Origin of the sequence: Streptomyces sp. ASQP_92 (genome assembly GCF_025399895.1) — a bacterium.
Classification (GTDB): domain Bacteria; phylum Actinomycetota; class Actinomycetes; order Streptomycetales; family Streptomycetaceae; genus Streptomyces.
The window spans coordinates 1-49,307 of sequence record NZ_JAODUA010000032.1; the positions used below are offsets into that span (position 1 = coordinate 1).

General features: G+C 68.9%; 47 protein-coding genes and 4 pseudogenes. 26 read left to right on the top strand and 25 right to left on the bottom strand.

The features are described 5' to 3' along the window. Together N4G70_RS34795 and N4G70_RS37270 are read left to right on the top strand one after the other, a co-directional pair. Positions 1-349: hypothetical protein (locus N4G70_RS34795; RefSeq protein WP_261716787.1), on the top strand; the 349-nt coding region annotated here is incomplete at its 5' end. 364 nt (positions 350-713) lie between these two features. Then, a pseudogene (locus tag N4G70_RS37270) lies at positions 714-848 on the top strand (flavoprotein); the annotation flags it as partial. A 351-nt stretch (positions 849-1,199) separates the two neighbouring features. On the opposite strand, the gene N4G70_RS34805 reads toward N4G70_RS37270, so the two are convergent. Continuing rightward, positions 1,200-1,490: a DUF2087 domain-containing protein gene (locus N4G70_RS34805; protein ID WP_261716788.1), complete on the bottom strand. Its 291-nt coding sequence runs from the start codon at positions 1,488-1,490 to the stop codon at positions 1,200-1,202. A 1,135-nt stretch (positions 1,491-2,625) separates the two neighbouring features. Between N4G70_RS34805 and N4G70_RS34810 the strand changes: the two genes are divergently transcribed. Both N4G70_RS34810 and N4G70_RS34815 read left to right on the top strand, forming a co-directional pair. Then, positions 2,626-3,024, top strand: coding sequence for a polyketide cyclase (locus tag N4G70_RS34810; RefSeq protein WP_261716789.1), 399 nt, complete (start codon positions 2,626-2,628; stop codon positions 3,022-3,024). After that, positions 3,021-3,449: a MarR family winged helix-turn-helix transcriptional regulator gene (locus N4G70_RS34815; RefSeq protein WP_261716790.1), complete on the top strand. Its 429-nt coding sequence runs from the start codon at positions 3,021-3,023 to the stop codon at positions 3,447-3,449. The genes N4G70_RS34810 and N4G70_RS34815 overlap by 4 nt, the downstream gene beginning before the upstream one ends. A gap of 526 nt (positions 3,450-3,975) precedes the next feature. Here the strand turns inward: N4G70_RS34815 and N4G70_RS34820 are convergent. After that, a complete protein-coding gene (locus N4G70_RS34820; protein WP_261716791.1) occupies positions 3,976-4,362 on the bottom strand; it encodes an amidohydrolase family protein in 387 nt (128 codons plus the stop codon). 402 nt (positions 4,363-4,764) lie between these two features. On the opposite strand from N4G70_RS34820, the gene N4G70_RS34825 reads away from it, so the two are divergent. Continuing rightward, a complete protein-coding gene (locus tag N4G70_RS34825) occupies positions 4,765-6,288 on the top strand; it encodes a M1 family metallopeptidase (RefSeq protein ID WP_261716792.1) in 1,524 nt (507 codons plus the stop codon). Positions 6,289-6,416: 128 nt separating this feature from the next. Here the strand turns inward: N4G70_RS34825 and N4G70_RS34830 are convergent. Continuing rightward, positions 6,417-6,587 (bottom strand): annotated as a pseudogene (locus N4G70_RS34830) (hydrolase); the annotation flags it as partial. Positions 6,588-7,046: 459 nt separating this feature from the next. On the opposite strand from N4G70_RS34830, the gene N4G70_RS34835 reads away from it, so the two are divergent. The 3 genes and pseudogenes from N4G70_RS34835 to N4G70_RS34845 all read left to right on the top strand — a co-directional run. Continuing rightward, positions 7,047-7,676, top strand: a complete 630-nt coding sequence (locus N4G70_RS34835; RefSeq protein WP_261716793.1) for a polysaccharide deacetylase — start codon at positions 7,047-7,049, stop codon at positions 7,674-7,676. A 453-nt stretch (positions 7,677-8,129) separates the two neighbouring features. Next, the gene (locus tag N4G70_RS34840) at positions 8,130-8,591 is read left to right on the top strand and encodes a hypothetical protein (protein WP_261716794.1); all 462 of its coding nucleotides are present in this window, start codon (positions 8,130-8,132) and stop codon (positions 8,589-8,591) included. Between the two features lie 49 nt (positions 8,592-8,640). Next, a pseudogene (locus N4G70_RS34845) lies at positions 8,641-8,851 on the top strand (transposase); the annotation flags it as partial. Between the two features lie 23 nt (positions 8,852-8,874). On the opposite strand, the gene N4G70_RS34850 reads toward N4G70_RS34845, so the two are convergent. Further along, positions 8,875-9,615: a class I SAM-dependent methyltransferase gene (locus N4G70_RS34850; protein WP_261716795.1), complete on the bottom strand. Its 741-nt coding sequence runs from the start codon at positions 9,613-9,615 to the stop codon at positions 8,875-8,877. 1,189 nt (positions 9,616-10,804) lie between these two features. Between N4G70_RS34850 and N4G70_RS34855 the strand changes: the two genes are divergently transcribed. The 3 genes from N4G70_RS34855 to N4G70_RS34865 are packed head-to-tail and all read left to right on the top strand — an operon-like array spanning position 10,805 to position 14,990. Beyond that, entirely contained in the window at positions 10,805-12,322 is a 1,518-nt protein-coding gene (locus N4G70_RS34855; protein WP_261716796.1) for an NAD(P)/FAD-dependent oxidoreductase, read from the top strand. A 31-nt stretch (positions 12,323-12,353) separates the two neighbouring features. After that, positions 12,354-13,322, top strand: coding sequence for a diiron oxygenase (locus N4G70_RS34860; protein ID WP_261716797.1), 969 nt, complete (start codon positions 12,354-12,356; stop codon positions 13,320-13,322). 57 nt (positions 13,323-13,379) lie between these two features. Beyond that, the gene (locus tag N4G70_RS34865) at positions 13,380-14,990 is read left to right on the top strand and encodes an FAD-dependent oxidoreductase (protein ID WP_261716798.1); all 1,611 of its coding nucleotides are present in this window, start codon (positions 13,380-13,382) and stop codon (positions 14,988-14,990) included. A 40-nt stretch (positions 14,991-15,030) separates the two neighbouring features. Here the strand turns inward: N4G70_RS34865 and N4G70_RS34870 are convergent, their stop codons facing one another. Then, entirely contained in the window at positions 15,031-15,720 is a 690-nt protein-coding gene (locus tag N4G70_RS34870; RefSeq protein ID WP_261716799.1) for a TetR/AcrR family transcriptional regulator, read from the bottom strand. A gap of 79 nt (positions 15,721-15,799) precedes the next feature. On the opposite strand from N4G70_RS34870, the gene N4G70_RS34875 reads away from it, so the two are divergent. Then, entirely contained in the window at positions 15,800-16,411 is a 612-nt protein-coding gene (locus tag N4G70_RS34875; protein ID WP_261716800.1) for a bifunctional 2-polyprenyl-6-hydroxyphenol methylase/3-demethylubiquinol 3-O-methyltransferase UbiG, read from the top strand. A gap of 406 nt (positions 16,412-16,817) precedes the next feature. Here N4G70_RS34875 and N4G70_RS34880 read toward each other — a convergent pair whose 3' ends face one another. Continuing rightward, positions 16,818-17,726, bottom strand: a complete 909-nt coding sequence (locus N4G70_RS34880; protein ID WP_261716801.1) for an NAD(P)-dependent oxidoreductase — start codon at positions 17,724-17,726, stop codon at positions 16,818-16,820. A gap of 83 nt (positions 17,727-17,809) precedes the next feature. Between N4G70_RS34880 and N4G70_RS34885 the strand changes: the two genes are divergently transcribed. The 5 genes from N4G70_RS34885 (at position 17,810) to N4G70_RS34905 (ending at position 20,253) form a co-directional block, all read left to right on the top strand. Continuing rightward, positions 17,810-18,175 (top strand): helix-turn-helix domain-containing protein, encoded by a 366-nt coding sequence (locus N4G70_RS34885; protein ID WP_261716802.1) that lies wholly within the window; start codon positions 17,810-17,812, stop codon positions 18,173-18,175. A gap of 241 nt (positions 18,176-18,416) precedes the next feature. Beyond that, positions 18,417-18,548, top strand: coding sequence for a keywimysin-related RiPP (locus N4G70_RS34890; RefSeq protein WP_261716803.1), 132 nt, complete (start codon positions 18,417-18,419; stop codon positions 18,546-18,548). A 375-nt stretch (positions 18,549-18,923) separates the two neighbouring features. Beyond that, positions 18,924-19,109: a hypothetical protein gene (locus N4G70_RS37275; protein ID WP_261716804.1), complete on the top strand. Its 186-nt coding sequence runs from the start codon at positions 18,924-18,926 to the stop codon at positions 19,107-19,109. A gap of 305 nt (positions 19,110-19,414) precedes the next feature. After that, the gene (locus N4G70_RS34900; RefSeq protein ID WP_261716805.1) at positions 19,415-20,002 is read left to right on the top strand and encodes a DUF4240 domain-containing protein; all 588 of its coding nucleotides are present in this window, start codon (positions 19,415-19,417) and stop codon (positions 20,000-20,002) included. Positions 20,003-20,067: 65 nt separating this feature from the next. Next, a complete protein-coding gene (locus tag N4G70_RS34905) occupies positions 20,068-20,253 on the top strand; it encodes a hypothetical protein (protein ID WP_261716806.1) in 186 nt (61 codons plus the stop codon). 102 nt (positions 20,254-20,355) lie between these two features. Here N4G70_RS34905 and N4G70_RS34910 read toward each other — a convergent pair whose 3' ends face one another. The 5 genes from N4G70_RS34910 to N4G70_RS34930 form a co-directional block, all read right to left on the bottom strand. Next, positions 20,356-20,535 (bottom strand): putative Ig domain-containing protein, encoded by a 180-nt coding sequence (locus N4G70_RS34910; protein WP_261716807.1) that lies wholly within the window; start codon positions 20,533-20,535, stop codon positions 20,356-20,358. Positions 20,536-20,632: 97 nt separating this feature from the next. Continuing rightward, positions 20,633-20,914, bottom strand: coding sequence for a hypothetical protein (locus tag N4G70_RS34915; protein WP_261716808.1), 282 nt, complete (start codon positions 20,912-20,914; stop codon positions 20,633-20,635). 41 nt (positions 20,915-20,955) lie between these two features. Then, positions 20,956-21,357 carry a transposase gene (locus N4G70_RS34920; RefSeq protein ID WP_261716809.1) on the bottom strand — a complete coding sequence of 134 codons (402 nt, stop codon included), beginning with the start codon at positions 21,355-21,357 and terminating at the stop codon, positions 20,956-20,958. Positions 21,358-21,416: 59 nt separating this feature from the next. Next, positions 21,417-22,169, bottom strand: coding sequence for a YafY family protein (locus N4G70_RS34925; protein WP_261716810.1), 753 nt, complete (start codon positions 22,167-22,169; stop codon positions 21,417-21,419). 10 nt (positions 22,170-22,179) lie between these two features. Beyond that, a complete protein-coding gene (locus N4G70_RS34930; RefSeq protein WP_261716811.1) occupies positions 22,180-23,118 on the bottom strand; it encodes an alpha/beta hydrolase in 939 nt (312 codons plus the stop codon). Between the two features lie 173 nt (positions 23,119-23,291). On the opposite strand from N4G70_RS34930, the pseudogene N4G70_RS34935 reads away from it, so the two are divergent. Continuing rightward, positions 23,292-23,657 (top strand): annotated as a pseudogene (locus tag N4G70_RS34935) (MerR family transcriptional regulator); the annotation flags it as partial. A gap of 283 nt (positions 23,658-23,940) precedes the next feature. On the opposite strand, the gene N4G70_RS37280 reads toward N4G70_RS34935, so the two are convergent. Beyond that, the gene (locus N4G70_RS37280; RefSeq protein ID WP_261716812.1) at positions 23,941-24,264 is read right to left on the bottom strand and encodes a hypothetical protein; all 324 of its coding nucleotides are present in this window, start codon (positions 24,262-24,264) and stop codon (positions 23,941-23,943) included. Positions 24,265-24,620: 356 nt separating this feature from the next. Between N4G70_RS37280 and N4G70_RS34950 the strand changes: the two genes are divergently transcribed. Further along, positions 24,621-27,419, top strand: coding sequence for a protein kinase domain-containing protein (locus N4G70_RS34950; protein ID WP_261716813.1), 2,799 nt, complete (start codon positions 24,621-24,623; stop codon positions 27,417-27,419). Positions 27,420-27,719: 300 nt separating this feature from the next. On the opposite strand, the gene N4G70_RS34955 is transcribed toward N4G70_RS34950, so the two are convergent. The 3 genes from N4G70_RS34955 to N4G70_RS34965 all read right to left on the bottom strand — a co-directional run bounded on the left by N4G70_RS34955 (position 27,720) and on the right by N4G70_RS34965 (position 31,734). Beyond that, on the bottom strand, positions 27,720-29,030 hold the full coding sequence (locus N4G70_RS34955; protein WP_261716814.1) for an FAD-dependent monooxygenase: 1,311 nt from the start codon (positions 29,028-29,030) through the stop codon (positions 27,720-27,722). Between the two features lie 678 nt (positions 29,031-29,708). After that, a complete protein-coding gene (locus N4G70_RS34960) occupies positions 29,709-30,695 on the bottom strand; it encodes an MsnO8 family LLM class oxidoreductase (RefSeq protein ID WP_261716815.1) in 987 nt (328 codons plus the stop codon). Positions 30,696-31,359: 664 nt separating this feature from the next. Next, complete coding sequence (locus tag N4G70_RS34965; protein WP_261716816.1) at positions 31,360-31,734, bottom strand: hypothetical protein; 375 nt, start codon at positions 31,732-31,734, stop codon at positions 31,360-31,362. A gap of 361 nt (positions 31,735-32,095) precedes the next feature. Between N4G70_RS34965 and N4G70_RS34970 the strand changes: the two genes are divergently transcribed. Together N4G70_RS34970 and N4G70_RS34975 are read left to right on the top strand one after the other, a co-directional pair. Further along, a complete protein-coding gene (locus N4G70_RS34970; protein ID WP_399037946.1) occupies positions 32,096-33,232 on the top strand; it encodes a serine hydrolase domain-containing protein in 1,137 nt (378 codons plus the stop codon). Positions 33,233-34,648: 1,416 nt separating this feature from the next. Next, entirely contained in the window at positions 34,649-35,245 is a 597-nt protein-coding gene (locus tag N4G70_RS34975; RefSeq protein WP_261716818.1) for an NAD(P)H-dependent oxidoreductase, read from the top strand. Positions 35,246-35,468: 223 nt separating this feature from the next. Here N4G70_RS34975 and N4G70_RS34980 read toward each other — a convergent pair whose 3' ends face one another. The 4 genes from N4G70_RS34980 to N4G70_RS34995 form a co-directional block, all read right to left on the bottom strand. Further along, positions 35,469-35,591, bottom strand: a complete 123-nt coding sequence (locus N4G70_RS34980; protein ID WP_261716819.1) for a hypothetical protein — start codon at positions 35,589-35,591, stop codon at positions 35,469-35,471. 125 nt (positions 35,592-35,716) lie between these two features. Continuing rightward, on the bottom strand, positions 35,717-36,361 hold the full coding sequence (locus N4G70_RS34985) for a LysE family translocator (RefSeq protein ID WP_261716820.1): 645 nt from the start codon (positions 36,359-36,361) through the stop codon (positions 35,717-35,719). Positions 36,362-36,742: 381 nt separating this feature from the next. Further along, positions 36,743-37,345: a dihydrofolate reductase family protein gene (locus N4G70_RS34990; RefSeq protein ID WP_261716821.1), complete on the bottom strand. Its 603-nt coding sequence runs from the start codon at positions 37,343-37,345 to the stop codon at positions 36,743-36,745. Then, positions 37,342-38,187: a metalloregulator ArsR/SmtB family transcription factor gene (locus N4G70_RS34995; protein ID WP_261716822.1), complete on the bottom strand. Its 846-nt coding sequence runs from the start codon at positions 38,185-38,187 to the stop codon at positions 37,342-37,344. The genes N4G70_RS34990 and N4G70_RS34995 overlap by 4 nt, the downstream gene beginning before the upstream one ends. A gap of 408 nt (positions 38,188-38,595) precedes the next feature. Here N4G70_RS34995 and N4G70_RS35000 point away from each other — a divergent pair, with 408 nt between their 5' ends. Further along, positions 38,596-39,534 carry an NADP-dependent oxidoreductase gene (locus N4G70_RS35000; protein ID WP_261716823.1) on the top strand — a complete coding sequence of 313 codons (939 nt, stop codon included), beginning with the start codon at positions 38,596-38,598 and terminating at the stop codon, positions 39,532-39,534. 209 nt (positions 39,535-39,743) lie between these two features. Here N4G70_RS35000 and N4G70_RS35005 read toward each other — a convergent pair whose 3' ends face one another. Then, complete coding sequence (locus tag N4G70_RS35005) at positions 39,744-40,079, bottom strand: DUF6234 family protein (RefSeq protein ID WP_261716824.1); 336 nt, start codon at positions 40,077-40,079, stop codon at positions 39,744-39,746. Between the two features lie 318 nt (positions 40,080-40,397). Then, positions 40,398-41,846: a hypothetical protein gene (locus N4G70_RS35010; RefSeq protein ID WP_261716825.1), complete on the bottom strand. Its 1,449-nt coding sequence runs from the start codon at positions 41,844-41,846 to the stop codon at positions 40,398-40,400. A gap of 265 nt (positions 41,847-42,111) precedes the next feature. Here N4G70_RS35010 and N4G70_RS35015 point away from each other — a divergent pair, with 265 nt between their 5' ends. Together N4G70_RS35015 and N4G70_RS35020 are read left to right on the top strand one after the other, a co-directional pair. After that, positions 42,112-42,672 (top strand): phosphatase PAP2 family protein, encoded by a 561-nt coding sequence (locus N4G70_RS35015; RefSeq protein WP_261716826.1) that lies wholly within the window; start codon positions 42,112-42,114, stop codon positions 42,670-42,672. 277 nt (positions 42,673-42,949) lie between these two features. Beyond that, the gene (locus N4G70_RS35020) at positions 42,950-43,213 is read left to right on the top strand and encodes a hypothetical protein (RefSeq protein WP_261716827.1); all 264 of its coding nucleotides are present in this window, start codon (positions 42,950-42,952) and stop codon (positions 43,211-43,213) included. A gap of 851 nt (positions 43,214-44,064) precedes the next feature. On the opposite strand, the gene N4G70_RS35030 is transcribed toward N4G70_RS35020, so the two are convergent. Then, positions 44,065-45,054 (bottom strand): YafY family protein, encoded by a 990-nt coding sequence (locus N4G70_RS35030; protein ID WP_261716828.1) that lies wholly within the window; start codon positions 45,052-45,054, stop codon positions 44,065-44,067. A 93-nt stretch (positions 45,055-45,147) separates the two neighbouring features. On the opposite strand from N4G70_RS35030, the gene N4G70_RS35035 reads away from it, so the two are divergent. After that, entirely contained in the window at positions 45,148-45,546 is a 399-nt protein-coding gene (locus N4G70_RS35035; RefSeq protein WP_261716829.1) for a VOC family protein, read from the top strand. A gap of 748 nt (positions 45,547-46,294) precedes the next feature. Here N4G70_RS35035 and N4G70_RS35040 read toward each other — a convergent pair. Together N4G70_RS35040 and N4G70_RS35045 are read right to left on the bottom strand one after the other, a co-directional pair. After that, on the bottom strand, positions 46,295-47,101 hold the full coding sequence (locus N4G70_RS35040; RefSeq protein ID WP_261716830.1) for a transposase: 807 nt from the start codon (positions 47,099-47,101) through the stop codon (positions 46,295-46,297). Positions 47,102-47,262: 161 nt separating this feature from the next. After that, entirely contained in the window at positions 47,263-47,793 is a 531-nt protein-coding gene (locus N4G70_RS35045; protein WP_261716831.1) for a GNAT family N-acetyltransferase, read from the bottom strand. A gap of 243 nt (positions 47,794-48,036) precedes the next feature. Between N4G70_RS35045 and N4G70_RS35050 the strand changes: the two genes are divergently transcribed. Further along, complete coding sequence (locus N4G70_RS35050; protein ID WP_261716832.1) at positions 48,037-48,714, top strand: hypothetical protein; 678 nt, start codon at positions 48,037-48,039, stop codon at positions 48,712-48,714. Positions 48,715-48,770: 56 nt separating this feature from the next. On the opposite strand, the gene N4G70_RS35055 is transcribed toward N4G70_RS35050, so the two are convergent. Further along, the coding region (locus N4G70_RS35055; RefSeq protein WP_399037944.1) for a hypothetical protein at positions 48,771-49,307 on the bottom strand (537 nt) is incomplete at its 5' end.

Consider the following 49,307-nt stretch of genomic DNA (forward strand, 5'->3'; position numbering starts at 1 on the left):
GTGGCCGAGCGTTACGGAGCGCTGGGCGCAGCGGCTCCCGCATTCGTACCGCTACGCTGGTCACATGTTCGAAGGTCAGTCGCTTTACGACTACTTCTCCGGCTGCTCTGAACGCGCTGACAAGGTGAGCTTCACGCTTGTTGACGGCAGGGAGTTCCTCGGCTGGGTCCATGAGATGACCGAGGATCACATTTTGGTGGCATGGGCACCCAGTCCGTTCTGCGCCCAGGCTGACGATGGGGAGGCGTGGGCCCCCGAGGACGAGTGGGTGCCGTTCACCGCCCTGGTTCTTGACTCGATCGCCAGCTACGACCCGTCCGTACCAGGCTGGGTGAATTATCTCAACTGAACCGCCCCGGCGACCGCACGGGTGGGAAGGTCTCGACGCCGGGCAGGCACGTGGCTTGCTCTTGGCGGCACTTCGCACCGAAGCGGCCGAAGCGGTCGTCACACTGCTGAAGGCGGAGGAAGTGGCCTCCGAGCAAGTCCTCTGCCGCCCCAGGAGCAAGCAACTCGTGGAGAAAATGCGCCTGTTGGGTGCTGGCTTGGCCGAGGGGTACTTGTGCATTCTTGTTGCCCATTGTGGACTTCCCCGGTGACCACACGCACCCTGTACCTCATCGCCGCGCCGGCGGCCCGCCCGGCGCCTCCACGTACCCGCCCACGCCGCCCAGAAGGCAGGCTGGGACGTGTGCGGGATCCTCACGCCGTCCGTGTACCGGTGGCTTAGCGAGGACGCTGACGGCGAGGTCGAGCTTCTGGAGAAGCGGATCGGGCGCCCGGTCCGTTGGCAGTACAAGCTGCCCTCACAGCCGGACGTCCTGCCTGCCCCGGACGCGATCGTTGTGGCCCCGCTCACCAACAACACGCTCGCGAAGTGGGCCACCCGGATCAGCGACACCCTCGCCCCCGGACTGATCACCGAGGGCATCGGCCTGGGACTGCCGATCATCGCGCTGCCGCATTTCAACGATGCCCAAGCCGTACACCCTGCCGTGGCCGGCCACATCGCGTTGCCGCGCGAAGCGAGCGTCTCCTGCTCGGGGGACGCGGTTTCGTTCCCCACAAGCCCAAGCACGGCGACCTCGACGCCTACCCTTGGCAGGACGCTATCGATGCGCTCCCCGCCTGACGCCCGATCACCAGGCTGCCGGAGCAGTCGTCGTCGCGGTGGCCGTGGTGCGCACCGACTTCGTGACCTACTGGGGGAGCCGGTAGCAGGCCCCGTCCCGGGTACGGGTGAGGTGGCCGCCGGTCACCATGAAGCGGCGCAGCGCCGGGAAGTCGTCGTACACGGTGCGCAGCGCGTCGTTGATCTCGCGCTCGGTGTAGTCATGGCCGGGCGCGAAGAGCGTCCCCGCGAGGTGGGCGAGCACCTGCTCGCGGCGCGCGGTCTTGCGCGGGAGCGCCGTCAGCCGCCCGCGCGAGAAAAGGGCGGCGACTGCGGGGGAGCCGGTGGCGGCGTCCGGGGTGGCGGCGTTGTTCTCCATGCGGGCACCCTCGCGCAAGTGAGCGGCTCGGGGCAACGCAATATCGGCGGAGGTGCAGGGCGAGCGCGGCCGGGTTACCGCCTTCACGTCGGGCACAGGGCACCTCACTGAACTGCGAGCAGGGCCCCGCCAAGCCGATCCGCGCAGACATCCTGAGACGGCGAAAGATCACCTCCTGGATCACGCGGCGACGCCCGCGAGGCTGTCACCGACAGCCAAGAGCAACGCTCCGTCCCCCGAAGTCCCTCTCGCCTGCCCGGACGTGAGCCGGACCTGTGACCTACTCCCGCACCTTCGCGGACCTGGTCCGCAACCAGCGCGGACATCTCCTCAACGACTGGATCTGCCAAGCCGAACAGGACGCTCCTCAACCCATCAGCGGGCGGATGGGCTTCGTTGCGACTCCTGCGCCTGGGTCCGCCGCCGCTGACGTCGGCTGGTCGGGATGCAGACCGAGCCGCTGAAGTGCGTCGGCACGGAAGCGCACAGCGAACGTGCCGTGCCAGTGCCCGTCCGAACGCACACCGCACATCAGGTCGACCTGGACCTCGTCCTCAGCGAACGGGTCCCAGTCGATACCGCGGTCCCGCAGTCAATCCGCTGTCAGCCGACCCGGCCGGGGACAACCGGGAACGTTCTCATACCGGAAGAGCGTCACCCATTCGAAAGCCTGATCTTCCATGCAGACATCATGCCGCAGCCCGGAACCTGGCTGCCGACTTTTCTCCCACGGAACTCCGGGTAGAGCTTGAAGACGGCTGTGACCCGCTTCCGTGATCACTCCGCCGGAAAGGCGGCTCACGCGCAGACCGGGGAGTTGCCTGAGCATCGATGACTCGGGATGGACGGAGTCCACCATTCTTCGTCGGGTTGGGGTCGTACGAGGCCTTGGTGTCCGCGAGCCGGCCAGCCCGGACGTGACGTGCAAGTTGTCGAAGTCCTCGGCCCCTTGGCCCCTTGGCCCCTCGGCCCAACGGGGTGTAGAAGGCGAAGCAACGAGTGTCGGCACCCTGAGGGCTCGGAGGCTTCTTGTTACGTCTCGACAGACAGTCTGTGTACAGATAGTCTATGCGAAGACTAAATGCGCGAACCGAGCGAGCCCAGGAGATTACTGATGTGGACGTATGAGCACAGCATGGAGACCGACGCCGCGCCCGAGGCGATCTGGCAGCTGTGGGCCGATGTGCAGAACTGGGGGGACTGGAACGCCGACATTGCGAGCATCCGGATCAGTGGCCCCTTCGAGGCCGGTGCCGAGATCGTCATGACGCCCGCCGGGGACGACCCCGTGCACTTGCTCGTTGCCGAGGTGGCTGCGAACGAACTCTTCGTGGATGAGGCACGTTTCGACGGGCTACTCCTGCGCACCACCCACCGAATCGGCAAGGGTGAGAGCCTGCGCACCCAGGTGATGTACCGGATGGAGATCACCGGGGCAGGGGCCGACGAGGTCGGGCCGCAGATCGGTCCGGCCATCACGGCGGACTGGCCGGAGACCATGGCCGCCCTCGTTGAGCTGGCACAGGCCCGATGACCCTCAAGCCCGGCGACAGCCCCGGTTTCCTGCTCTGGCACGCCACGCTGCGCTGGCAGCGCGACATCGCCGCGGCCCTCGGCCCCCTGAACCTCACCCATGTCCAGTTCGTTCTTCTCGCCTGCACCTGGTGGATGAACACCCACGACGAACACCCCAACCAGCTCACCCTCGCCCGCCAGGCCGGCACCGACGTCAAGATGACCTCGCAGGTTCTGCGAGCCCTGGAGACCAAGGGGTTGATCACGCGCGAGGTCGACCCCGGCGACACTCGTGCCAAACGACTGCATGTCACCAGCGCCGGAGCCGAACTGGCGCCGCGCGCGATCGCGGCCGTCGAGGACGTCGACGCACGCTTCTTTCAGCCGGTGGCACACGGCGACGTCGTGGCCCTGCTCAGCCGCCTCGCCCGACCCGAGGAGTGAGCCCTCGCCTCGGACGAGCTGAGGATGAAGCCACCTGTCGTGAATGCCCACTTCTTGTGGCCTGAGGCGGCGTCGGGGGCATATCTGAGAGGCCCAGGCCGCCCGGTGCAGCCCTTTACGCCAACCAGACCAGCCAGGGTGGTGGTGACCTTCCCGTTGGCCCGATGGTCACATGCGAGGCTCAATCCAGCCGGCAGGAGAGGTCATCGCCGGTGAAGACGCGCCGTGCGTTGCCGGAGAGGAACAGCTCGGTCGTTTCCTCGTCGTGGCCCGGTTCATCGAGGTGTTCCAGCGCGTCGGCGGGGGGTGATCATCGGGTAGTTGGCGCCGGCGAGCACCTTCCTGCGACCTTGCCCGCGCAGCTATTCGACCAGCTCGCGCGGGTAGCGGCGGGCCGTGCATGCGCTGGTGTCGAGTACACGTTGGTGTGCTTGTCGGACGCCGAGATCATCTCGGTGGTCCATGGGTAGCGGGTGTGTCCGCACACTGTGGTCAGTTCGGGGAAGTCGAGCGCGACCTGGTCGCTTTAGTGAATGGGGCGGCCGGTCTCGGACGGGCGCACCGGGCCCGTGTGGCCGACCTGGGTACCGAACGGGGTGTCGAGCTCGACGCAGGCGGCGTACAGCGGGTGATACAGCCGGTCGGTGGGCGGCAGTCGCCGGAGCCGGGGCACGATCCGCAGCGCCACGAAGCCGAGCTGCTCCACGGCGCGGCGCAGTTCCCGCACGGCCTGTCCCGGCCGCCGGGTGCGGCCCGCCCCAGCCACCCCGCGCAGCCGTCCGCCGGGCTCAGCGACGAACTCGGCCAACTCGTCGTTGCTGATCAGCACGCCTTGCGGCCCGTACCAGGCCGCCACAAGGCCGATCTCGACATCGGCCGCGCCCATGGCGGCCACCGTCGTCTCGACCGGCAACGGCTCCTCCCGCAGCCCCGGGTCGTCTACCGGCGCAACGACTCGCACATGTCGTGGTTGGGATGACGGAGCGTTGGGTGTTGCACCCACGCATCGGCGGCTGTTATCAAGTACGCCTCCCCGCTGGCGGTATCGGGTACCAGCGCCCTCCACCGATGCGGCCCAGCAATCGCTCAACGCATCCATAGCCGGTACGTGTCACCCCGCAGCCACCATCGCGCAGCACCGGGGCCGCCCGTGTGACCGCCGGGCAAGAGTCAGGCCCTGCGTCATGTGGCCGGCCGGCCGTCGATCGGCCGGCTCATCTGCACGCGGGTTGCGAGTCCGATGATTCGGCGGTGACCGAATGACCGGCCGCCGGAGGGGTCGCGTCCGCGCGCGGTTCTCCCTAGCCTCCCACGCATGACTCCAACTCGCCGTATCCTCCTGCTCGTTGGACCCATGATCGTGCTCTGCGCCCTCCTGACCGGCACTCCGGTCGCGCAGGCGGCCGATCAGTCCGCGAGCACGCCCGACCGGATCAGTTACGACGTGACCCTGCGCGCCGACGACGCGGGCACCCGATGGGTGGGGAGAGAGCGGATCTCGTTCACCCACACCGGCACGGGCCCGGCGCTGCGCGAGGTGTACGTGCGGCTGTGGGGCAACGGCGCCGACGGCTGCGGTGGTCCCGGAGGCCCGTCGCCCGTCAGTGTTTCCCGGGTCACCGGCGGTGTCGCCGACGCTCCATCGGTGAACTGCACGGCGCTGCGCATTCGCCTGGCCCACCCCCTCGCTCCGGGCGCCCGGACCTCCGTGGGCTTTGACGTGTCGCTGGCGGTGCCGGACCGGATGGCGCGCTTCGGCCGGGGCGGCGACTTCCGCTATCTCGGCAACGCGCTTCCCGTCCTGGCCGTGCGTGACGGACGCGGCTGGCACCTGGATCCCGATGTGGGCTTCGGGGAGAGCTACTTCACGCTCGCCGCCGACTTCCGCGTCGTTCTCGACCATCCCGCCCGGCTCGCCGTGCCCGCGACCGGCACGACAACGACCGGGCCGGGCGGACCGGGCCGGTCGGTCACCGTCTCGACGGCCCACCGCGCACGGGACTTCGCGTGGGCCGCGGGCCCGTTCCGTACCGCCGTGGCGACCAGCCCGGGCGGCGTGCGGGTGCGGGCCTACTGGACCGAGAACACGGACCCGTCCGGTGTCGCGTCGGCCCGACAGGAGAGTGCGGAGGCGGTGGACTCGTTCGGGAAGCGCTTCGGCGCGTATCCATACGGGGAACTCGACATCGTCCTCAGCCCGGACTTCACGTTCGGGAGCATGGAGTACCCGGGGTTCGTTCTGGTGTCGACGGGGCCGGACGGCAGCGCCGTGGTCCACGAGATCGCCCATCAGTGGTGGTACGGGATCGTCGGCGACGACGAGTACGCCGACCCGTGGCTGGACGAGTCGTTCGCGACCTATGCCCAAGAGCTCTTCTATGGCGACAGCGCGGAGGGCTGCTGGCCCGACGTGTTCTGGCCGCGCCCCGACGCGACGATCACCGCCGACATGGGCTACTGGGCCCGGCCCCCGGGCCAGAACGGCTGGACCGCCGTCGTATACCGGGCGGGTTCGTGCGCGCTGCACGACCTCGAGCGTGTACTCGGCACCCCGGCGATGGAGCATATGCTGCGACGCTACGCCCGCGACCACTGGTACGGCATCTCAACCGACGACGCCTTCATGAGCGCCGCGCAGGCGGCGACCGGAAAGGACCTGACGGCGTTCTGGCAGGAGCACCGGATCCGGGCGCACGACCGGGGCACGCGTCAGCCGCCGGTCCCTGGCGGGCGCGTCCTCCTCCGTCGGGACACGTCCAGGTCTGCGCAGGAGCAGGGGCAGAAGGCCCTGTCCTTGGTGGGACGCCGGGGTGGGGCGATCGGACCGTCGGCCCGGTAGCGCACTCACCTGCTGGTTGGTGTGCACGGAGAGAAAAGAAGACCGCATGGGGTGGTCATGGCGTCGAAGTAAGGCCAACCGCCGTTAATCGAAGGGTCCCTGACTGACCATCATGAGCCTTCATGCAAGGCGCGCGCCGCCTTCGCCGGCCCCACTGTGTTGTTGATGATCGCGGTACGGTCCCCGCTTCCCGTGCCGAAGGCCTTCTGCGGTTGATGGTCCACGAACAGCATGACCGCATTGTCGGACGTGAGCGGATCCGCGCTCGGGGCGGCGCGGAACTGGACGTCATCGAACACGCCGCCCCCATCGACCTCGGCCCGAGGGCGGACGCCACCGCGGCCAACTCTCGTTCACCGGCGCACCGCCCCTCTCCTCGACCATCCCGGGTCCCGCACCTCGCGAGGCTTTCGCGACGACCTCGTTCTCCGTCCCTCGCTGTGACCCGGCCTAGTTGCCCCTTTGCGAGGGGTGCAAATGCGGTGGCGTCACCATCGACGCAAACCGGCCGCCCGGTCGTCGCGTCTCGGCCTCGGCCGCCAACTCCTTCGTAGGTGAAACTGACAAGCACCCAACACCCCGGATTTACAACGGAGTTGAACGATGTGAAGTCAACGCACAGATGCCGTCGTCCCCGCAAGTTCCCGGAGCGCGCCATGCCGGGGCTGCTCTCGGCCGTAACCGTGCCAAGCGGTTGTTCCCTTCTGCGGACGCAAGTACAGATATGCGGGACCAGTCGGTACAAGGAGGGGAAAGTCGTGAAGAAGACCATAGGCAGGACAATGGGCGTGATCTTGGGGCTCGCGCTGGCGAGCACCCTGGGAGCCACGGGGGTGGCCGAGGCCGCGGCGCAACCGTCGGGCCCGGCGGTGGCCGCAGCCCCGGCTGTCAGCAGGGCGGGTGCGGGCGGTTCGGTCGTCGAGGCGCCTGCCGCGGTCGTCGCGGAGCTGAAGGCGGCGACGAGCCGAGCACGTGGCTCGCTCGCGCCCAACGCTCGGGTGGTCTGTTACGCCGCCCACGTCCAGGACATCGGTTGGCAGCCGGCGGTCTGTGGCGGCAACGTGGCGGGGACGACCGGCCAGAGTCGCCAGATGGAGGCTCTGGCGATCTCGACCAGTGGTGTCGGCGGTGTCTGCGCCAACGCCCACCTGGCTGACATCGGCTGGCAGGGCTGGGCCTGCGGCCGGGACGGCGACGTCGTGACGGTCGGCACCACCGGGCAGTCGCGGCGCATGGAAGCGCTCGGCGTGCAGGTCGGCACGGGCAGCGTGGGGGCGCAGGCGCACGTGGAGGGTTACGGCTGGCTGGCCTCGGTCGGCGGCAACCCGGTGTACGCGGGCACCACGGGACAGTCACGCCGTATGGAGGCCGTACGCGTCTGGGTGTGACCGGAGGGCGGTTCGACGCCGGTGCCTGATGTCCGGCGTCCGACAGGTGGTGGTGCCCGGCTGTGCGCGGGAGCCACCACCTGTCGCACATCGTCGTGGTACCGGAACTGGAGGCATGTATCCCCACGCGCAGGGGGCGGCTTCGGCCCCGGGGGGAGCCGAAGTTCTCGCAACCTGCTGCAGGTGGAAGCCCCTTCGGGGCACCACGACTACCGCGCAACGAGAATCGCCTAATACCTGCTTGACTACACACCGGGATCGCCACCAGGCGGGTCCTGGAACCTTCGGAGAACAAGAACATGCGCACAACCGCACGCTGCCCAATGCCCAGCTATGGCTGAGGGTTTCATCCGGTGGTACCGGGAGTCGGGGGCCACGTCAGTCTTCGCTGAATAGGTGGCGCTGTTCGGCGCGCACGGGATGGCGCTGGTGCACCCTACAAGGGGCCAGGCCGTGCTTCTCGACATCGAAGGGGAACAGGTCCTCGTAGGGCAGGAGGAGCTCGGTCGCCTGCTCGATCTGCGGATCGCGTCCCTCACGATGCAGTGGTGGTTGTCCGCGGACACCGACGTCTGTGACGAGTACGTATATGAACCGTTCGGCTGTGAGATCCAGATGCTCTGGCTGGACGGTCTATACCCCGAAGAGGTGCGACTCGTGGAATCAGCCGTCATCGCCGCCGCGACGCAACGGTCCGTACCGACCCGCGCCGTGGTCGTCGACCGGCGTGGCATCTCCGACCCGGACGACTGGGACTCATTCATGCTGTACGACGAAGTAGCGGTCCCGCGCTTCCCCGAGAGCGTGATAGCGCAGGAGTCGATCACGGAGAAACTCATGCGGGCCGTGCCGGGCCTCGCGAAGGAGAGCGTAGGGGGTCACCTGACCCGGCTTGCCTCAGCTCGTCAGACGTAGCCCGCCGAACCGGCGCCCTACATTGGACGGGGGATCCAATACGGGACGGAGCCGTGGTGACCGGGGCAAGAAGAACAGTGAGCATCACCTGAACACCGACACCACCGGTATCCCGCTTGCCGCCACCTTGACCGGCGGCAACCGCAATGACGCACCCGGCTGATCCCGCTGCCTCAGGCCGTGCCGCCGGTAAGAGCATGCGGGGCCGGCCCCGGCGCCGCCCGGACGTTGTGCTGGGCGACCGCGGCTACGACCACGACAAGGACAGGCCCGGTGGCCGACCTCAGGCCGGCTTGCGCCATACGGAGACGTGCTTGGCGGAGTCCTGGGTGAACGGGGACCCGTCCCAGTCCGCTACGCGACGTTCCAGCTCGAGCCCGGCGATCCGTGCCATCAGGTCGAGCTCCGCCGGCCAGGCGTACCGGTGCCGGGAGTTTGCGCGGCGGTAGTGGCCGTCGTCGCCGTCGCGGGTGAAGTGGTGCGAGACCAGCATTTGCTCCACCAGGTCGAAGGTGTCGAAGCCGAGATGCTGCTGGGAGACGTCGAACGGCACCGCGACCTGGCCGGGCGGCAGGAGCCGCAGCGGCGGCACACCCAGCTCGATGACGAACCGGCCGCCGGTCTCCAGATGCCGTGCGGCGTTGCGGAAGCACTCGATCTGCTCGTCCTGGGTGAGCAGGTTCGTAATGGTGTTGTAGACGAGGTAGACCAGGGAGAACCCGCCGGGAACGACGGTGGTGGCCATGTCCCCGATGACTACCGGGAGGGTGTCCTCGTCGATCTTGCGCCGTAGCACCGCTGCCATGTGCTCGGACAGTTCGATGCCCACCACCGGCACGCCGCGTTCCCGGAGCGGGACTCCCACCCGTCCGGTTCCGATGGCGAACTCCAGCGCCCGGCCGTCTCCGGCGAGCTCGGCGAGGAAGCCGAGGGTCGGTCCGAGAACGGCAGCGGAGGACGCTTCGGCTTCCTCGGCGTCGTAGCGGTCGGCGGTCGCGCGGGTCCACAGTTCACTGCTCGTCACGGGTGGCCACTGTGCCGGGTGCCGAGGGGCGCTGTCGACGCATTAAATTCTCCGCGCCTCATTGTGTACCGCTGTACCGCTGTACCGCTGTACCGCTGTACCGCTGTACCGCCCACAACGCGTCTATGCCTCGCCAGGGCTTCGGCCGAACCGCCCCGCATCTCGGATCACCACCCCGGAGCGATCCAGCGACCTTCTGCCTTGGAGATCATTCCGTCTGGAGTTCTCAGGAACCCGGCAGTGCGTACATCCCAGCCAGCCACCAAGCGCCGATGAACCCACCCGGCAGGACGAGGAGCGCCGAGACGAACAGCCACCTGATCGCTGGCGTAGTACGTCCGGCCAGCTTGCGGCACAGGGACAACGCCAGCGCGAAATAGAGCGCGAGGGGAAGGAGGAGCAGCCCAAGGCCGGCGCCCACCGCGTCACGCCCTCTCTGTAACGCAGGAATCGAGGCCGGACCGAGGGGCTCGATACGCGATGGATTCCCAGATGCCTTGCCCTCGCATGAGCCCCCCGATTTGAACACGTTCAGGTCATTGGGTCGATCATAGCTCTCGAGGGGCGGGGCGATGAACCTGGGCCCGTCGGCAACATGCTCCCGATCGCGGATTCCGTCGCCGCATTCGATGACCGACGCGCCCGCTGGATGGCCGTCCAGCCTCCATCTCGGGCAAACCGGTCGAAGCGCGTACTCCTACGGCTGACGAAGTGGCCAGTCCGGGTCGCTCTGCGGCGGTTTGCGCCACGACGGCGTCCGGTGGTGCGGCCGAGCCGCGCTGCCCCTCGTCGGTACCGATGACGGTGGACGGGACCGCGGCCCTCCCGGCGCAGCAGCGGCGGTGCCGGGGGCGGCGGCACCTCGCCCTGCTCGGCGAGCGCCGGATGGCCGTCCTCGGCTGCGGGACGCAGGTGGCATCGACGACACGGTGCTGCACCGCGCGCAAGGGCGCCTGGGTATCAAGGAGTTCCCTCCGCTGAAGCACGCCCCCTGGGGGGAACGAAACATCTCATGGCCGTGACTCACGTCACGTTACCGGCGGTATCTGAAACGCTGTGTCGCAGGTAAATTGCGAGGAGGCGCTTGGGTGTCACCACGAGTCTGAGCAAGTGTCAGCGTCCTGAGTGGCAGCGGTCTTCCGGCCCCTGCGCCGATCAGGCGCCCACGAGCGAGAGCGAGGTCTCCGCGATGGAGCAGCAGCACGTCGACGTCCTGGTCGTCGGCGCCGGGATATCGGGTGTGAGCGCCGTGTGCCACGTCCTGCGGGACAATCCCGGCGCTTCGGTCGTGGTGCTGGAACGACGCGCTCGGGTCGGCGGCACCTGGGACCTGTTCCGGTACCCCGGCATCCGCTCCGACTCCGACATGGCCACCTTCGGGTTCGGCTTCCGCCCCTGGCGTCGGGCCCGCATCCTCGCCGGTGGCGAGGACATCCGGCAGTACGTCGAGGACGCCGCGGCGGACGGCGGGGTCCTCGACCGCATTCGCTTCGGCCGCCGCGCCATCAGCGCCGACTTCTCACACGCCGACGGCCGGTGGACGGTCGAGGTCGAGGACGAGACCACCGGCGGACGCGAGTCCTACAGCGCGGGCTACCTCGTGGGCGCGACCGGCTACTACGACTACGACGAGCCCTACCGCCCCGAGTTCCCCGGCGAGGCCGACTACCAGGGCACCCTCGTCCACCCCCAGCACTGGCCCGAGGACCTCGACCACACGGGCAAGCACGTCGTCGTCATCGGATCCGGCGCCACCGCCATCACCCTGCTCCCCGCCATGGCCGACGCTGCGGCGAGCGTGACCATGCTGCAACGCTCGCCCACCTACATCCTCGCCCTGCCCGAGGTCGACCCGCTCACCGCCGTCCTGAAGAAGCTGCACGTCCCGGACCGGCTGACCCATTCGATCGCCCGCACCCGCAACATCGCGCTGCAGCGCGGGAGTTACGCCTTCTGCCGCGCCTACCCTCGGCTCGCCCGCAAGGTTCTCCTCGGGCTCGTGCGGGCCCGGGCGGGCAAGAGCGTCGACATGCGCCATTTCAGCCCCCGCTACAAGCCCTGGGACCAGCGGCTGTGCGTCGTCCCCGGCGGCGATCTGTTCAAGGTGCTCAAGAGCGGCACGGCGGCCATCGCCACCGACCTCATCGACACGTTCACGGCCGACGGCATCCGGTTGCGGTCGGGCCAGGAGCTGAAGGCCGACATCGTCGTCACCGCCACCGGACTGAGCGTCCGCCTCCTCGGCGGCATGACCCTCACCGTCGACGGCAGCCCGGTGGACGTCACGAACCGTGTGCTCTACAAGGCCGTCCTGCTCGAAGGCGTGCCCAACATGTCCCTCATCATCGGCTACACCAATGCCTCCTGGACCCTGAAGGCGGACCTGGCGGCCGACTACACCGCCCGCCTCCTCGCGCACATGCGGCGCCACGGCCACGACATCGCCACCCCTGTGGCCTCGGACGCCGACCGCTCGGAGTTCTCCGTCATGGGCGAGGCACTGACCTCCGGTTACATCGCGCGGGCCGACAAGGCCATGCCGCGCCAGGGCACCCGCGACCCGTGGCGGCTGTGGAACAACTACTACCGCGACCGCGTGATGCTGCGGAGCGCCCCCATCGAGGACGCCGCACTGCGCTTCGCCAAGACGGGCCCGTCCGGCGCGGACACCGCGGCCGGCGTTCAGGAAACGACGCGCGCCGCTTGACCGGCGGCCCACCAGACAAGCGAGGACGAAGATGACCGCGCACCCGACCAGGAAGGCCTACGACGAGCGCCTGCGGACCCTGTCCGAAGGCTCCGTCAATGTCCACTTCAACGCCTTCACCGACATCAAGTGGGACGACCCCGAGTTCGCCGTGGACACGAGCGACCCGCGCTGGATCCTCACCTCGGCGGACGCCCTCGGCGCCCACCCCTGGTACCAGGAGCAACCGACCGAGACACAGATCCGTATAGGTATCTGGCGCTGGGCAGTGATCGCCAAGGTGGGCATGCAGTTCGAGAACCTGCTCATGCGCGGAGCGCTGGACTACGTCTACCAACTGGGCAACCAGGACCAGGAGTTCAGGTACCTCACCCACGAGGTCACCGAAGAGACCCACCACACCCAGATGTTCCAGGAACTGGTCAACCGCACCGGCGTGGACACCGCGGGCGGAAAGCGCTGGTTCCGTCAACTCAGCCGCGTCCTGCCCCTGTTCGGTTCCCTCTACCCCGAGGCGTTCTTCACCGGCATCCTGGCCGGTGAGGAGCCGATAGACCACTTGCAGAAGGCGGCCCTGCGCAGCGGGGAGCCGGTGCACCCCCTGCCGAAGCGGATCATGCAGATCCACATAGCGGAGGAAGCCCGCCACATCTCCTTCGCGCACGAGTTCCTGCGCCTGCGCGTCCCGCGCTTCGGCAAAGTTCGCCGGGGCGCACTGTCCGTGCTCTTTCCGCTGATCATGCGCAGCCTGTGCGACGTCATCATGATCCCCGACCGGAAGTCCGCCGCGCAGGTCGGCATCCCGGCCTGGGTGCTCAAGGACGTCTTCTGGAAGTCCGACGCCGGCCGGAGACTGCTCCACGACCTCTTCTCCGACGTGCGGATGCTTGCCGAGGACATCGGCCTGATGAACAAGACGTCCCGCCCGCTGTGGAGGGCCCTGCGCATCGACGGCCGCCCCGCGCGCTTCCGCGGCGAGCCGGCCCCGCTCGCCGACTGAAGGCCGAAAGGCCTCGCACCGCCTTCCCCCGACCGCCCGAACGGAGACCAGCCCGCCGTGCCGTACGTCGTCACCCGATCCTGCTGCGCCGACGCCTCCTGCGTGCTGGCCTGCCCGGTCAACTGCATCCACCCCGCGCCGGGCGAGCCCGGCTTCGGGACGACGGACATGCTGTACGTCGATCCACGTACCTGCGTGGACTGCGGTGCCTGCACGACCGCCTGCCCGGTGGACGCGCTCAAGCCCCACACGGCCCTCGGCGAGGCCGAACTGCCGTTCCTGGAGCTGAACGCCTCGTACTACAAGGAGAACGCGCACGCCGACCGCGCCCCCATGTACGTGGTGCCCGGTCAACGCCGCCTTCCCCAGGGCGAGTTGTCCGTCGCGGTCGTGGGGGCCGGGCCGGCCGGTCTGTTCGCCGCCGACGAGCTGCTGCGGCACGCGGGTGTGCGCGTCACCGTCTACGACCGCCTGCCGACTCCGTACGGCCTCGCGCGGGCGGGCGTCGCGCCGGACCATCAGGACACCAAGCGCGTCACGGAACTGTTCCGGGTCATCGAGTCGCAGGCCGCCTTCAGCTACCGCCTCGGCGTCGAGGTCGGCACCGACGTCACCCACGCCGACCTGCTGCGGGAGCACCACGCGGTGATCTACGCGGTCGGAGCGGCGACCGACAAGCGGCTCGGCATCGACGGCGAGGACCTGCCCGGCAGCATCTGTGCGACGGATTTCGTCGCCTGGTACAACGGGCACCCCGACCGCGCGCACGACGACCACGACCTCGGCGTGGACCGCGCGGTCGTCATCGGCAACGGCAATGTCGCCCTCGACGTCGCCCGCGTCCTCACGGCCGATCCCGGAGTCCTGGCCCGTACCGACATCTCGGACCGCGCGCTCACCGCGCTGCGCAGCAGCACGATCCGTGAGGTCGTTCTCCTCGGCCGGCGCGGACCCGCGCAAGCCGCGTTCACCGTGCCCGAACTCCTCGCGCTCAGCGCCCTCAAAGACGTGGACGTGCGCGTGGAGGGGTGGCCCGAGGACCTCTCGCCCGCCACCAACGAAAAGACGCGGCTGCTGTCGGAACTGGCCGCCCGCACGCCGGTCCAGGGGCGTCGCCGTATCGTGCTGCGCTTCCTCACAAGCCCGGTGCGGATCATCGGCGACGGCCGTGTGCGCGCACTCGAGGTCACCTCCACCATGCTGCACACCGACGACGACGGCACCGTCCGCGCCCGTCCCACCGGTGACCCCCGGACCCTGGAGACCGGCCTCGTCCTGCGCTGTGTCGGCTACCGGGCCCGTCCCGTCCCCGGCCTGCCCTTCGACGAGGAAACCGCGACGATCCCGCACGTGGCAGGACGCGTCGAGCCCGGCGTCTACGTCGCGGGATGGATCAAACGGGGGCCGACCGGCTTCATCGGGACCAACAAGACCTGCGCCCAGGAGACGGTCGCCTCCCTCCTGGACGACTTCGCCGCGGGCCACCTCACCCGGCCCCTGTCCACCGTGACCGCGGCGGGCGACGCCCTCGGCCTGGAGGACTGGCGGTCGATCGACCGCGCGGAGCGAGCGACGGGCGTGGCCCAGGGCCGCCCCCGCGTCAAGCTCACCGACACCGAGTCCCTGTATCGCGCGGCGGCGCGATCCGTTCCGGCGGTACGTGGCTGAGGCTCGGCGCTCGGAGGCTCACCGGTGGCGGGGAGCGCGGTCAGTGCGGCCCGAGATCAGACACGCGCTGCTGCGGAGACAGCTCCACGCCGAGGTCCCGCAGCGTCGCGTCCAGGATCGCCCAGACCGAGCGGCACAGCATCGCCCGCAACTCCTCCTCGGACTGCTCCCGCCGTTCGTCGTGCGCCCACTGGTTGACCGCGGTGTCCACGAAACCGACGATGCCGACCGCGACCGAACGGATCGGCGCCTGGGGCACCCCGAGTGCCTTGAGCACGTCCCCGAACCGGTCGCTCAGCATCAGGGCGATGGCCGTCTTGGTGTCCGCCACCAGCGAGCCGTCGCCCATCGCATGCTCGGCGACTCCCATGTAGGCGTACAGACGCGGGTGTTGGGCCACCCAGTCCAGGTGCGCGCCCACCACCCGGTGTACGGCGTCCTCGACGGTCCCCTCGAAGGTGAGGGTGGGCTCCATCCGCCGCATGAACGAATCCACCACCCGCCGGCGGATCAACTCGTCCAGCGTGGCCCGGTCCTTGAAGTGCCGGTAGAGCACCGAGCGCGGCAGCCCCACCCGCTCGGCCAGCCGCTGCACACGAAAGCGCGTGCCCTCCTCCTCGATGAGCGCGACAGCCGCGTCCACCAGGTCGACCTGACGCTGGGCCTTGTGCTCGTCCCACCGGGTGGAGCGTCCGTCGATCTGCGGCTCTCCGCCGGTTCTGTCCGCCACCTGGTCAGGATATAGGACCGGCTCAGCGCGCCCCAGGTCCGACCGCGGCCCGCCCGCTCCGACGAACTACATTCGGCACATGAGTCGTTGGCAGGAATTGACCGGTGGAACATCCGGAGACGAGTACGCCGCGCGCTTCGAGGCGCTGGCCCGCGGAGGCAAGGACGTGCACGGCGAGGCGGCGTTCTGCGCGGCGCTGGTGGCGCCGCGCGCCCGGGTGCTCGACGCCGGATGCGGTACCGGACGGGTGATGATCCGCCTTGCCGAGCTCGGCTACGACTGTGTGGGCGTCGACCTGGACGCCTCGATGCTGGAAGTGGCACGGGAACAGGCGCCCGGCCTGCCCTGGTTCCAGGCCGATCTGGCCACGCTCGATCCCGCCCGGCTCGGTGTCGCCGCGGACTTCGACCTGGTCGTCGCCGCCGGGAACGTCTTGCCGCTGGTCGCGCCGGGCACGGAGGCCACGGTGGTGGCGCGGCTGACGGCGGCCCTGCGCCCGGGCGGCCTGCTGGTCGCGGGCTTCGGCCTGGACGCCGCCCACCTGCCCGTGCCGCCGGCCCTCACGCTGGCGCAGTACGACAGCCACTGCGCCGCCGCCGGCCTCACCCCGACCGGCCGCTTCGCCACGTGGGACGCGGCGCCGTACGAGGGCGGCGGCTACGCCGTCAGCGTCCACCGCCGCGACCGTTGACGGAGGGCAGCGGCGGCCGAAACTGCCTCCGCCGCGACAGAGCTGGGACCGTGGCCCTTCCGGGGGAGGAGGGGAGGACAACCGTGGCTCCTCTGGGGGCCCAGGGGAAGAAGGGGTCGGGGGAGAACCCCGCCCCAGGCACCGCATCGGGGCTGGTCCCCATGCTTGCGGGCCTGGAGGCTCTGGAGGCTACGGACATTGTTCGCTGCAGTCCCCTGGCTCCCCGTGTTCGTTCCGCCAGGACCCAGTCAACCCTTGGAGGCGGTTGCGGTTGCTCGGTCGTAACTGGGGGAGTGGGGTGGGGGCCGGCCGGGTTGGATGCCGGGGCGCCGTCCGCCGAGGTGCGGGTGATGGCGGCGGTGGGGGGAGCCCCGGCCGGACGGGCGTCTACCGGTCCCGGATCCGGTCAGCGCGGCTCTCGGATGCCGTCGATGATACGAGTCCAGTTGTCGCTGCCATGTCCGTCCTCAATCGCGCGCCGATAGTGGGCCTGTACGGCCCGGGTGAGCGCCAGGTCGAGGCCGAGTGATGTGCTGGTCTCGACGATGTGGTCGGACGTGGCACCCATCATGGTGACTGTGCTGAGGTCGCCGGGATGCTCGCCGGCATCGAGCGCGGTGCCGGGATTCTGTTCGCCGGCCCGCACGATGGCGCCAATCGAGTCGGCGGCGGAGAGCAACTCCGGCAGTGCCTCTTGGGCTTTCATTCCCGCGGCACCGAGCATCGCGGTGGCGTGCATCAGTCCGGACAGGCTGGTGAGGAACACCGCGAGTTGGGCTTGATACATCATCTGGGCGAGGCCCGGGTCCTCGCCCAGATACCTTGGTGTGCCGAGCAGTGTCAACGTCGCCAGGTGGCTCCGCATCGCCTCGTCGGGGCCGCTGTAATACACGTAGGCCGCCTCCGTACCGACCATCGGCGCGGGAACCATGACGCCTCCGGTGAGGAAGGTGGCATGGTGGTTGACCGCCCAAGTCGCCGCCGCGCGTGTGCGGTCGGGAGTGTCGGAGCTCAGGTTGACGAGCGTCCGGCCCGCGAGCGATGCGGTGGCGCTGCCGAGGACGTCGTACATCGCCTGGTAGTCGGTGAGGCTGAGGATCACGAGGTCAGCCGCTTCGACCGCCTCCTTCGGTGTCGCCGCGAGCACTGCTCCGGCGGTGACGACGCCGTCGGCCCGGCCGGCGGTGCGGTTCCAGACGGTGACCGGGTGGCCGGCAGCCAGGAGGGTGCGTGTCATCGCCTGGCCCATCGGGCCGAGCCCGATCACGGTGACGGCGATCTCTTGCTTGATGCTGTGGTTCTGTTGTTCGTTCACACCTCCATGCTCGGAGCGCGGCCCCACTCTCGGAAGTACCTACTATTTTCTGCGGTACTTACCTTTTAGTAAGGGGAACAGTGATGGCCAAGGCGCCGAGACGTGGGCCCTACATCTGCGGCATCGATGCCGCGCTCGATGTGGTGAGCGGCAAGTGGAAGGGGCTCATCCTGTGGGAACTCGACGCCCATGGCGTACGGCGCTTCGCCGAGCTCCGTCGCGGTCTGCCGGGAGTGAGCGAAAAGATGCTCACGCAACACCTGCGTGAGATGGAGGTGGACGGACTCGTGCACCGAGAGGTCTATGCCGAGGTGCCTCCGAGGGTGGAGTACTCCCTGACCGAGCATGGGCGCACGCTCAATCAAGCTCTCGGGCCGCTCGGCGCCTGGGGGGCTGAGAGAGTGCGTCGCGAAGGCTCCGAAACGGTCGACGTAGCGGAGACCTCGTGAGCGTGCGCGCGGTCGACGGCAGACACGGCCGGTGGTTCATCGGCACTGGCCACCCGACCTGTGTCCGGTCAGGGGCCGTCTCGCGAACTCCCTCCACGACTTCCAACGTCCCCTTGCTCCTTGCCCCTTGCGATGCCGCGCCGCCCATGGAGCTGCTTGACGAAGGCCAACGGGACGGGCGTCAGGCTCGGCTGTGGCGAGGGACTCACTCGCCGCACCGAAGGGCCGGCTCCGGGATGGCGTGGCTGCCCCGAGGCACCGAAGCCAGAGGGCGTGCGGGGTCCCGACTCTTGTCCGGCCCGGCGACTTCCGAAAGCAGACCGGGCTGCTTCAGCGCAGCAGCAACGACCGGCTGATCCTCAGCAAGAACTGAGCCAAGGTCGCTGATCCAGCACTATGGCGTCTTCTTTCGATGACGCGGGCGCGGGCCTCGGTGACGCGTGTTTCGCGGTCCTTCCGGACTGCGGGACGCGCTCGCCGTGGCCCGTTGTCTCCCCCCATCACCTTCCGATCCGGACCACCCAGTCGGCCCGCACGCTCGACCGTCCTTCCGGACGCCCGTGGAGCGTGGGGCTGTGCAACGAGGGCGAATGCGTGAGCGCCGAGACTCGGCGGGCCGCTCTCGCCGTGTTCGGCTGCTGCCCCGTCACGCCGGGCGAACTCCGCGCCCGCGCCGAGCAGTTGACGGACCTGGCGCAGCTCGACGCGCTGGCCCGTACCCCTCCCCCCTCCGGGCAGTTTCCACCTGATGGCGTCACTCGACGGCCGGGTACGGGTGCAGGGCACCGCTTCCGGGCTGCGGCTGGTCCTCCGGACGACCACCCAAGATGTCGCCGCGGCCGCCAGCACCGCCGACCTGCTCGCCCGGCCCACCGGGGCCGAGCCCTACCGCGGTCACTTCGAACGGCGCAAGGTCGCCACCGGCCTCTGCTAACGGGCCTTTTCAACTCCTTGCATTCATGAGAACGCCTGCCTGCGATGCTCGATGCGCCAGTCCGACCCGGCCCAACGAGTCCGGATCGTCAATATCCGAGACAACATCATCGCCCGCATCGCCGAGGCCGAGCGAGAGGGCTGGCTCGGCGAGGTTGAAGGGTTGCAGACCAGCCTCGCGGGAGCGAACGAAAAGCTCTCCCAGATCGACCGGCGGGCTCCGCGAACCGTTGACCTCCCCATGCCGCCCCCCTCCACAACCAACCCCCGAAGTCAGATGTCAGTGGCAGGTGAGAGGGTGCGGCCATGAACATCGACGACTTCTGGACCGTCATCGAAACAGCACGAACCGACGCCGCTTCGGCCTCCGGAGACCCCGGCCAAGCATTCGTATCGGCCCTGGTCGAGCGGCTTGCGGCGACCTCGATGCAGACGATCCTCGAATACCAGCAATGCTTTGATCAGTTGCACGGGGCGATCTACCGCTGGGATATGTGGGCTGTTGGCTATCTGATCGGTGGAGGATGCTCCGACGACGCCTTCATGGACTTCCGCGCCGGACTGATTGCGCAGGGCCGACAGTGGTACGAGCGGGCCGCCACCGCCCCCGATGTTCTCGCCCAGCATCCAGACGTCATCGCTGCGGCGGCCGAAGACAGCGACGAGGCACTGTTCAACGAAAGCATCAACTACGCGGCCTCCTACGCCTACGAGCGCATCCACGGCGACGAAGACGACTGCACCTTCTACGACGACTACGACCAGTTCTGCGCACCCCGCTCCGACCAGGCGCCGGCCGATATGGGCGAGAGCTTCGATTTCGACGACGCCTCGGAAATGCGGGCCCGCTTCCCCGGACTGGCCCGCCTCTTCCTTGAGCACAGCGAGGCCTGAGCTCACCGGACCCCTTCGCCGCCAAGTTCAGAGAACAGATCAGCATCCGCACCAACCGCTACTCGGTGCCGGTGCGGCTGATCGGCCGAACCCTCGGCGCGATACTGCACGCCTCCGACCTGGTGGTCCACGACGGCCGCGATGAAGTCGCCCGGCACGAACGCCTGATCGCCAAGGGCGGCTCGAGGGCCTCCTTCTGGGCCGCCACCTGGCCCACGAACACTCGATCACCGGCCTTGCGGCGGCCGTGAGACGGGCGCACTGACCGCGGACGCCGTTGCGCTCGAAGCCCGCAAGGCTGCGGAGGAGGACAGCTACGCCCCGGGCGCGTTCCGCCTCCTCGTCGGCCGGACTCAGAACCACACGGTGAAGGAGACGGTGGCGGAGGCCTTCTTCCCGGCCGCGTGGGTGACGGTCAGCGTTGCGGTACGCCATCCCCAGGTGGTGGGCGTGCCCGAGATGACTCCGCTGGCGGCGCCGACGCTCAGTCCGGCCGCCCCGGCGCTACCGACGGCCAGCCGCTCCAATGTCACGACCCTGACCTCACGCCGCCTGGCCCACCTGTCACCGGACAAGTGGCCGCTTCCCTACGGCGTGTTTCGAAAGTGATCAGGATGACTGCCTGACAGCTCACAACCCGCGTATCGCTTCGCCCAGATCAGGGCCGTAGGAGGCCCAACAGATGAGTGAACCGTCAGCGCGGAGCTCCCCCATGAACCAGTCGTCGCCGACTCTCGCGAGGCACGTGCCGTGGAAGGAGAGGATGATGCCAGGGTGGATGGTTGTGTAGTCGGCTTGGCCGTGTTCTTCGGCAACGACGAGTCGTTCGGGGGAGAGTAGCGCTGCTTCGGGGTCCCCTGATGCGGAGCGCACCCGCTCGATCGTCCAGCCATGGGGAAGGTCTGTGTTCACGGCCGCAGGATCGCAGCGGATACAGGCTCAGAGCCATTCGTTTATGGCGGCGACCGGCACGGTTGTCTTGTAGCGGCTGCGACCTTGTCGTATCTCATAACGACTGCACGGTTGCGCTTGAGACGATTGTTTCCGCACTCCACCGCGTGGCGCTCTTTGTAGTCGCCCTTGTTGAATTTCGGCGGCCGCCCACCGTGGGAACCGCGCTTCTTGCGGTACCACGTGCTGTCCCGCTGCCAGCGTCGGAACAGGTCGTACACCCGGCCCCAGGGGCCGTACCGCTCCGGGACGTCGCGCCACGGCGTCCCCGTCCGGGTCCGCCGGCGTATGCCGTCGATCAACTGCCGTCGTGTCCACATCGGCGGCCGGCCCGGCTTCTTGCCCTGAGACAACAAGGGCTCCAGCCGGGACCACTGTGCATCCGTCAGGTCTCCACGCGCCACGAACCAAGATCATCCCGCCTCAAGATCCACTTTCGAAACACACCCGCGTGCCGTACCCGTCAAGGTTCACCGGGAAGGTGCCTTCTACTCGCTGAAGACGGCGGCATGAGGGAAGCGAGCGATGTGGGGTGCACGGCGTCGGCTGCGGCTGAGCCGCGCAGCAGTTCGGTCAGGTCGTGGGGCTGGGCCTGTTCAGTGGTGGGAGCCGCTGTGGTGATGCGGTCCAGGCGGAAGCCCCGGCCGGCCTGTCGCGTGCGGCACCACGCGATGAGGTACCACTGGCCATCGGCGTTGAGCAGGCCCGCCGGTTCTACCGCGCGGTCGCTTTCGCGTCCTGCCGCGTCGGTGTAGGACAGCCGTAGCACGGTGTTGGTGGTGAGGGCTTGTTCCACCGCGCCGCGGACCGAGGAGTCGGGCGGCGAGGACAGCGTAACGATCCGAGCGGCGAGTTCCTGTGCCGCCGCCGCGGCAGGACCGGTCATCGAGGCCGCGATCTTCTGGGCTGCTGTACGGGCCGCGCCGGCGTACGGGGTGGCGGCGTCGGCCGCGGCGAGGGCGACGGCCAGCGCCGAGGCTTCCTCGGCGGTGAAGTGGATGGGGGGCAGGGTCATGTCCGGGTCGATCGACCAGCCCCCGCCCCGCCCGGGGGCGGTGCGCACCGGGACACCGGTCTCCATCAGCACCTGGAGGTCGCGCTGCACCGTACGCGTGCTGACCTCGAATCGCCCGGCCAGCACCGCGACCGTCAGCGGCCGTGGCGCCGCCGCGCGCAACTCCTCCACCAGCGCGTACAGCCGGGCAGTGCGGTTCATGCCGGCGACGCTACCGCCCCGCGGTGGACAGGAAGTCCCGCTCGCGCCGCAGTTCGCGCTCGGTGACGGTCAGCGGGAACAGCGTGAAGCCGTGCATGGCCCCGGCGACGACACCGAGCCGCACAGGCGCGCCTGCCGCCTGCCACCGCGCGGCGAGGAACAGCGAGTCGTCCCTCAGCGGGTCCTCGGTACCGACAACGATCCGGGCCGGCGGCAAACCGGCAAGGTCGGCGAAGAGCGGTGAGACCTCGGGGTCACGGCGCTGCTCCGCCCCCATGCCGGGTGTGAACAGCTCATAGGTCTGCCGCAGCGAGTCGGTATTGCTCAGCAGCCGCTTGGAGCCGAACGATCGCTGGCTTGGCGTCATCGACAGGTCGTAGGGGCCGAAGAGCAGCTGCGCCGCCAGGAAGGCGCCGGTGATGCGGTGCCGGTCGCGCAGGCGCAGCAGCGTCACGACACTGAGGTGGGCACCGGCCGATTCACCGCCGATCAGCAGCCGTTCGGTGCCGAACTCGGCCACGGCGTGCCGCACCAGCCACCGAGCGGCCGCTTCGCAGTCGTCGGGCCCGGCGGGGAACGGGTCTTCCGGTGCGAGCCGGTAGTCCACGCTCACCACGGCCAGCCGTGCCCGCTCGGCGAGCAGCCACAGCCTCTCGTCCTGCCCGTCCGCGGAACCGAACGCCCAGCCGCCTCCGTGGATGTGCAGGTACACGCCGTCAACGTGGTCCGGTACGAAGACCCGTACCTTCACGCCGCCCTCAACGACGCGGTCTTGGCCGTACGGCAGTCTTACCGGCGGTGTGTCGCCACCGAGCCGGTTACGCCGCAGTCCGGCCAGCAGGGCCGCGTCCCGTGCCGCTTCGCGGGCCGGTCGGTCCGCGGCAGAGGCCTCGAATTGGTTGTTGAACGCCAGGGTCTCGGTGAGGCAGTCCTCGTCTGTGATCGTCATGCTGCCCATGGTCGTAGCCGTCCGCGACAACGTCCTGTCACCCTTTCCCGGTGATCCACGTCACTCTCCTGTCGCATCGCCTACCGGGCCGACGTGACGAGGCGTCCGATCGACGCGGGCCGGTGGCATGGCGGAGCCGGTGGGGTACGGAGACCGACCGAGCAGGTGCGTACGAGCCCGGATGGCAGGACCGGTTCTGGTTCACCTGGGACTACCTGCCCGAGTTCGTCGGCGTCCTCGCTGAGTTTCCCTCGCTTGCCGGGATGGCCGACGCCATCGGCTCACGCGCTGAGCCGGTTCCCGTCCCGTGGGACTGCGCTGACGGCCTGTTCGAGGCGTACTGGCGTCGGCCGCGGGCGTGTCTGGAGGATCACGTACGCCGCGCGATGTCGGTGTGGACGAGGGTCGGGCCGGATGCCGAGCAGCGGGCGGTGCGAAACCTCAGCGATGACCTCGACTCCGGTCGGTGGGCGGAGCGCAACCGCGCCCTCGCCGATCTCAACGCAGCCGATCTCGGCCTCCGCCTCCTCGTAGTGTGAATCGCAGTGTCATGGCACCCCCGTGGGTTCCCCGCCCGCCGTGCGCCGTCTCGGTGAATGTTCACCCGCGGCTGTGGCGCCTGGAGCCGGCAGAGCTGTACGAGTTGCGGTTCGCGGAACCCATCGGACTTCCCCCTGGCATCACCGCGGACAGAGGCGCCGCTCTCGCTGCTGGACACGGACGACGGGTGGATCCTTTCACGTACCGGAATTCGGGCGCGTCGATGGGTCGAGCCCGGTGAACGCACGGGTGTCCTGGCCGTGCAGGCTGGCCATCGAGTTCTCAAGCAGGGTCGGACTCGTCGAGCGCGGACAGGCCATCCTCCCAGCGACGACGCCGCTCCTCGGCGCTCTGCTCCCACCAAGGGGTACCGCGCTCTCCGAGTGCGACTTTCGCACGCTGCACCCGCTCTCGGGCTTTCCGCACGGCCGCTTCGTCGCCGCTCGAGAGTGCCGAGCGCACTGAACGCCGGGCCGCCATGAGGTGCTTGCGAAGCCGGGACGCGACGCTCTCGGGAAGTATCGGGTCGGTCGCCCGCCACCTGCGTCCGTCGATGACGACGAAGTGCCCGTCAGGGGTGTGCTCGAGGCGCCGGTTCGCTGACATGCGGCCGATTCTGCCGGGCCGACCCGGGTCCTACCAGGTGAAACGCGTACGTGCTGGTCGGAGGGGAGCGCTGACATCGTTCACGCCAGGTCCCGTAACCACGGACTCCGCGGTCGCCCCGCCGTACGGGTGGGGGGGTGGTGCGGAGTCACGGTGTGTGGGTGTCCGGCCGAACCACCGCCGGATTCTCCCGATCGAGCTGGGCGCCATCCAGCACTCGACCCCCAACACCGTTGGGGGCACGCGTAGTGGACAGGAGGGGATCCGCCAACCCTCCCGCTCGTCCTGGAGGAGACGGTATTTTGTCGTGTACGGGGCCCCTCATTCGGCCGCGGGCAGGGCGGGATGTCGGCCGAATGACAGCTCCGGGGGTCTGCATGCGCTGGATCGGCAAGCGGTGGAACGGCGCGTCGGCATCCGGTGATCCGGCATCCGAGGTGCTCGCGAGGCTGCGGCAGGACAGTGCCTCGGCGGAGCGGGACGGCCGGCAGGGCAGCCCCGGCAAGGCGGCGGAGCGCTATCGCGAACTGGTCGTCCGGGCGACGAAGGCACCCGGCCCCGATGACCCCACCACCCTGGCGCTGCGACACCAACTCGCCCATTGGGTAGGGGAGTCGGGTGACCCGGAAGGCGCGGTGTCGCTGTTCGCACAGCTCCTCTCCGACCGCGAGCGGCTCCAGGGACCTCGGCATCAGGACACCGGACTGGCCCGCCACCAGCTTGCCCACTGGCACGGCCGGGCAGGGCGGCCCGAGGAAGCCGTACGCCGTTACGAGCAGATGCACTGCTCGGCCGAGCTGGACGGCCGAACCGAGGTCGCGCTCAACCTGCTCTGCGACATGGGCCATTGGCAGCAGCAGGCAGGCGACAACGCCGCCGCGCTGCGCACCTACAGCAGGATGCTGAAGACCGCCGAGAGCGAGTTCGGGGGGCGGCACGAACTCACCGGCATCGCCCGCCGGCGCTATGCGGAGCTCGCCGGCGGGCTGCCGTTCGGCCAAGACCGGGGGCACGACAGCCTGGAGGGCCTGGTCGCGGCGGCCGCGGAGATCGAGCGCAGCGGCGATCTCTCCCGGGCGAGCCGTATGTACGGCCAAATCGCCGAGAAATGCGAGCAGTTGTATGGTGCGGGCAGCGACCGGACGCTCGGCGCGCTGGTCTCGCAGGCGAAGGCGGCCGTGCGGGCGGAGGACCTGGACGAGGCCGTCGCCTGTTTCGGGAAAGTGCTCGCGTGTATGGAGTTACGGGGAGAGGGCCCGGGCTCGTCCGAGTACGACACGCTGTCCGAGCAACGGGACGGGCTTGCCCGGTCCGCCCTGAACACGACACTCCACATCGGTGTCGGGACGGGAACCCTGCTGGCCAGGCAGGTGGAAGCGGCCCCCGCCACGGCCTTTGGGCTGCTGGCCCGTGAAGCCCGCGCCCGTCACGTCAACCGGGTCTTCCCGGTCAGCGACGGCACCGGTCACCCGCGACCGCACGAGGTGAGCATCGAACAGTGGCTCGGTGTGATCCAGCGCGTGGCCGACCAGGGGTGCGAGGCCCGCGCCTTCTACTTCGCCCGCGCCGACCGTCGACCGACACCCGGGGAGATCGCCCTGTGCGAGCGGCTGGGGCTGCTCGGCGTCTACGTCTCCAACGAAGGTGCGGGCAATGTCCAGGTGGAGGCGTACTCCTTTCGGGAGGGCACGCCCCATGGGGTGTCGATCGTCGTGGTGAACGACGAGCAGGCGGCGCCGGAACCCGCGTCGGCGCGTGGCCCGGGTGGCGCCACCGCCGTCCATTCCGGGGCCGAGGCCCTGGGGGAGTGGCGGCAGGTGGGGCGGGCCGCGTCCGCGCGGACGGCGGAGGATCCGGCGGCCTTCGGTTCCTACGAGGTCCTGGAGCGTGTCGGGGTGGGCGGTTTCGGCCGGGTCTACCTCTGCCAGGATCCGGATGGCGTCATGGTGGCGGTGAAGACTCTGCACGCGGAGTACGCGGCCGACTCCTCGATCCGGGAGGGGTTCGCACACGAGGTGCAGGCAGCCCGGCGGGTCAGCGGCCGGTTCACCGTGCCCGTGATCGCCGCCGACACGAGCGGCGAAATCCCTTGGATGGCTGTGCCGTTCGTGGCCGCACCCTCGTTGGAGGAGGTGGCCCAGCGGTGCGGCGCCCTGGACGCCGCCACCGTCCGCGTGATCGGTGCGGGCATCGCCTCCGCGCTCGGCGCCATCCACGCCGCGGGCATCGTGCACCTCGACCTCAAGCCGGCGAACGTACTGCTGACCGAGGACGGCCCTCGCGTCATCGACTTCGGCATCGCGCAGATCGAGCGACTGACCGGACCCCGGACCGGGTTCGCCGGTACGTACGCCTACTCCTCGCCGGAACAGATCCTGGAGCAGGAGCAGTTCACCCCGGCCAGCGACGTGTTCTCCCTCGGCACGCTTCTCGCCCGCCTCGCTCTGGGGCGCCTTCCCTGGGGGAGGAAGGTCCTCGCCGTGATGAGCAACATCTGCGACGGCACGCCCGACCTGGCGGGTCTCCCGACCGAGTTGGAGGACGTGGTGCTGTCGTGCCTCCAGGCAGATCCGGCCCGGCGGCCGACCCCCGCCGAGGTCGCAGCGGTCCTCGCGGCCGACCCGGCGGGGGCACCCGTCGACCCGAAGTCGGAACGGTTCGCCCCGCCGACCCTGCCCGCCGGGGCGACGGCGCTCATCCGCGAGCACGCCACCCTCCCTGCCACCCGCAGCTTCGAGAAACTCGTCCACCCGCAGGTCGAGGTGCCGACCGACACAACGGTCGTCGTACGGGCGGCGACAAGCGGCGAAGCCAGTAATCCATCGCCCGAGGACCGCACCCCCGCCTCTGTCCACCGGGACCTCGAATCCCAAGTCCTGGCCTGGGAACGCGAAGGCGGCTCGAAACCGGCCGAGCAGGTGCGCCGCGAATGCGGCGCCTTCGCCGCGGAGGCACGCTCCCGGCTGGGCGAGGAGCACCCTCTGGCCCTGCGTCTCAAGGTCTCCCACGCCATGCTCGGTTACGACGGGGCGCATGGAGCGACGTACGCCGAACGCGTAGTGGACGAGGCTGCCGTACGTCTGGGTGACGGCCATCCCACGATCCGGGACGCCCGTACGCTGCTGGCCGCGCTGCGGTCCGCCCGGGCGGGCTGAAGAGCTGCGTCACACTCTCCGCGCACGGCCACGGCGGCTTTGACGTGCCCTCGATGCGGTGCCGGCAGTCTGTGGCGATGGCGTTCTGCGCTGCGGTCAGTTGCGTCGGGGCGGAGCAGATCGCGGGGCCGAGTCGATCCGCGCCCCATGGCACAGACGAATTGCTTCCCGGGAACCGATGCGTCGTAGAAAAGCGGGTCCGTATGGCAGTACGCCTTGTACGCCAGATCCACCGTCTGCCCCCCATCCCGCACGGTGAGTGAAGATCCGTTCCGTCAGACTTCGCCCACCTGAACTCCCTCAAGCGCCGGAATCCACCTCCCTAGGCTTGGCCGAGGAGGCAACCGGCGATCCGGCAGAGGTAACGGAGTCCGGCACGCCCGCGTAATCCGGCAGCTCGACGCCGTTGATCGCACGCCCGACCAGCTCGGTGAACCATGCGCTGGTGAAATCGGGCTGCGGGTCGGTGTCCGGCCCGGGGATGTCGCGGCTGCGGGCGTTCAATCGGCCGATCTCCTGGTTGGCCTCGACGAATGAGCGCATCCGCGCCTCGTAGCGGGTGAACCCCGCGTCGGGGTCCCATCCGGCGGCGGCCAGCTCTCCGGCCAGGAGGTAGGCGCCGACCAGTGCCAGCCCGGTGCCCTGCCCGGACATGGGTGACGAGCTGAATGCCGCGTCCCCGAGCAGCGCCACCCGTCCGCTCGACCAGCGGTCCATCACCACCTGGGCGACCTGGTCGAGGTAGAAGTCCGGGGTGTCGTTCAGGTGCGCGAGGATGTCCGGGACCAGCCAGCCCAGACCCGTCATCCGCTCGCGCAGCAGGCGCTTCTGGGCCGCGAGGTCACGGTGGTCGACGTCGAAGTCGGCCGAGGGGAGGTAGAACATGGCCATCGCCCGGGCGGCGTCCTGGATCGGCCGCAGGAGGGCCGAACGCCCGGACTCGTGGTCCTGGTACTCAAGCAGCCAGCGGTCCAGTCCGAACTCGTTGGGCACACTGTAGAAGGCCAGCACGTGGCCGAGGTGGTGCAGGAACCGCTCATGCGGCCCGAAGACCATCGCCCGCAGCTCGGAGTGGAGCCCGTCGGCCCCGATCACCAGGTCGAAACGCCGCCGATCGCCGCCCGCGAAGACCACGTCGACCCCGTCCGCATCCTGGGCCAGCCCGGCGATCCGGTCGCCGAAGATGTACTCGACGCCGTCGCGGGTGTCGTCGTACAGCACCTGGGACAGATCCCCGCGCAGGATCTCGATGTCCGCGATGAACCCGTCACCACCGTCGTCGTCCGCGCGGAAGGTCTCCAACACCTTTCCGTCCGCGTCCACGGTGTGCGCTCCGGCGGTGTCGGTGCACGCCGCGCGCACCGCCGCGTCGAGCCCCATGCGCCGGATGACCTCCCTGGCGACCCCGCGCGCGTCCACCGCCTGCCCGCCGGGACGCAGCTCAGGAGCCCGCTCCACCACAGTCACCTCGGCCCCTCGCCGGCGCAGCCAGTGGGCCAGCGCGGGTCCCGCGATGCTGGCCCCCGCCACCAACACTTTGGGGCCGCTCACCCGCGTCCCGTGTTCGCCGGCCCGGATGGTGCGCTCCTGCTCGGAGTGGTCGACGCTCATCACTGCCTCCATGCGCTTCTCCCGCGCTGGAACGGCCCCAGCACAGGCCCACGGCTGTGGGTGTGTCCAGCCGTGTCGACTGCGGATCCGCACACAACTCATCGGCACGACGGAAATCGCGTCCGCGCTCCCGCGATCACTGGGAACTCCGCAGGTGCGGGCGACGGGCATGGTGATGATTGCCGGCTGTCGGCCTGCGACCGCACCGCCGTCGGGCAGCTCGTCCCTAACCCTGACTTCCCGCGGCCCACCAGGTGGCCCCGTAGCCAACCGCGGCGATACGGACTATGCCCAGCTGCTCCTCACCGAGCCGCACGCGGAGGAGGCCGAGGAGTTCGGCCCTCTCCTGCCCCATGTCGCGGTCGCGCTGAACCGCACGAGCCGACAGAGACCCACGCGCGCCGCCGATGTGGCACCCGCCCCAGCGGCGAGCAGTGAACAAACCACCCCCAGCCCACGAAGGCGCGCCCGCACCCGCCCCGCACCCGCCTCTGACTCCTCCTGCCCAGTCCCACCACGCCCGGTGCACTGGGTCGCCCCCGCGCCACGTTACTTGGACACGGCGCCAGGGCCCCAGGACACGGACTCGCGCCTGGGGCCTGCGTGTTGTGGGGGAGAGCCTCTGTCGGGTCTACTCACAGCGACACAGGCGTGACGAGAAGCCGAGGGCGCGCCCTCTCACGGTGCTGTCGTGGCCTCACAGTGCTTCTTGACGAGTTCGTAGGAGCGGACGCGGGCGTCGAGAGCGTAAACAGGCGTGGTCAGCATGAGTTCGTCCGCTCCGGTCTCGGCAACCAGTTGCGCGAGCCGGCGCACGACGGCCTCGGGTGTCCCGCACGCCTGCTGTGCACGGAATCCGGCCAGCGCCTGCCGTTCCTCCGGCGTGAAGGGATGGGCCGCGGCGTCCGCAGGGGTGGGGAAGGGAATGTCGCTCAGCCCCTTGAGCAGCCCGGCCTTCACAACGTCCATGGGTCCGGCTCGCCATGCCGCTTCCTGCTCCGTCTCAGCGCATATGACCTCCACACACGCCAGGACCCGGGGCTGCTCGCACCAGCGGGACGGCACGAACTCGGCCCGGTAACGCTCCAGCACGGCGAAGGTGGTGTCGGCCCGGATGTGGTGGGCGACGGCGATCGGCAGGCCGAGTCGCGCGGCCAGCGCGGCACCCGCGGTACTGGAGCACAGCAGCCAAGGCTCCGGCAGGAGACCGAGCGCCACTTCGTCGACCAGGAAGGACAGAATCGCGGCGACGTCGTCGTGGTACTGCTCGTCAGTCGCCGGCCCGGCTCCGCGGCGCAGTGCGCGCGCGGTGGCATCGTCGAAAGTGCCGGGGCCGCGGCCGATACCCAGGTCGATGCGGTCCTTGTGCAAGGCGGCCAGTGTTCCGAACTGCTCCGCGAGTGTGATGGGCGCATGGTTGGGCGCCAGCACTCCGCCCGACCCGAGTCTGATCGATGAAGTTGAGGCCGCCGCGTGGGCGATCAGGACCACGGGCGGAAACGCACCGATCGCGGGCGAATGGTGGTGCTCGGCGTACCAGATCCTCTGGTATCCCAGGAGTTCGAGCTTACGAGCGAAGACGGCGGTGTCCCGCAGGGTCTCCACGCCGCGGGTCCCTGACTCGACCACCGCGACTTCCAGCGCTGATATCGGCACATTGATCATGCCGCCAGCATAGGGAAGGGGCCGGCGGAGCGCCCCGGCACTGGAGGCCGAGAGCGAGGCGTGAACTCCGCGCGTCAGAACGTGTGTTGACCGGGCACGGAGCCACGGCATACCGCTCGCCTGCCGGGCCTGGGCCGTCCCGCAGATGTGCCCGCTCGGGGGCCCCGGGAGTGCGGTGCTCTGATGGGCCCACGATCATGCCGCTCCGTCCCGGCCCTCGTGAGCAGACGGTCTGACCCAGATCGCGTACGTCGCCGTGCGGCCTTCTTGAACGGATGGCTTCCCGACACCTACCCCTGCCTCATTGACGGCTACAGACCACACGCCACCCGCCCGGCGAAGAGACCTCCACGGGTGTCCGTATACGTCACCCGGGCCCGGGCACCCACTGAACCTGACGGCGCATCAGTTTGCCTTAAGGAACCGGTGGTTGCGTGACCAGCTGGTGAAGTCGAAGGACGGGTGGTACGAGAAGCGTCCTCATCGGCGGATCGTGGAGGGGATCTTCTACGTCCGTCGATACGCACGCGCCTGGACCTTGCTCGTCGGGTGGGTAGAGGACGACCACACGGTGTCCGGTCATGCGTCCAGGGTGCGTTGTGCTCACGACTCCAGCACACCGAGCCCGGTGTGGCGAGCCCAGGTGCCCAGCGCGTTCCGGAACCTATGCCTGGCCGCCAGGCAGTCCGTACGCGTGCACACCCTCGTCGCCGACGGGCAGGGTGGGGGCATAGGTCGTCTCGTCACCGGCGTCGCCTTCATAGAGATGCGCGGACAGCGCGCCGAGCGGCCGTTCACTGACCTCGGCCGGCCGACGGTCGAAGGGGCGTAGCCGCGTACAGCGAAGCTTGCTGGTGGCCGTATCCGTTCCAGCAGGGTGGAGAGTTGCCGTAAGGGCGGTCGTCCTCATCGTGGTTGCAGAGGACCGCCCTGGCTGGTGCTGCTGGGCCCTGCGCTTCTCGGCGGCCTCCGGGCCGGCGACGAGGGCGCTCAGGCGCTCGGGGAGAGGCAACTGGGCCTTCGATGAAGTTCGAGTCACGGACGGGCATCCGGTCGTCGCAGCGTCGACCAGGACGCGAGCCGGTTCGGTGCCGTCGCCTCCACTGAGGCCGAGCTGGATCTCCGTGTGCCCTGGCAATCCGCGATACGGGCTCCCACGCCGACAGGCGGGCCGGCGGGGGGTAACCCCACCTCCAAGTGGGTGGTTGGCGGGATCCCGGGCCAGACCTTGATCGAAAATACTGGGCTCACCTCAGGTCGTCACCTGCCAGAGACTGGAGTCTTTCGTGTACGAGCGCTCGCATGCTGCCAACGGTTCACATACGTCCGGGGAGAGCGGCCCTCCGCGAGGGGAGCGCAGACTGCGGGCCGCTGCCGTCGGGGTGGTCGCCACGGTCGTGATGAGCGCCGGTCTCGCCCTGCCGGCCTCGGCTGCAGGTACCGCGAGTACCTCGACGGCGCGGGACGGGCACGCGGCCACCCGGGCCGCCCTGGAGTCGGTGGTCCAGGACGGGGCGCCCGGGGGGATCGTGCTCGCCGAGCTGGGAAACGACACCTGGGCGGGACGTGCGGGGACCGCGGATCTGACGACCGGCCGCAAGCCGCGCACCGACGACCGCTTCCGGATCGGATCGATCACCAAGACGTTCGTGGCGACGGTGACGCTCCAGCTGGAGGAGGAGGGGAAGCTGAGCCTGGACGACACGGTGGACCATTGGCTACCGGGCCTGGTGCAGGGCAACGGACACGACGGCAGCAAGATCAAGATACGGCAGCTCCTCAATCACACCAGCGGGATCTACAGCTACACCGACGACGGGGACTTCAAGCGCAAGGAGTTCGGCACCGACTTCCTCAGGCACCGCTACGACACCTGGACGCCCCGCCAGATCGTCCAACTGGCGATGAAGCACGAGCCCGTCTTCGCGCCCACCGACGACGGCGACAAGTGGAGTTACAGCGACACCAATTACGTCATCGCCTCCATGGTGATCCAGAAGGCCACCGGGCACTCCTACGCCCATGAGATCGAGCAGCGGATCCTGCGGCCCCTCCACCTGGACTCCACCACGCTGCCGGGCACCCGCGCCCGCATCGCCGGACCCAGCGGGCGCGCCTACTCCAAGCTGACCGGCGAACTGGCCGGACCGGGCGAGCCGAACAGCGTGACCTACGACGTGACCGAACTCAACCCCTCCTTCGCGGGCGCCGCCGGAGAGATGATCTCCAACAGTCACGACCTCAACCGGTTCTACCGGGCCCTGTTCTCCGGCCGGCTCCTGAAGGCGCCCCAGCTGAAGGAGATGATGACCACTGTCTCGATCAAGGACCTGCCGAACTTCTCCTACGGCCTGGGTCTGATGAAGATGACGCTGTCGTGCGGCACCGAGATCTGGGGGCACAACGGCGGTATCCAGGGCTCCATTTCGCAGACCGTGGCCACGGCCGACGGTGGGCACGTGCTGTCGCTCAACTTCAACGGCGACTGGAACGTCCACGAACAACGGGTCGTCGACGCCGAGTTCTGCGGCTCCTGAGCAGAGTCCGACGTCAGGCCGGCGGTGCGGCCGTCCGGGCTGCGTGTTCGACGACGCGGGCGAGGTGGTCGAAACCGAGTTGGGAGGCGCCGACGTCGTCCCGGCCGCGTCCGTCACGCCGGTGGCATGCCGCGTGGCGACGGACGGCCTGTGCCGGTGGATCGAAGCTCGCCGGCCTCCGGTTCTGGACATCCACCGAGCGGGGGAGGGGGTAACCCCGTCCCCGCATACGGGGGTTGGTGCCATGGCCCCCGGGCCCGGGGGCGGCGAGTCTTGGATCATGAAACCGCACAGGCTGGCCCTGGCCGCACTGGTCCTTTCCCTTGGCGCGCTGATAGCCGCCGCATCCCCGTCCACCGCCGCGCCCTCCACGTCTTCCGCGCCCTCCACGTCCTCCGGGCCCGTCACCCCGGCCGCGCCCGGTGCCTCGGCCACCCGGTCACCCGTGCCTGCCTTGGACCGCGCCGCCCACCCGGTACGGACCACCGATCCCTGGGGCAGTGTCCAGGGTGTACTCGTTGCTGCTGGGCTTGGCCGGGTCCACCGTGTGGACCGCCATCCGGGGTAGGCGCCTCCGATGCTCCAGGTGGCGCGGGGTGTGTTGAGCCAGGCGCGGACCGCGCCCGGAACGGTCCGCAGGCGTGGCGTCGTTTACCATCGCGTCGATCGGGCGCAGATCGTCTAGGGCCGACGGGACCGTACAAGCAGATCGCCCTCGCGGACACCCACGACGTCCTCATCCATCTGCACCGCGTCAGCCCGGCTCACTGGCTGTCCGCACCGGCGGCGCCCGGCGGGAAGTGACTGACGGTCAGGTCCATGCCGTTGGCTGCTGCGTTCTCGTGAGCCCTCACTCGTAGCCGCTCCGACACCCGCCGGGCCGAGCGACGTTGGTGAGGTCGCCCAGGCCTTGGAGCTGCAGGCTCAACGGCTGACTCCGTCAGTTGCCGCCCCGGCCCGTGACCTCGACGGTGACACAGAGCTGCCGCATGTCAGGCAGGGTCATCGGGCTCCGTCGGACCGGCCGGCGGAACCTTCATCGCCGTCTGGCGCCCCCCTGTGCAGAGAGAGTTGAGCCTGGACGTGAACGCTTGGGACATCCCGACGGTCGGCGGGGGGCCGGCGGCCTCCGCCGAGCCGGCGGTCCAGGATGTCGTCCCGTACGAGCGCCGGCGCTCTCGGTGTCTCGGAGACATCGAAACGCCGACCTGGCTGTGCACCAGCAGGTACGAACGAAAGTGCTCGGACGATCTGTCGCAGGGGGTAAGTCGGCGGACCGGGGCGGCGGTTGGTTTTGCGCGGATCTCGTCAACCGGTTCCATGAGCGGTCCTGACCGGCGATGATGATCAGCCGAGTGGGGCCGACCGACTGCGAGTCCTGCTCGGCTGATGACACCGATGTCCTGTGGGGGATGAATGTCGCGTATTGGGGTCTACTTGGCGCATCCACGGCCTGGCAGCTTCAACCACGCCGTGTTCCATACCGTGGTTCAACACCTGCGTGATCTCGGATGCGAGGTTCTGGCGCATGATCTCTGCGCCGAGCGATTCCCTCCTGGGCTGACTGCCGAGGAGACGGGAACGGTCGGGTCTGCCACGGGCAGTCACGACGCGCAGGTGGCGCTCCATCGGGCGGAAGTGGCCACGCTCGACGCCATGGTGTTCGTGCACCCGAATTGGTGGGGCATGCCGCCCGCCATCCTTACGGGTTGGGTGCAGCGTGTCCTCGCGCCCGGTGTCGCGTACAAACTGGGAACCCCGGAGGGGGAGCCCGAAGGGCTGCTGAGAGCCGGCCGGGCCCTCGTCCTGAACACTTCCGATACCCCCGCCGACCGTGAAGAGGCCGAGTTCGGGGACCCGTTGCACAGCATCTGGGCAGCGTGTGTCCTGCCGTACGTGGGAATCGCCGACGTTCGCCGGGTCGTCTTCCGGACGCTCGCCGACTCCTCCGACGAAACCCGCGCCTCCTGGTTGCATCAGGCACGAGGTGAGGCTGCAGCGCTGCTGGCCTGACAGGTACGGCGCGCCGTGCCGGTTCGCCACTACTGCGCCGACAAGTTCCACGGGGTCGCCGTGGGCGGTCGGCGGACTGGTGCAGCCGGTCGTGGGCTTGCGCGGGAGCGGTCCGATGGGGACGGTGACCTCGCAGTTGTGCGGGCGGACAACCGCGAGGTGAGGGCGCAGCTCAACCGCTGAGGGCGAGGCCCGGCTCCCGCCCCCTGAGGTTCCCCCGTTTTCAGGCGGCGAAGCCGTTGACGTCCCGGGCGATGTCGGCCCCGGTCGGGGGCTGTTGCATGTCGCTGAGCAGTCGCGCCAACGCGGGCAGGGAGGTCTCTTGGTTGGCGAGGGCCACGCTCACCTGGCCCCGGTCCGGGACCAGGACCGCGTCAGAGCATGAATACCCGAGCTTGGCGCCGGTTGCCTTGCCGGGCGTGAGGACTGCGCTGTGGTCGCGGTTGGGTGCGCCCGGTCACGGGTTTCGACTCAGCTGGAGACGGCGTCGCGGGACAGCGCGGTGTGCAGGGCGAAGCCGCCGAGTAGCCCGCCTGCCGTGAACCGTTGGGCCTTCAGAATGCGGGGCCGGGTGGCCAGGAACTTCGACAAGCGTGCTGCACCCAGCATGATCAGGCCGTTCACCGAGACCCCCACGAGGATCTGCACGGCACCGAGTTGAAGCAACTGCCCCCAGGCCGCGCCCGCCTGAGGGTCCAGAAACTGGGGCAGCAGCGCGGCGTACATCAGGGCGATCTTGGGGTTGAGCAGATTGGTCAACAGGCCCATGGAGAACAGGCGGGCGTCGGAGACCGGAGGCAGGTCCTTGGCGGGAGCGAAGGGTGAGCGGCCGCCGGGCCTGAGCATGTCCCAGGCGAGGTACGCCAGATAGGCGGCTCCGGCGAGTTTGACCACCGTGAACGCCACTGGCACCGCGGCGAACACCGCGGACAGGCCCGCTGCGGCGGCCACCAGGTAGCACACGAACCCGAGAGCGGTCCCGCTGAGGCTCACCAGTCCCGCCCTGCGGCCTTGGGTGATCGCCCGGGAAGCCAGGTGAATCATGTTCGGGCCGGGCGTCAACGCCATGCCCAGTTCGACGAGGGCAACTCCTGCGACTGCGGTCGGAGCGATCACCGGTCAACCTCCCATGGTTCGTCGGGAGCCCCTTGTGGAGTGGGACCACCCGGTGGCGACGGGTGGTGGCGCTCATGCTGCTCCCCGCCCCGCCTGGATCAGCATAAGACTCGGCTGATCAGCATCTTTATGCGCCTCCCCTGTTCATGTGGCTTCCCTGTTCCTGAATGCCGCTGAGAGCGGTCCAGGACTGCGTGGTGATTCGAGGCACCCGAGACACCCGAGGCACCCGAGGCACCCGAGGCACCCGAGGCACCCGAGGTGCCCGAGGTGCCGGAGTCGGCCCCTCGGCACCGCCGACCGAACGGCTGCTGCGAGCGAGGCAGTTGGTGCTTGACTGGCTGGGTCGGTCAGCTTGACTGGCTGGGCCGGTTGGTCGGGTCAGCGGGTCCGGTCGTAGACGAGGGCCAACGTGCCGTGTTCCCCGGCGCTTTGACTGACGAGTGTCCACTGTCCGGTGGGCAGACCGTCGTCGAAGAGGCGGGGTCCGCCGCCGAGGAAGATAGGGAAGACCGTGAGGGCGAGGCGGTTGACCTTGTCGGCCGCCAGCAGCGCCTTGATCACGCTGGCGCTGGAGAGCACGAGAATGTCGCCGCCTTCGGTGGTTTTGAGGTCCTCGACCACGTCGGCGGCCGGCTTGTTCACGATCTTTGTCCGCTCCCAGGGCGCCTCGTCGAGGGTTGAGGACAGGACAACCTTGTCCGTGTCGACGAGCCACTTCGCGAAGCCCTTGTCGCGCGGGTCGGCGTCCTGCATCTTGATGACGGTGGGCCAGAAACCGAGGAATCCCTCGGCGTTGACCCGGCCGAGCAGCGCCGTGGTGGCCGGCTGCCACAGACTCGTCAGGTGATCGCGGGCGACGTCCGAGACGGCGTATGGCATCACCCAGCTCATGTCCACAGGGTTGTCCGGCGCGGCATAGTGGCCGTCGAGGGAGAGGGCCAGGTTGGTGACGACTCTGCGGTCGTTGCTCTGCTCGGTCACTTCATGCTCCTCGTGTCGGTGCTGCCGATGTCGTGCGCGTGGGAGGCGAGGGTCGTCGCGAGCTTGTCCAGGCTCTGGCCGAAGCCGATCTCGATGCCGGCGACGAAGTCCGCGGAATCGGTCGTGCTGTCCGTGATGCGCCAGTGGACCTGGAGGTCCGAGCCCGCGCCGGTGGGCGCGAGGCGCATGTCGATGTGAGCGGTGAAAGCGAGGCGTCCGTCAGGAAGCAGCGGGGAGAGTCGATAGGTGAGGCGCTCACCCGGTGTCGCGTCGTCGACGACTCCCTCCGCGCGGCCCACCACCACGTCTCCGTTTTCGGCGCCGCGGTATTCCTGCACGATGCGCCCGCCGGGCTGCGCCTCGAAGAGAAGCTCGGAGATGCGCAGGTCCTCAGGAGTCCACCAGTGCGTGAGCAGAACGGACTCTGTCAGATAGCGCCAAACCAGTTCGGGGCAGCCTGCCAGCGACCGGTGGAAGGTGAATGCGTGGCCATCCGCCCATCCCGGTTCTTGCGCGGCGAGCCGCTCCACGTGGAGTCCTCGCTTGTAGTGGTCGTACGTCGCGTTCGGACCGCCGAGCCGCTCTGTCGCATCGGCGATCGAGCCAAGCACGGCTGCCAGGTCCCGCAGGGGGCCGGGCCTCAGTGCGTAGATGCGGCGCTGACCCATGCGCTCAGAGGTGACGGCGCCCGCGCGTTCCAGGGTTTGTAGGTGTTTGGTCGTCTGCGGCTGACGCGCCCCGGTGAGCTGGGCGAGTACACCGACCGGGCGGGGTCGCTCGGCCAGAAGGTTGACGAGCCGCCAGCGTGCCGGGTCCGCCAGTGCGGCGAGGAGTGCGTCCATGCGCCAAGTATTCTCCGTGAAGAATATTTGTGTCAAGGAATGCTTCCAGGGATTCCCGCGTAGTGCTGCCGTGCCCGAGTCCGCGATGGTCGGCCAGGGCGTCCCTCGCCGACCGGGGCAGCCATTCCCTTTCGTCCGCCGCCCACTCCCGCGCGGTCGGCACGGCCGTAGCCCCCACGGGCCTCGTTCGATCAGGTGTGGGCTGGCAGTTGGAGGACGTACGAGGGGCGCGACGACTCCAGGCGTAGGGCAGCTGGCGGGACATCGCGTCGTCATGATTCATCGATCCGCACGCTGTCCGTCGGGTACGCCGGGCGCCACGCGATATCGCCATTGCGGGACGTTCCTCCTCGCCCTGTCACCAAATTCACTGTTCAACTAACCACTCCCGATGGCAAGATGATCTTCATGACGACGACGCGTGTGATCATCCAGCGGAGCATCGGCGGCTCCGACGTGCTGGAGCTCGCCGAGATACCCCTCCCTGTGCCTGGCACCGGCGAGGTGCTGGTCCGGGTCAGGGCCACCGGCATGAACCCGGCCGACTGGAAGGTTCGGGTCGGCAAGGTCGACTTCTTCGGGCCGCCGCCCTACGTCCTTGGCCACGAGTTCAGCGGCACCGTAGAGCGGCTCGGCGAGGGAGTGGACCGCTTCGCGGAGGGCGAGGAGGTGTACGGCTGGACCGTGCCGCCGCACGGCAGCCACGCCGACCACGTCGTCGTGCCCGAGGATCGGATCGCCCCCAAGCCCCGCACTCTTGACCACATCGAAGCCGCGGCCCTGCCCATCTCGGGCTTCACCGCCTATCAGGCCCTGATCACCCTCGCGGACGTGGGGCCCGGCCACCGGGTGCTGATCCATGGCGCGGCCGGCGGCGTCGGCCACCTCGCCGTCCAGATCGCCAAGGCCCGGGGCGCGTACGTCATCGGCACGGCGAGCGCCGCCAAGCACGCGTACCTGCGGGACCTCGGCGCCGATGAGCTGATCGACTACACGGCGGAGGACTTCGGCGAACTCCGCGACATCGACGCCGTACTGGACACCATCAGCCACGAGTATGGGCCGCGCTCCCTCGGCACGATCAAGCCGGGTGGCATCCTGGTGGACGTGGTCGGGGTCGGTGTCGACCGCACCGAGGTCACCGCTCGCGCCGCCGAACTGGGTGTGCGCTTCGTGGAATTCTTCCTCGAACCGACCCCTGACGTACTGACGGACTTCGCCGCGCTGATCGACGGCCACGGCATCCGGCCCACCATCTCCGAGACCCTCCCACTCACCGAGGCGGCGAAGGCACACGAGCTCAGCGAGACCGGGCGCGTCCGGGGCAAGATCGTGCTGGTTCCGTAGGCTTTGTGCGCTCGGCGGGCGAGGCGGCCGGTGTGGTCTTGTGCCGACACTGCTGCGGGCTCCGGGACCTCGGCGGAGGTCGTTTTTGGACTCAGTTCTCATCTCGGAGTGCATCGCTCGTCGCAACCGCACCGGCTGACGGTGCTCGGCACACGATCCGCCGCGGCAGAGCGAAGGCACTACCCCGGGGGAACATCCACGGTCACGCACTACGAGCTGACCAGCAGTTCCCATGCGAGTAGTGCGAGCAGTACCTGGGACAGCACGGTCCAGTACGCGCGGAACAGGCCTGCCAGTACCGCCGTCACGAGCACAAGGATCAGTGTCGCGCGCACCCGATCGGTGTGCGCGATTCTTGCCTTGACGATTCCCACATGTCTTCCCTGTGCACCCCATTCCTCCAGGCCGAGCACGAACCAGGCATCGACGACGAGCCACGCGGTCCCCATCAGAAGCAACAGGATCGCAAGGCCGAGGTCGGCTCCCCAGTGAAGAGGGTGCGCCCAGGGACGCCAACGAGCCCAGCGTGCCGAAGTAATTGCCATGAGCGGAGTGAGGCGGCGGCAGCTGGCACGGGCGGAGGTCGGCCGCCGCGGTCGGCGGCCGATCCCAGCAGACAGAGTCCGGTGCGGTGGCCACCATGATCGGGGCCGGTGGCTGCCTCAGCCGAAGGGCGCAGGGGCAACGTCAACGCTCGGCTGGCTCGATTGGAGGGAGTGGGCTGCCGACCGGCGTTCGCATGACCTTCGCGGCCCATGACAACTAAGCCGCGGGTGCCCGAGAGCGCGGGCGGGGCTCGAACCCTCATCGGCTACAGCCGACTCACCAACCGAAACGCCGTCTGCGGGGGTGTCCTGTTGTCCTCATCCGTCCTGGCGTTCCGCCGGGAAGACGAAGAAGCCGTCGTCCGTGGTGAGGTATCCATAGCCCGTGGACCGGGAGAACAGCGGGATGCCGTCGCTCGGCAGGTCCTTGGCCAGTACCTTCTTCGTGCGGGCGTCCACCGCGAGCGCGCTCGTGCCGGAACCGCCCGCCTTGTCGGTGTCGCCGTACAGCACACCGTTCGCGGAGAAGCGGCGAGGGGTCAGCAGGGTCTCGCCCTCCGCCTGCTTCCACAGCTCCTTGCCGGTCCCGAGGTCCCACAGGGCGGTGCCGCCCTTCGTGTGCGCCGCTGCGAGCTTGTGGTCGGGAGAAAAGACCGAAGAGCCCTCCGTGTTGATCGTGTCGCCCGGGAAGTCGGCGTAGCGATACGTGGTCGAACCGCCGACCTGCTTCCCGCTCGCCAGGTCGTACGTCGCCGTGACGAAGGTGTCCGGCGAGAACGCACCGGCTCCCCACGCGGTGAGGATCCGCCCGTCACGTACGTCGAGGACGCGGACGGCTCCACTGGTGCGCTTGTGGTCCTTGTCCAGCTTCACACCCTGGGGCGGTGCGACGTCCGCCGTGCTCCACACCTTCTTCCCGGTGGCCAGTTCAGACATGACGAGCTGTTCGGGATCGCTCGCGTACGTGGACGCGTTCTCCACGTGGAAGGCATACGTCCCGGTGATCAGTGGGGCGTGCGCCTGCGCACCGTCGATCTCGTTGTTGCGCCGGTCGAAGGAGCAACGCGCGAGCGTGCCCGTACACGTGACCTTGCGGGGCGCGCCGCCATCGATGGGCGTGAGCCTCAGGGTCGCATCGCCGTCCTGCTCGATCAGGTGCCCTTCGTGGACCGAGACGCCCTTGCCGTCGCCCGCGTGCTCAATCGTGCCGAGCCGTGCTCCGTCGGCTCCGTAGACAGTGACCGTGATGCTGCTCTTCCCCGCGCTCAGCCCGTCGGACTCCTGGGTGCGGGTCGTGGTGACCGCCACCGCCGGAACGCCGTTGTGCCAGGTCGTGGCAGCGACGGTGCCGGCCTCCACGTCGAGGGACTTGCGAACGGCTCCGGTGTGCACGTCCCTGAACTCCAGGGTCACCGACTCCGGCTTGTCCGAGGAGTAAGCGGAGAAGAGCGTGCCGACCGTGCCGTCCAGGGGGGCGTTGTCGTATCCCCCGCGGGCGTAGTCACCCTGACCGCTTTTCACGAGGAGCAGGACGTCACCGAGGTCGATGGCCTTGGCCGGCGGCAGGCTCCACGCCTGCTGCTTGGCGAGGCCGGGCAGCGCGGGGCCGGCGTAGACCGGCCCCTTGGGAGCCTCCGTGCCGGCCTTGCCGCCGCCCTGGGCAGCGCTCCCGGGCCTGGCCTTGTCGCCGTCGCTCTCGGAAGAGCAGCCCGTGACAAGGCCGAGAGCCAGGACGAGGCTTGTGGTGATCAGTGCGTGCTTCTTCATGTCCCCGCTGGTTTCGTTGAAGTGCGCATGGCAAGCGCAGATGATCTTTCGGAAGCATAAGGCGTCGTCTGCACCGGCAACCTCCGCGCGCTGACACGCGGACAGCGGCCACCCGTCCGGCCATTGGCGGTTGCTCAGTTCTGCATCGCTGCGATCGAGAGGCTTGGCGCCGACCGGATGAATCATGCGCCTCGCCCCCCGGGTGGAGCATCGATCCTGACCGTCTCGCTGCTTTCCAAGCGGGGCTCGGGGATATCCGCAGTTCATGAAGTTGTGGACAGACACGCAGACGGCTGACCGGGTTCTGACACAGGGGGCGGCTACCCGTATTCCGCCACGCGTGGGCAAGGTGCTCTCGGTGGTGGAGGAGTGCGCGGAGAGCTCCAAACTGTGGGGCGGCGCGGCCGTCGTGATGGCCGGGTGGGGCGGGTGGCGGGGGCGCAAGGCGGCGGCAGCGGGGTTGGGGGCTCTGGCAGCGGCGCAGCTGATCTCGAACGGCGTGTGCAAGCAGCTCGCCGACCGCCCCAGGCCACCTGCGGAGTGGATCCCACACGACGAAGTCGATGATCGCCCCGACTCTTCCTCCTTCCCTTCAGGACACACGGCGGCCGCAGTCGCCTTCACTGCCGCCGTCGCCCCCATCTGGCCAGCTGCCGGCGCACTCTGCGCGGTACCGACCGCCACGGTGGCTCTGGAACGGGTGCAAAGCGGCGCCCACTACCCCAGCGACGTCGCCGTCGGCGCTGCCATCGGCCTGGCCAGCGCCTGGCTGACCCGCCATGCCCCGGGTCTCCTGCTTCGCCACTGGCGCCAGGGGCTGTCGTGAAAGTGATCTCGAGTTGTGGATCACGGCGGGTTACGGGTCGCCGTGAACTGTCCGCTGCCGACTGGCAGATGTCGGTTGATTCCACCATCGTCCGTGCCGCCCGCCAGCACGCCGCCGGAGCCCGATAGAGGGGGCCTCGAACCCTGCCCTCGGGCCGTCGCGATGCGGACTGACCAGCAGACCTCACCTGTCCACGACGGCGCGGGCCGACCGCTCGCCTTCGCGCTGACGGGCGGCAACACCAGCGGTGGGGCGGGTTGATTCCTTTGCTGCCGCGGTGGTTGTCGACGAGTTCGAGCAGCACTTACCGGTCACCATCGGCGGCCCATTGCTCGGCGGTTTCGTCACCGGTCACTTCGACTGGCGCTGGGCTTTCTCCAGCAACCTGCCGCTCGGCCTTGTCGCCCTGGTGTGGCTGGGACTGCTGCTGCGCCTGCCCGCCCAGCGCATGTCGGCACGCATCGGCTGGGCCGGCACCGCCCTGCTGACCGTGTCCATCAACGTGATAGTGCTGGCCGCCAGCTGGGCCGGTACCACGTAGGCGTGGAGCTCCTGGCAGGTCATCGGCCTAGACCTGGTGGCCTTGTCCGGCCTCGTCTCACTCGTCGCGGTGGCGACGCGGGTCAGCGAACCTCTGCAGCCGCTGCGCGTGTTCACCAACCACCGGAACTACCCACTGGCGATGGTGGTGCTCCTCGCCGCCGGCGTAGTGATGTTCGGCGCCGCCTCTACCTGCCGCTGTTCCAGCAAACCGTGCAGGGCGCCTCGGCAACCACCTCCGGTCTGCTGATGCTACCGCTGCTGGTACCCGTCGCGATCGTCCCGACCGTCGCAGGCAAGATCATGTCGGCGACCGGCCGGTACAGGTCTTCCCCGTCCGCGGCACCGTGTTCCTCACCGTGGGCCTGGCACTGCTGGCCACCATGAACACACATACCTCCGCTCGGGGTCTCGAAGTCCGCGACCGACTGCATCATCGACCACCCCGGGCCCCACCTCGCGCTCCGGCCTCACCGAAGGTTCCGCAAGGGCACCATGCTCATCGCGGACGGAACCCTGGTCCCCGGCGGGGACGCCATGGCTGCTCTCCGGCGGTCTCGTGAGGTCCCGCCGCCCACGACACGGCTCCCGGGGGCCGGGTGCCCGGGGCTGATGTTCCGTCACCGGGAGGGTTGCCAGCCATCCACGCCAGGGCCGTGCCAGCGTAGCGAGGCTGCACGCTTGGCTGGAGGGGTGTCAGGGAGGTCCTTCTGCGGCTTTGAGTGTCCAGGAAGCAGCGGCCAGTCATAGGCTCCAGGCGAGAGTTGTCCAGTCCTCTCGGGGCGCCTGCGCCCTGCCTCACTCCCTTATGGCTGCGCTAGTTGTGCCCTCTCAGGACATGGGTTCTCGCGGTCAGGCTTGGCGGGCGTAGGACGCAAGGCGATCGGCGAGCGCGGTGACGAGGTCGCGCAGTTCATCGGGGCGCTCGATGACGAACGGCCGGTCGAGTGAGGCGAGTACTGGAGGTAACCAGTCGAGCCGCTCGGCCCGCAGCTCGACGCGCAGCCAGCGCTCGGTCGCCCGGTCCTGGCCTGTCGCGGGCTCGTGCTCCTCCAGGCTCGCGACGCTGGCGGGTAGGTGGGCGCGGATCTGCTCAACTGTCCCGTGGATCCGCAAGGTCACCTCATGCTGGTACTCGGCCGTGGCGAACGCTGACAACACGCGCTGTGCCGGACCGGGACCCACGAGTGCTTCGAATGTGCCGGGCAGGGTCCGCGCGTCTGCGATGCGATCGAGCCGGAAGGTTCGGTCCTCGCCGATTTGAGCGTCCTTGCCCGTGACGTACCACCGGCCCGAATGGGCGACGATCCCGTACGCGTGCAGCGTACGTTCGCTGCGCCGTCCGTCGCGGTCGGTGTAGCGGATCGAGACCGGTCGGCGGTGGCGCACCGCATCGGCGATGGTGAGCAGGACCCCAGCGTCCGGGGTGTCGAACTCGCCGGGCTGGTCCGTGAAGGCGAGAGCCTCCAGAAGTGTGTCAAGTCGACGGGCGATGTGCTTGGGCAGCACCCGCCGGATCTTCGCCGATGCCGTCTCGCTTGCCGTGCGCTCCGTCGTCGTCAGCCCTGCCCGGCGGCCGGCGACCAGGCCGAGCAGCACGGCCAGCGCCTCGTCGTCGCTGAGCATGAGCGGAGGCAAGCGGTACCCGGGGGCGAGCCGGTACCCGCCGTAGCGGCCGCGCACCGATTCCACGGGCACATCCAGTTCGATCAGCTGGTCCACATACCGCCGCACGGTGCGCCCTTCGACGCCGAGCCGGTCGGCTAGTTCGGCCACCGTCCGGGTGCCACCCGACTGCAGCAGCTCCAGGAGTGTCAGCACGCGGGCAGTGGGTCGGGACATATGCACAACCTAACGCGAATACAGGACCGATTCTGTCCACTATTTCTCCTAGCCTGCGCAGTGCACACCGTCGGCACAGCCAAGGAGATCCCCATGAAGTTCGTTTCGATCCGCATCATCACCAGCGACGTAGCACGCCTCGTCGAGTTCTATGAGCGAGCCACAGGGGCGCGGGCGACGTCGGCCACCGAAGACTTCGCCGAACTCAAGACCGCGGGCGCCACCCTCGCGATCGCCGGCACCCGCACCGTCCCGCTGTTCGCCCCGGGTTCTGCCCGCCCGGCAGACAACCACAGCGTGATCACCGAGTTCCTTGTTGACGACGTGGACCGCGTTCACCAGAACCTGACCGGCTTCGTCACCGACTTCGTCACCGAGCCCACGACGATGCCCTGGGGCAACCGGTCGCTCCTGTTCCGTGACCCCGACGGCAACCTCGTCAACTTCTTCACCCCCGTCACCCCAGCGGCCATCGAAAAGTTCGCACGCTGACGCCGCGCACAGCCGCTCACACGGGAGCCCTGAGATCCCAGGGCTCCCGGTGAACACAGCCGCCCGAACCACTCGCGGACATCCCGCAGCAGCTGACCTTTGAAGGCTTCGTGTAACCAAGGTCCCGAGACACCACAGCTAGTGGCTACTGCCGGCTGCCGGTAGCCGCTGATCGGCTCGCCCACGAACTCCCGTTCTGAGGAGTCGACGCTGCGCCTCTTCTGGAGCCCCGCCCACACCGCGGCGGCTCCTCGTGCAGCGAGGGGACACGGAGCTGATCGTCGAGGAAGCCCAGCCGCCAGCCACGGCCACGGCCTCGGCCGTGGACGAGAGATCGAGTGCCAGCCTGCATGTTCCGTGCTGGAGGGGGCACTTGATCCAAGCTGTGAAGTCGGATCCTTGCTCCGATGGCGAACCGCGGCCCCGCACCTCAACCCCGAGACGAGTGGCGGGGCCGCAACACGTGATGTGGTTCGTTCCGCTGCCCTCAGCACTGCGGCACGGGCCGTCCAAGCCGTTGCAACAGCCGCTGCGCCACTCCCGGTTACCGCGTTCTATACCCGCAGGGTGGCTTTGTTGACGAGAACGGGTTTTTGCTCACTTTCCGTGAAGCGGTGGCTGATCGTCACTTGACGGAGATGTCTTCGAAGCTGCCCGGTGCTGATCACTCCGCCCAGAGGGGGAGCGGCCCATATCGCGACGGCGGTGGGGACGGGGAGCGAGTGGTCCCAGATGATCAGGGCGGTAATCAGCGTCGCAATTCGGCGTTGGCGTGCTCGACGCAGATCCGCTCCGAGGACTGCCGTCGGCGCATCTCCCGCCAGGCGTACTGCTCGCCGAGCGGCGCGTCGCCCTTCGGCTTCTTCGGAGGGGCGCTGATCTGGTCAGGGAACTCATTGGCCAACCCCCGGTATCCCTCGTCGACCTTGGCCGTCATCTTCGGGTGGAGCCGGAACTGCTCGGCGATACCCTCGGTGCGCATCGCGGTCTGGTCGTGCATGCGGCCCGGGCGGTCCGTACCCGACCACAGCAGACGGCCCTGGCCGTCGCTGATGGTGGTGGTCTTGATGGTGTTCTGCTTCTTCTTGCCAGAGACGAAGGCCCGCCGTCCAGGCCTGCCTGCCTTCGGGCGGCGAACCTGGGTCTCGGCGCCGTCGATCCGCAACCGGATCCCAGCGGCCTCGGCGTAGGCGAACATGTCCGCCAGGGTCCGAAGTCGCACGCCGGAGTGGTCGGGGACTGCGAAGCCATGCATGGCCAGCAACGGGCGGATCTCCCCGATGGCACGGGAGATCGTGGAGCGGGCGATGCCGCACAACTCGGCGAGCGCGGTGTGCGGGAGCCCGGTGCGTAGGTGGACCAAAGTGACGAGCGGGCGGTCGGTGAAGACCAGGTCGTGCTTCGGGCCGGCACCGGCCTCCCGCTGCCGCTCGGCACCACGCCGCTCACGAAGCTCCGACTCGCACCGGGCGAGCCACAGATCGGCCAACTCCTCGATGAAATCGCCGAGATGTGCACGCGAGACGCCGCAGAAGACAGGATGGGTCAAGGCCACACGGGCCCACTTCTTAATTACACTCGAAGAACCCTCGCGGCCACTGCCACGTCACGGCTGCCAGCCGATGATCAATGGGTGTGGCCCTTCTGTGGGAACTGTCCGAGCTGGGAACTTCCTGCAGAAGAGCAAACGCAGCCAACGAAGCACCGGCCCGAGCATCAGGGCCTCAGCAGTCCGCCCACCCACCAGTCGTGCGGCTTGCCATCGTTGGCGATGCCGCGATTGCGCAGTGTCCCTTCGACAGTGAAGCCGAGTTTCTCGGCGACGGCACGCGAGCCGGTGTTCCCGGCCATGGCCCACCACTCGATGCGGTGCACGTCGAGCGTGGCCCAGCCCCAGTCGCACAGGGCCCGAGCGGCCTCAACCGAGTGCCCGCGTCCGCGCTGCTCCTTGACCGCCCAGAAACCGAGCTCCCAGACGCCGCGGCTGATGAGGGTCAGGCAGTACGAGCCGACCAGGGCGCCAGTGTCCTTGCGGAACGCGCCGAGGGTGTAGTCCCTGTCCTCGGCCCACTGAACGGGCAGCTTCTCGCCGACGAGCTTCTCCGCGTCCGCACGCCGGTAAGGCACCGGCACCGGGGTATAGAACTGGATGTCCTCGTCCTGACAGGCTTCGTACACCGCATCCACGTCGGCAGGTTCGAAGGCCCGCAGCACCAGACGGTCGGTCTCAAGAGTCACTGGATCCATCGCGGCAGTATGACCACCATCAACAAGCGGGGACCAGCGAATATCCCGACCGAGTACCGCCCATCACACAGCCCGGGCCGGTCAACGGTCGTCGCAGCACCCGAGATCAGCTGCCCCCCCCGAGACGGAGCTACACCCACCATCAATCGCGGATCGAGGCGTAAGTTGAACCACATCGGTGAGGGCGAGCCAAGGGGGGACACCGTGGCGTTGGGCAGGGGCGGTGCGCGGGAGGAAGCTCCGGTGCCGACGGTCGAGTGGGCTGGGGTGTGGCAGTTCACCCTCGGCACCGTGGAGCGCCCGGCCACCAAGTACCGTCCGCGCGCCGTGCGCGGGCCACGCGCCATCCGTGTTCCACGGGGCGCGGGCCGCTCGCAGGTGTTCGCCCCCTGTGCCTATGTTGCTCCGAGCGCGCCGCCAGCGCCCTCGTCCGCCACGGTGCTCTGCTTGTACGAGGACGCGGACGCCCAGCGTCTGCTGTGTTGTCTCGTCGCTGAGGACGGGCAGGAAGGGCAGGACGGGCAGGAAGGCGAACGTCGGTTTCATGTGAGCGACGGGCAGGGAAAGCCCATCGGCACCATTCGGCGGGTCCCGCCGTCGGGCAAGCTTTTCAAACACACATGGCGGATCAGTCAGCCAGGCCACCCGGAAATCGCCGGGCGCAACCAGTGGAGCGGTCACCACGTAAAGCGGCTCGCCAAGCGAGCTGCCGGCAACATCGTCCCGGAAGTGCTGAACGCCGTGACCGGGATGGGGGTCGATGAGACCTACGGCAAAGCGAGCCCGAAGAGCCGAACCCTGGAGTGGGTGTCCGATGGTGACGTGGTGATGGTGTCCGAGAGCATCAAACTGATCACGATCAAAAAGGACTGGCTGGATCGCCGTCTGGCCTTCGCCTTCGCCGTTCTCGGGGACAGGTGAGGGCACCGGGTCCCCTGGCGGCGGTCATCGAAGCACAGAGTGAAGAGGTCGGGGGATCACACATGGGCAATGTCGGTCTGGCAGATCTGGAGCAGACCGGCACACTCGTCGATGGCAGAAGCGGGGTGTGCGACAAACTGAAGGAAGCCCTCACTCGCGTCCAACCTGGGCGTGTCCTCGGGTCGGCCACCCTTAAACCGCGGTTGCACGTCCGTGAGATGGGCGAACACCGCTATATGTCGGTCCCGCCGGCCGAAAGTGAGCGCGGGAGCTGTCGTAGGAAGGCATGGCAGGTCACACCGGGGCCACTTTTGCGGGGACGCCGCGTCGGATCGACCGACAGTACACGGGTGACTGCGGGACGGGTCAGTCGGAGTAGTCGCCCCCTCGGGGCGGCGCGGGCTGAGGACGGCGTTCACGGCTGCCGAGGCAGCGCCGATCGAGGTGAGGGGCAAGGTGTCGACCTCTTTGAGGACGATGGCCAGCGCGAGGTCTACGGCGTCCGCGCTACTGGAGGCGGCGCCCATGTACTTCACACTCCTCCTGTTCGTCGTCTCGGCGCGTTCCAGCGTGACGTTCACACCTGACCGTTC

Coding starts and splice junctions, on each gene's coding strand:
- N4G70_RS34805 (WP_261716788.1), bottom strand. CDS start 1,490: ATGGAGAACAACGCCGCCACCCCGGACGCCGCCACCGGCTCCCCCGCA.
- N4G70_RS34810 (WP_261716789.1), top strand. CDS start 2,626: ATGGAGACCGACGCCGCGCCCGAGGCGATCTGGCAGCTGTGGGCCGAT.
- N4G70_RS34815 (WP_261716790.1), top strand. CDS start 3,021: ATGACCCTCAAGCCCGGCGACAGCCCCGGTTTCCTGCTCTGGCACGCC.
- N4G70_RS34825 (WP_261716792.1), top strand. CDS start 4,765: ATGACTCCAACTCGCCGTATCCTCCTGCTCGTTGGACCCATGATCGTG.
- N4G70_RS34855 (WP_261716796.1), top strand. CDS start 10,805: ATGGAGCAGCAGCACGTCGACGTCCTGGTCGTCGGCGCCGGGATATCG.
- N4G70_RS34860 (WP_261716797.1), top strand. CDS start 12,354: ATGACCGCGCACCCGACCAGGAAGGCCTACGACGAGCGCCTGCGGACC.
- N4G70_RS34875 (WP_261716800.1), top strand. CDS start 15,800: ATGAGTCGTTGGCAGGAATTGACCGGTGGAACATCCGGAGACGAGTAC.
- N4G70_RS34885 (WP_261716802.1), top strand. CDS start 17,810: ATGGCCAAGGCGCCGAGACGTGGGCCCTACATCTGCGGCATCGATGCC.
- N4G70_RS37275 (WP_261716804.1), top strand. CDS start 18,924: ATGGCGTCACTCGACGGCCGGGTACGGGTGCAGGGCACCGCTTCCGGG.
- N4G70_RS34900 (WP_261716805.1), top strand. CDS start 19,415: ATGAACATCGACGACTTCTGGACCGTCATCGAAACAGCACGAACCGAC.
- N4G70_RS34925 (WP_261716810.1), bottom strand. CDS start 22,169: ATGAACCGCACTGCCCGGCTGTACGCGCTGGTGGAGGAGTTGCGCGCG.
- N4G70_RS34930 (WP_261716811.1), bottom strand. CDS start 23,118: ATGACGATCACAGACGAGGACTGCCTCACCGAGACCCTGGCGTTCAAC.
- N4G70_RS37280 (WP_261716812.1), bottom strand. CDS start 24,264: ATGTCAGCGAACCGGCGCCTCGAGCACACCCCTGACGGGCACTTCGTC.
- N4G70_RS34950 (WP_261716813.1), top strand. CDS start 24,621: ATGACAGCTCCGGGGGTCTGCATGCGCTGGATCGGCAAGCGGTGGAAC.
- N4G70_RS34955 (WP_261716814.1), bottom strand. CDS start 29,030: ATGAGCGTCGACCACTCCGAGCAGGAGCGCACCATCCGGGCCGGCGAA.
- N4G70_RS34960 (WP_261716815.1), bottom strand. CDS start 30,695: ATGATCAATGTGCCGATATCAGCGCTGGAAGTCGCGGTGGTCGAGTCA.
- N4G70_RS34970 (WP_399037946.1), top strand. CDS start 32,096: ATGAGCGCCGGTCTCGCCCTGCCGGCCTCGGCTGCAGGTACCGCGAGT.
- N4G70_RS34975 (WP_261716818.1), top strand. CDS start 34,649: ATGTCGCGTATTGGGGTCTACTTGGCGCATCCACGGCCTGGCAGCTTC.
- N4G70_RS34995 (WP_261716822.1), bottom strand. CDS start 38,187: ATGGACGCACTCCTCGCCGCACTGGCGGACCCGGCACGCTGGCGGCTC.
- N4G70_RS35000 (WP_261716823.1), top strand. CDS start 38,596: ATGACGACGACGCGTGTGATCATCCAGCGGAGCATCGGCGGCTCCGAC.
- N4G70_RS35005 (WP_261716824.1), bottom strand. CDS start 40,079: ATGGCAATTACTTCGGCACGCTGGGCTCGTTGGCGTCCCTGGGCGCAC.
- N4G70_RS35010 (WP_261716825.1), bottom strand. CDS start 41,846: ATGAAGAAGCACGCACTGATCACCACAAGCCTCGTCCTGGCTCTCGGC.
- N4G70_RS35015 (WP_261716826.1), top strand. CDS start 42,112: ATGAAGTTGTGGACAGACACGCAGACGGCTGACCGGGTTCTGACACAG.
- N4G70_RS35030 (WP_261716828.1), bottom strand. CDS start 45,054: ATGTCCCGACCCACTGCCCGCGTGCTGACACTCCTGGAGCTGCTGCAG.
- N4G70_RS35035 (WP_261716829.1), top strand. CDS start 45,148: ATGAAGTTCGTTTCGATCCGCATCATCACCAGCGACGTAGCACGCCTC.
- N4G70_RS35045 (WP_261716831.1), bottom strand. CDS start 47,793: ATGGATCCAGTGACTCTTGAGACCGACCGTCTGGTGCTGCGGGCCTTC.